This window comes from Nocardia vaccinii NBRC 15922, assembly GCF_001613305.1.
Lineage (GTDB): Bacteria > Actinomycetota > Actinomycetes > Mycobacteriales > Mycobacteriaceae > Nocardia > Nocardia vaccinii.
Genome location: NZ_BDCC01000079.1, coordinates 1 through 52,681, shown reverse-complemented (window position 1 = coordinate 52,681; position 52,681 = coordinate 1). Strand labels below are relative to the sequence as shown.

General features: G+C 65.6%; 41 protein-coding genes and 1 tRNA gene. 16 read left to right on the top strand and 26 right to left on the bottom strand.

Features of this window, described 5'->3' with window-relative positions; genetic code table 11:
• From NV1_RS45325 to NV1_RS47145, 3 genes are all read left to right on the top strand, one after another.
• Positions 1-343 (top strand): hypothetical protein (locus NV1_RS45325; protein WP_218027345.1); only part of this gene is annotated, 343 nt, incomplete at its 5' end.
• Entirely contained in the window at positions 340-657 is a 318-nt protein-coding gene (locus NV1_RS38250; protein ID WP_067903323.1) for a DUF6968 family protein, read from the top strand. The genes NV1_RS45325 and NV1_RS38250, both read left to right, overlap by 4 nt.
• The gene (locus tag NV1_RS47145; protein WP_084526513.1) at positions 594-1,361 is read left to right on the top strand and encodes a tyrosine-type recombinase/integrase; all 768 of its coding nucleotides are present in this window, start codon (positions 594-596) and stop codon (positions 1,359-1,361) included. Before NV1_RS38250 ends, NV1_RS47145 begins: the two co-directional genes overlap by 64 nt.
• Here NV1_RS47145 and NV1_RS38240 read toward each other — a convergent pair.
• The 4 genes from NV1_RS38240 to NV1_RS38220 all read right to left on the bottom strand — a co-directional run bounded on the left by NV1_RS38240 (position 1,314) and on the right by NV1_RS38220 (position 6,991).
• Positions 1,314-1,389, bottom strand: a tRNA-Thr gene (locus NV1_RS38240). The two genes, NV1_RS47145 and NV1_RS38240, sit on opposite strands and share 48 nt — an antisense overlap.
• A gap of 772 nt (positions 1,390-2,161) precedes the next feature.
• The gene (locus NV1_RS38230; protein ID WP_067903314.1) at positions 2,162-3,577 is read right to left on the bottom strand and encodes a phytoene desaturase family protein; all 1,416 of its coding nucleotides are present in this window, start codon (positions 3,575-3,577) and stop codon (positions 2,162-2,164) included.
• Between the two features lie 41 nt (positions 3,578-3,618).
• Positions 3,619-5,436, bottom strand: a complete 1,818-nt coding sequence (locus NV1_RS38225) for a DUF3556 domain-containing protein (RefSeq protein WP_067903311.1) — start codon at positions 5,434-5,436, stop codon at positions 3,619-3,621.
• 100 nt (positions 5,437-5,536) lie between these two features.
• Positions 5,537-6,991, bottom strand: coding sequence for a class I adenylate-forming enzyme family protein (locus NV1_RS38220; RefSeq protein ID WP_067903308.1), 1,455 nt, complete (start codon positions 6,989-6,991; stop codon positions 5,537-5,539).
• A 162-nt stretch (positions 6,992-7,153) separates the two neighbouring features.
• On the opposite strand from NV1_RS38220, the gene NV1_RS38215 reads away from it, so the two are divergent.
• The 4 genes from NV1_RS38215 to NV1_RS38200 all read left to right on the top strand — a co-directional run bounded on the left by NV1_RS38215 (position 7,154) and on the right by NV1_RS38200 (position 12,268).
• Positions 7,154-8,389: a PucR family transcriptional regulator gene (locus NV1_RS38215; RefSeq protein WP_067903305.1), complete on the top strand. Its 1,236-nt coding sequence runs from the start codon at positions 7,154-7,156 to the stop codon at positions 8,387-8,389.
• Positions 8,390-8,657: 268 nt separating this feature from the next.
• A complete protein-coding gene (locus NV1_RS38210; protein WP_067903302.1) occupies positions 8,658-9,797 on the top strand; it encodes an acyl-CoA dehydrogenase family protein in 1,140 nt (379 codons plus the stop codon).
• Positions 9,797-11,257 carry an MFS transporter gene (locus tag NV1_RS38205; protein ID WP_169813516.1) on the top strand — a complete coding sequence of 487 codons (1,461 nt, stop codon included), beginning with the start codon at positions 9,797-9,799 and terminating at the stop codon, positions 11,255-11,257. The genes NV1_RS38210 and NV1_RS38205 overlap by 1 nt, the downstream gene beginning before the upstream one ends.
• Positions 11,258-11,260: 3 nt before the next feature.
• Positions 11,261-12,268: an LLM class flavin-dependent oxidoreductase gene (locus NV1_RS38200; RefSeq protein ID WP_067903296.1), complete on the top strand. Its 1,008-nt coding sequence runs from the start codon at positions 11,261-11,263 to the stop codon at positions 12,266-12,268.
• A gap of 3 nt (positions 12,269-12,271) precedes the next feature.
• Here NV1_RS38200 and NV1_RS38195 read toward each other — a convergent pair whose 3' ends face one another.
• Positions 12,272-13,156: an oxidoreductase gene (locus NV1_RS38195; RefSeq protein WP_218027344.1), complete on the bottom strand. Its 885-nt coding sequence runs from the start codon at positions 13,154-13,156 to the stop codon at positions 12,272-12,274.
• 265 nt (positions 13,157-13,421) lie between these two features.
• Between NV1_RS38195 and NV1_RS44205 the strand changes: the two genes are divergently transcribed.
• Both NV1_RS44205 and NV1_RS38190 read left to right on the top strand, forming a co-directional pair.
• The gene (locus tag NV1_RS44205) at positions 13,422-13,574 is read left to right on the top strand and encodes a hypothetical protein (RefSeq protein ID WP_157117647.1); all 153 of its coding nucleotides are present in this window, start codon (positions 13,422-13,424) and stop codon (positions 13,572-13,574) included.
• Between the two features lie 19 nt (positions 13,575-13,593).
• Positions 13,594-14,943, top strand: coding sequence for an alpha/beta hydrolase (locus NV1_RS38190; protein ID WP_067903291.1), 1,350 nt, complete (start codon positions 13,594-13,596; stop codon positions 14,941-14,943).
• Positions 14,944-15,087: 144 nt separating this feature from the next.
• On the opposite strand, the gene NV1_RS38185 is transcribed toward NV1_RS38190, so the two are convergent.
• The 4 genes from NV1_RS38185 to NV1_RS38170 all read right to left on the bottom strand — a co-directional run bounded on the left by NV1_RS38185 (position 15,088) and on the right by NV1_RS38170 (position 20,792).
• Positions 15,088-16,287, bottom strand: coding sequence for a DNA polymerase III subunit delta' (locus tag NV1_RS38185; RefSeq protein ID WP_067903345.1), 1,200 nt, complete (start codon positions 16,285-16,287; stop codon positions 15,088-15,090).
• Positions 16,288-16,340: 53 nt separating this feature from the next.
• Entirely contained in the window at positions 16,341-16,865 is a 525-nt protein-coding gene (locus NV1_RS38180; protein ID WP_067903288.1) for a mycothiol transferase, read from the bottom strand.
• Between the two features lie 426 nt (positions 16,866-17,291).
• A complete protein-coding gene (gene topA, locus NV1_RS38175) occupies positions 17,292-20,183 on the bottom strand; it encodes a type I DNA topoisomerase (RefSeq protein ID WP_067903285.1) in 2,892 nt (963 codons plus the stop codon).
• Positions 20,184-20,585: 402 nt separating this feature from the next.
• Entirely contained in the window at positions 20,586-20,792 is a 207-nt protein-coding gene (locus tag NV1_RS38170; RefSeq protein WP_011206895.1) for a cold-shock protein, read from the bottom strand.
• Positions 20,793-21,290: 498 nt separating this feature from the next.
• On the opposite strand from NV1_RS38170, the gene sftH reads away from it, so the two are divergent.
• On the top strand, positions 21,291-23,615 hold the full coding sequence (gene sftH, locus NV1_RS38165) for a DEAD/DEAH box helicase (RefSeq protein ID WP_084526505.1): 2,325 nt from the start codon (positions 21,291-21,293) through the stop codon (positions 23,613-23,615).
• A 308-nt stretch (positions 23,616-23,923) separates the two neighbouring features.
• Here sftH and NV1_RS38160 read toward each other — a convergent pair whose 3' ends face one another.
• From NV1_RS38160 to ssd, 7 genes are all read right to left on the bottom strand, one after another.
• Complete coding sequence (locus NV1_RS38160; RefSeq protein WP_067903279.1) at positions 23,924-24,283, bottom strand: Rv3654c family TadE-like protein; 360 nt, start codon at positions 24,281-24,283, stop codon at positions 23,924-23,926.
• Complete coding sequence (locus NV1_RS38155) at positions 24,280-24,594, bottom strand: TadE family type IV pilus minor pilin (RefSeq protein WP_174557527.1); 315 nt, start codon at positions 24,592-24,594, stop codon at positions 24,280-24,282. Before NV1_RS38155 ends, NV1_RS38160 begins: the two co-directional genes overlap by 4 nt.
• A 71-nt stretch (positions 24,595-24,665) precedes the next feature.
• Positions 24,666-24,866, bottom strand: coding sequence for a DUF4244 domain-containing protein (locus NV1_RS38150; RefSeq protein WP_067903276.1), 201 nt, complete (start codon positions 24,864-24,866; stop codon positions 24,666-24,668).
• Between the two features lie 123 nt (positions 24,867-24,989).
• Positions 24,990-25,583 (bottom strand): type II secretion system F family protein, encoded by a 594-nt coding sequence (locus NV1_RS38145; protein WP_067903273.1) that lies wholly within the window; start codon positions 25,581-25,583, stop codon positions 24,990-24,992.
• A gap of 840 nt (positions 25,584-26,423) precedes the next feature.
• Positions 26,424-27,221, bottom strand: a complete 798-nt coding sequence (locus tag NV1_RS38135) for a hypothetical protein (RefSeq protein ID WP_067903267.1) — start codon at positions 27,219-27,221, stop codon at positions 26,424-26,426.
• Positions 27,218-28,405, bottom strand: coding sequence for a TadA family conjugal transfer-associated ATPase (locus NV1_RS38130; RefSeq protein ID WP_067903264.1), 1,188 nt, complete (start codon positions 28,403-28,405; stop codon positions 27,218-27,220). The genes NV1_RS38135 and NV1_RS38130 overlap by 4 nt, the downstream gene beginning before the upstream one ends.
• A 400-nt stretch (positions 28,406-28,805) precedes the next feature.
• Positions 28,806-29,894, bottom strand: a complete 1,089-nt coding sequence (ssd, locus tag NV1_RS38125; protein WP_084526503.1) for a septum site-determining protein Ssd — start codon at positions 29,892-29,894, stop codon at positions 28,806-28,808.
• Positions 29,895-30,365: 471 nt separating this feature from the next.
• On the opposite strand from ssd, the gene NV1_RS38120 reads away from it, so the two are divergent.
• On the top strand, positions 30,366-31,205 hold the full coding sequence (locus NV1_RS38120) for an HAD family hydrolase (RefSeq protein WP_067903335.1): 840 nt from the start codon (positions 30,366-30,368) through the stop codon (positions 31,203-31,205).
• 483 nt (positions 31,206-31,688) lie between these two features.
• Here NV1_RS38120 and NV1_RS38115 read toward each other — a convergent pair whose 3' ends face one another.
• The 5 genes from NV1_RS38115 to NV1_RS38095 form a co-directional block, all read right to left on the bottom strand.
• Positions 31,689-32,429, bottom strand: coding sequence for a Fic family protein (locus NV1_RS38115; protein ID WP_067903261.1), 741 nt, complete (start codon positions 32,427-32,429; stop codon positions 31,689-31,691).
• Positions 32,430-32,768: 339 nt separating this feature from the next.
• Positions 32,769-34,514, bottom strand: a complete 1,746-nt coding sequence (locus tag NV1_RS38110) for a dipeptide ABC transporter ATP-binding protein (RefSeq protein ID WP_067903257.1) — start codon at positions 34,512-34,514, stop codon at positions 32,769-32,771.
• A gap of 8 nt (positions 34,515-34,522) precedes the next feature.
• Positions 34,523-35,476, bottom strand: a complete 954-nt coding sequence (locus NV1_RS38105; RefSeq protein ID WP_067903254.1) for an ABC transporter permease — start codon at positions 35,474-35,476, stop codon at positions 34,523-34,525.
• Complete coding sequence (locus tag NV1_RS38100) at positions 35,469-36,395, bottom strand: ABC transporter permease (RefSeq protein WP_067903250.1); 927 nt, start codon at positions 36,393-36,395, stop codon at positions 35,469-35,471. Before NV1_RS38100 ends, NV1_RS38105 begins: the two co-directional genes overlap by 8 nt.
• An 80-nt stretch (positions 36,396-36,475) precedes the next feature.
• Positions 36,476-38,089 (bottom strand): peptide ABC transporter substrate-binding protein, encoded by a 1,614-nt coding sequence (locus tag NV1_RS38095; protein WP_067903332.1) that lies wholly within the window; start codon positions 38,087-38,089, stop codon positions 36,476-36,478.
• 387 nt (positions 38,090-38,476) lie between these two features.
• Here NV1_RS38095 and acs point away from each other — a divergent pair, with 387 nt between their 5' ends.
• From acs to NV1_RS38075, 4 genes are all read left to right on the top strand, one after another.
• The gene (acs, locus tag NV1_RS38090; protein ID WP_067903247.1) at positions 38,477-40,429 is read left to right on the top strand and encodes an acetate--CoA ligase; all 1,953 of its coding nucleotides are present in this window, start codon (positions 38,477-38,479) and stop codon (positions 40,427-40,429) included.
• A gap of 553 nt (positions 40,430-40,982) precedes the next feature.
• Positions 40,983-41,489 (top strand): phage holin family protein, encoded by a 507-nt coding sequence (locus tag NV1_RS38085; RefSeq protein ID WP_067903244.1) that lies wholly within the window; start codon positions 40,983-40,985, stop codon positions 41,487-41,489.
• Between the two features lie 22 nt (positions 41,490-41,511).
• Complete coding sequence (locus NV1_RS38080) at positions 41,512-42,480, top strand: alpha/beta fold hydrolase (protein WP_067903329.1); 969 nt, start codon at positions 41,512-41,514, stop codon at positions 42,478-42,480.
• A 710-nt stretch (positions 42,481-43,190) separates the two neighbouring features.
• Positions 43,191-44,015, top strand: a complete 825-nt coding sequence (locus tag NV1_RS38075) for a DUF1707 SHOCT-like domain-containing protein (protein WP_157117646.1) — start codon at positions 43,191-43,193, stop codon at positions 44,013-44,015.
• Between the two features lie 561 nt (positions 44,016-44,576).
• On the opposite strand, the gene NV1_RS38070 is transcribed toward NV1_RS38075, so the two are convergent.
• From NV1_RS38070 to NV1_RS44195, 5 genes are all read right to left on the bottom strand, one after another.
• Positions 44,577-47,321 (bottom strand): AAA family ATPase, encoded by a 2,745-nt coding sequence (locus NV1_RS38070; RefSeq protein WP_067903238.1) that lies wholly within the window; start codon positions 47,319-47,321, stop codon positions 44,577-44,579.
• A 295-nt stretch (positions 47,322-47,616) separates the two neighbouring features.
• On the bottom strand, positions 47,617-48,633 hold the full coding sequence (locus NV1_RS38065; RefSeq protein WP_067903235.1) for a DUF6615 family protein: 1,017 nt from the start codon (positions 48,631-48,633) through the stop codon (positions 47,617-47,619).
• A 263-nt stretch (positions 48,634-48,896) separates the two neighbouring features.
• Positions 48,897-50,210, bottom strand: coding sequence for a competence protein CoiA family protein (locus tag NV1_RS42900; protein WP_218027343.1), 1,314 nt, complete (start codon positions 50,208-50,210; stop codon positions 48,897-48,899).
• A gap of 611 nt (positions 50,211-50,821) precedes the next feature.
• Complete coding sequence (locus NV1_RS44200) at positions 50,822-51,349, bottom strand: hypothetical protein (RefSeq protein ID WP_157117644.1); 528 nt, start codon at positions 51,347-51,349, stop codon at positions 50,822-50,824.
• Positions 51,346-51,609, bottom strand: a complete 264-nt coding sequence (locus NV1_RS44195; protein ID WP_157117643.1) for a hypothetical protein — start codon at positions 51,607-51,609, stop codon at positions 51,346-51,348. Before NV1_RS44195 ends, NV1_RS44200 begins: the two co-directional genes overlap by 4 nt.
• Before the next feature lie 3 nt (positions 51,610-51,612).
• Here NV1_RS44195 and NV1_RS38045 point away from each other — a divergent pair.
• A partial coding sequence (locus NV1_RS38045) for a DUF2130 domain-containing protein (RefSeq protein ID WP_157117642.1) occupies positions 51,613-52,681 on the top strand: 1,069 nt, incomplete at its 3' end.

The window sequence follows — 52,681 nt, the reverse complement described above, 5'->3', positions numbered from 1 at the left end:
ATTAGCTGCTGTGCTGGTGGGGCTGAGCCCAGCGCTTACGGTCGACACCGGTCCGGCGCACGCTGTGGGCGGGATGGCCTGGTCGGCGGATGCCGTTGCGGCGCAACAGTGTCCGGTCAGAGTGCAGACGTCGCACGACGGGGTGCCGGGGCCGGTGAAAGAGTGGTGTGATCAGCAATACCAGCAGATGGCATCGAAGTGCAGCGAGACGTATCACGACGACTCCCGGCGGGCAGCTCAGTGCCATCGGGAGGCCGCGCAGTGGTACTCGGATTGCCTCGCGGGTAAGCATCTGAATCTGGCTTCCGGCCCGCCGGTGCCCGGGGTTAGGGTTCGGCAATGACCGCTGACGAATTGAGCCTGAGCAACTACGGCGAGTTCGGAGAGCCGATCGCACGACGTGAGCTGAACCTGAAAGCCACCGGCGCACCGGTGCTCGTGGATCTGGCCGCGCCCCGGCTGCATGCGCTCGGCTGGGTATGCCCGTACCGGATCACCGGCATCGGTGACGAGCCGATCACCGGGTCTATGGCCGGAGTCGATTCGATGCAGGCGCTTCAGAACGGGATGATGATCCTGGACGCAATGCTTCAATCGACCGGCGCGGCAGTGACATTCGACGGCGGCGACCCAGGCTTGAAAATCACGCTCGGCTGAGGACTCTGCTGGCCGCAACTGGACTGCGCCGCAGCCAGATTCTCGGCCTGCTCTGGTCGGACATCGACCTGGAACGCGGGACCTTGCAGACCAGCGGAAAGGTGGTCCGGGTGAAGGGCGAGGGCTTGGTGCGGGTCGAGAAAGACGATGACCCGAAGAACCGCAAGGGCGTGATCGCTCTCCCGGATTTCGCCGTGGAGATGCTGAAGGGCCGCAAAGTTGCCTTGGCCGCGCGCCGGCTGAAGTCCCCGCCTGATCCCAAGGCGAAAGTTCTGAACCTGGTGTTCCCCTCGGCCATGTGGACCCTGCGTGATCCTCAGAACGTCGGTCACGAGTGGCAGCGGGTACGCGATGCCCTCGGCATCCTCGACGATGTGACGGCGCACAGCTTCCGTGGTGCGGTCGCGACCATTCTGGACGATGCGGGACTTTCTGCGCGCGTGACAGCCGACGTCCTGATGCATGTCGACCCGGCCATGACGCAACGGCGCTATATGGCGAGGAAGGGCGCACAAGGCTGCCGCCGATGCACTGGAGCGCGCCGTCAGTGGAGAGCGCTGACCTGGACGTGGACGGAATTAGTTGGGACTTTGTTGGAAGTCCGGGCGTCAGGGGTCGATATCATCGACTCCCAAATCAGGCTCTACCAGGGAGAATGGAGCCGCCTGGGGGAATCGAACCCCCGACCTTTTCATTACGAGTGAAGCGCTCTACCGACTGAGCTAAGGCGGCGTACCTTTCGGCCAGGCGAGTCTATCGTCTACGGCATGGATCACGAAAACTGCAGGTCAACGCGGCGTGATCGGCGGACCAAGCGGCTATGTCCGGTCGGTCTCGGTAGGATGCAAACCCGCGAAATCGAGCATCGAGAGGCTCGAACAACGACCTTTCGCTGGAGGTGAAGCGCTCTACAAACTGAGCCGAGGCGGTGCGGCGCACCCCACCGCTCTGGTATCAACACTGCTAGAACAGCTGTTCAACGCCTGACTGGCGGCCGACGTACAGCATCGACGGGTGCCACAGGTGTGTCGCCGTTCCCACGGCAGTAAATCCGCACTGCTTTGCGGCGGGTAACTGGGCACGTGGCCCGACGATGAAGCCATCACCCTCGTTGAGTCCGATATCGCCCATGTGATGCGCGAGGCAGTCGACCACGTCGAGGCCGGATACTCCCCGGACGACCTTCGTCAGTCTCATCGCCGTGTCGCAGGAGGCCGGGCGCGTCAGCTTTCTGAAGCGCGAGTCGTGCCCGCCCTCCGACGACTACTGGACGACCCGGCAACCGCCGGGCGCGCCGAAGACGCCTTGGATGACAAGGAAGTATTCGCGAATTACCCATGGCAGTGGCGGAAAGCAATAATACAAGCATTCGAGAATGCGAAGCCGTACAACGGATTTCGGTGAAACATCCGTCGAATTGGTGGATCATCGTGCGGGTGGCTCGGCGTCATGATTGTGAGTTTCGGCGATTTTCGGGCAGCCGGAGGGCGGTGCGGTCCGCGGCTCAGCCATGCAGACGGCGCAGGGCGCGTTCGGCGGCGTTGGCGCCGCACATGCCGTGGGCGCCCGGCCCCGGCGGCGTGGCTGCCGAGCACAGGTAGTGGCCCGGGATACCGATGTCATAGGGTTGCAAGGTTTTTCGCGGACCGAAGATCAGCTGAGGGATGTCTTTGGCGCCGGTCATGATGTCGCCGCCGACGTAATTCGGGTTGTAGGCGGAGAATTCTGCGGTGGTGCGGACGCTCCGGCCGACAATGCGGTCCCGGAAGCCGGGAGCGAAGCGCTCGATCTGGGCGATGATCGCCTCGGTGGCGTCGCCCGGATAGCCGTGCGGAACATGAGCGTACGTCCAGACCGGATGCACATCGCCGACCGATCTACCGGGATCGGCGAGGTACTGCTGACCGACCAGGACGAACGGGCGCTCCGGCATCCGCCCGGCATGGACGTCACGTTCGGCGGCAGCGATCTCGGCGAAGGTCCCACCGAGATGCACGGTGCCGGCCCGGTGTGCGGCGGCAGTGCTCCAGGGCACCCCGCCCTGGACCGCGAAGTCGACCTTGAACGCTCCCGGTCCATACCGGAATCTCCGGTAGGCCTTCATAATTCGGGCCGGTAGCCGGTCGCCGAGAATGGTCACGACGGCGGTGGGCGCGAGGTCCCACATCGTCACATCCGCTGGTGGCAGGTCCGCGGCCGACCGCACTGCCACCCCTGTTTCGATCGTGCCGCCGAGATCGGCCAGCAGCGCGGCCAGTGCGTCGGTGATGCGCTGCGAGCCGCCCTCGGCAACCGCCCATCCGTATCGATGGCCGGCGGTGAGGATGCCCAGGCCGATGCTGGCGCTCAGCGGCCGGTGCAGCGGATGAAAGGCATGCGCGGCCACGCCACCGAACAACGCCCTCGCCTGTGCTGTCCGGAACATCTCCGCCAGCAGCGATGCGGGCGCCAGCGCGGGAATTCCGAAGCGGGCCAGCGAGATCGGATGCCGGGGCAGGCGCAGCAGCGGCCGCATCACGTCCGCTCCGAAACGGTCGTAGGCGGCGACGGACCGGGCGAACAGCAACCGCCATGCCCGGCCGTCGACACCGAGGGCGGCAGCGGTGTCGGCAACTGAACGGTGCAGCACCGCGGCGGTGCCGTCGTCGAGCGGGTGAGCGCAGTCGATCTCCGGCCACGCCCACCGCAACCCGTAGCGATCCAGGTTCAGGCTCTGCAGAAACGGTGATCCGATCGCCATAGGGTGGATGGCCGAGCAGTGGTCGTGCAGCAGTCCGGGCAGGATCGCCTCGCCTGAGCGGGTGCCGCCACCGATGCGGTCGGCGGCCTCGAGCACGGTCACTTCCATGCCCGCCTGCGCCAGGGTGATGGCGGCCGCGAGCCCGTTGGGGCCGGCGCCGACCACGATCGCGGTACTCATTGATCTCCTACTCCCGCCCGGAACCGGTGCAGCACAGCCTGTTACGAGGCCATCTCGGGCTCGGGCTCGGGCTCGGGCTTGTCGAACAGTGCCCGGAACGCGTCCTCGCGGCGCCAGGTGACCTGGTGCGGAATCGGGCCGTCGGGCAGCCACGGCATCGCCTCGACCGCGTCGCGGACCCGCCACGTGCCGCGTTCGAGCACGCCGAGCGCGGCATCCACCACCATGTACTCCTGAGTGTCCCGGTGGATCGGCTGCGATTCCACCCACACCACGATCCATTCACCCGGGTCGAACCCGACCCGGGCCTGCACGGCATTGATCAGATCCAGGCTGTGCAGGTGACCGTCGCCGAAGTTGAATCCGATGACCGAGTTACACCCGAACTCGGCCTCCCTGATCGTCCAGCGGTCGATATCGGGGATGTTCTTCAGCAGCAACGAGAACAGCCCGCGGCCCTGTGAATGCATGGATCGCCACGCGATGGTCTGTTGCATGGTGATCTCGGCGACCGCCGGCGGATAGCCCATCGCGTGCAGCTGATCGATCTGGTTCTCGGTCGGGCGGTGCGGCAGCGTGTTCAGCTTTGCCTCGGCACCCGGCGCGAACGCCCACAGCGCCGAGGCCCAGTTGCCGGCGTACTGGCGCATCGAAGGCAGGAACGAGACCAGATCCGGGCGCAGGTTCCCCAGGATCGGGAAGAACACCAGCGCCACAATGATTCCGGCGAGCAGCAGCGGCGAGGACATGTTCCACACGGCATAGCCGTTCCCGGCCGGAAAACCGAGGAACAGGAACACCGTCAGATAACCGAAGATGACGTTCCACTCCTGCGGCACCGCGAGCGCGAACATCGAGATGATCGTCAGATGGAAGACCACCATGAGCGCCACCGCGGCCAGGGTGACCCAGCGATCGGCAGAGAACAACAGCACCAGCGGCACGGCGATCTCGACCAGGGAACCACCAGCGTGCGCGGTCAGCGAGGCCAGCCCGGACGGCCGGATGTCGCGCGGGAAATCCCGGTAGTACAGCCGCTTGACGCCCGGGAAGACCACGAACGGGTTGTTGGAGACCATCGCCGACACCACATTCGTGAAGTGGCGGCCGAACTTCGACACCCCCGCACCGACCCACACCACCACGATCAGCAGCTTCGCGGCGATGATCATGTCGGTGAACGGCAACACCGCGAAGAACACCAGCGCCGGGAGATACTGTTCACCGCGCGCCGCGAGGAAGATGGTCTTGTCCCGCAACCCGCACAGCACATACAGCACGATCGGCGCGATCAGCAAGGCAGGAGAGACCAGTCCGGACGTATTGTCCGGCAGCGCCGCGGTCAGCGACGCACTGAGCGTGCCGGGCAGCACGATCGGCACGACCAGACTCACCAGGAATGCCAGATAGAGCAGCGCATCGACCGCGGTGCGGCGGTCACCATCAGTGAACGGCACCCGCTTCCAGGGCCGTAACCGGATGGTGCCGGGCCGGGCGTAGAACAGGATGCCGCCGATCATCGGCTTGAACTTGCCGGCGATCGGCCCCCAGGAACCCGCGATACCGATCGCTTCCAGCAGCACCGTCCACAGGATCAGCTTCTGGTAGATGACCGGCTGATTCCACCAATGCGCCACCGCCCAGAACGGACCCACTCTCGAGGTCCACGTGACCAGGGCGATGCCGCCGACGACGTAGAGCAGCATCACCTTGACCATGTAGATGGTGTGGATCATCTTCGGCGTGCCGAATCCGTATTCCACCCAATGCAGCGCCAGTGCCTTCATCCGCTCCATGAGCGGTTCATCGAGAAACGTTTCCAGATCGACCGGCGGGAAATCCGCCTCTTTGAACCCCATTGTTCACACCTTTCATGAGACGAATTTCGGGCAGGACGAACCGAACCGGAAATCCCGGGGTTGGCAGTTTTTTTCGGAATGGCAGCCAGATTGTGATCGGCTACGGGGTCACCGCGACCGTGCGCAGTTGTCTTTTATCGATCTTTCCCACCGGATTCCGGGGTAGCGATTCGGTGAGAAAGATCGACACCGGCATCTTGATGCGGGCCAGCGAATCACGGCAGTGCGCCATCAGTTCCGGCACGGTTACCGGGGCAGCCGGCACCACATGGGCGACCGGAACCTCCCCGAGCACCGGATCGGGCGCGCCCACCACTGCGGCCTCCAGCACGGCGGGGTGTGCGTGCAGGACGTTCTCGATCTCCTTGGGGTAGATGTTCTCACCCCCGCGAATGATCATGTCCTTGATCCGATCGACCAGGACCAGATACCCGTCGGCGTCGAACCGGCCCACGTCACCGGTGTGCAACCAGCCGTCGACGAGGGTGCGGGCGGTGTCCTCGGGCCGACCGAGATAGCCCAGCATGACGTTGGGTCCGCGCACCACCACCTCCCCGGGTGACCCGTCGGCGACCAGGTTTCCGTCCAGGTCCATCAGCGCGACCGTCTGCCCAGGCAGCGGGCGCCCGACGGTGCCGGGTTTGCGCAGCCCGTCCGGCGGATTGAGGGTCGAGGCACAGGTGCCCTCGGACAGGCCGTAGCCCTCCACGACCGGCACCCCGAACCGGGTCTCGAACCGCGAAATCAGCTCGGCCGGCATCGGCGCCGCCCCGCAGATCACCCGGCGCAGCGACGAGGTGTCCGGCCGCAGGTCCAGCGGTTGGGACACGAGCATGGCGTAGATCGACGGCACTGCCGAGAAATACGTCGGCCGTACCCGCTCGATCACATCGAAGAACGTCGAGGCCGAGAATCGGCTCGCGAGCGTCGCGCGACCACCGGCCAGCAGCGGCGCCAATACGCTCACGACGATCCCGTTGACATGGAACAACGGCAGGATCAGCAAGCTGTGCTCGGTCTCGCCGAGCCGGAGAGCGTCGATGATCATCCGGCACATCGCGGCGACGTTGCCGTGGCCGAGTACCACCCCTTTCGGCCGGCCGGTCGTCCCGCTGGTGTAGATGATCAAAGCCGGCTCACCGGCGGCCGGGGTGCACGCCACCACCTGCGCCGGGGACGATTCGGCCTGCGGGCCCGCCACCGTCGCGACATCCAGGGTTCCCAACGCGCGACCGCCGGCGGCGATCACCACCTTCGCTCCGGAATCGGCTATCTGATAACGCGCTTCGCCGTCGGTCGATTCCGGATTGATCGGCGTGACCGCAGCACCGAGCCGCCACGCGGCAAACAGGATCACCACCAATTCCACGCAATTCGGCAATACCACCGCAACGACATCGCCAGCGGCAACGCCTCTGCCCTGCAGCACCGCGACAGCGGCTCGGACACGATGTGCGAAATTCTGGTTGTCGAGCCTTTCGCGATCGTCCGCGATACACGGTCCGGCCGGATTCAGCGATGCCCGAAAATCGGGTAATTCAGCGAGGTGCTGCACGATTCCTCACCATCGAGTAGTGATGTGACAGGGATTACAGATAAAACCGTAGGCACCATATTCCCCTCGAGGTACGGGCCGGTGTCACAGAAAATTTCAACCCTTTTGTACTGCCGGCACAAACCGGCCTCCGAACCGATGGGAACGGGCTACTGTCCGGGCATGGGCGTCGACGTGGACCCGATCGTGCGAGATGTCGCGGGCGCGATCAAGGCGGAACTGAACCTGCTGACCACCGAGATGACCTCGATGTTCGTCGAGGTCATCCCCGAGTTCCGGCACGACGACGAGATCCGCCGCCTCATGGTCGCCAGCACCGCGTCGAACCTGATCGCCATCATCGACATGCTCTCGCTCAATATCTCTCTCAACGACATCACCGTGCCGCCCGCCGCCGCCGAATACGCCCGCCGCTTCGCCCAGCACGACATGTCGCTGGAGGCGCTGCTGCGCGCCTACCGACTCGGTGAGCACATGTTCCTGCAACGAGCCATGACCACCCTCCAGGATCTCGACCGGCCCGCCGACACGGCACTGGCCACCACCAGCCGGATCGCCCTGCTGACCAACAGCTACATCGACCAGATCATCGAGGGAATCATCGATATCTATGAAGCCGAGCGCCGACGCTGGGACGCACGCTCCGACGCCACCCGCGCCGCCCAGTTGCGCATCGTGCTCGACACCGACAACCTCGACCTAGCCTCCGCCGAACAAATGCTGGGCACCTCGCTGCGTGGGTGGCATCTCGCCGCGGTCCTGTGGACGCCACCGGAAACCCTCGACGCCGCGGCGCTGCGAGCCGGCATCACCACCCTGGCCGCGGCGACGGGGAAACCGCCGCTGACGGTCACCGTCGATGACCACACCCGCTGGGCGTGGATCTCCTCCGCCGGCAAACCTTCCCTCGACCCCGCTCTCCTCGACCACGAGTTACGCAAGAGCCCGACCCTGCGCGTGGCGGTCGGCGAGCCTGCCACCGGACTTCACGGTTTCCGCCGGACCTTCCGCGACGCCCAGCTCGCACGCGCGGTCGCACTCGCCACCGCGGACCCAACCCGACAGCTCACGGAATACCACCGAATCACTTTGGCAGCCTTGCTGATCGACAAACTGCCCGACGCAACCGAATGGGCCCGGCGCGTACTCGGGGGACTCATACACGACGACGACACCACCGCACGACTGCGCGAAACGGTCCAAACCTTCCTCGCCACCAGCGGCAGCTTCACCGACGCCGCCGCCCGGATGCACGTCCACAAGAACACCATCCACTACCGCGTCCGCAAAGCCGAAGAGATCCTCGGCCACGCCGTCACCGAAAACCGGCTCGAACTCGAAGTCGCGCTGCGCCTGTGCGCCCAGCTCCACCTGCACAACATCCCGAACCGGTCGTAATCGGCATCACCCTCGGCATGGCGGATTCCCGTGCACCGACAGTGCCATGTCGGTTGTGCCCGGGGCCGCGTTCGGCCATGCCCTCGCCACGCATCAGCCCAGGAAGCATGACCTCGGGCGGCACTCGCTCACACTGGGAATACTCCATAAAACTATGACACATCATTCTGTGGTATGTACCGCTGAAATATGACATATTAAAGCGGCCGGGAAGCAAAATCGAGCGCTGCCGCCCAGGTAGCACGGATGTTTTCGCGATGGAGAGCGGATGACGACATTCAGCACACCTCCCGCCGATGCCGGGGCCGTAGCGGTGCGAGAACTTTCCCGCGCCGCGCGGGCACACCGAGATTTCGGGGACAAATACGGGACGCTGCATCCGAAGGTGTGGCAGGAGTTGGAGGATTCCGCACTGCCGCGCGCCGCGTTGCCGAAGCAGTTCGGCGGCCTCGACTGGTCGGTGCCGCAGCTTCTGGAGGCGGTCCACGCGGTCTCCGTCGCCGATCCCGCCGCCGGGTGGGTGGCCGCGATCAACGGCCCGGCCGGGGCATTCCTGTCTCGGCTATCCCCTTCTGTCGCAGGCGATTTCGCCGACCGTAACCTGGTGGTCGGCGGTTCCTCGATACCTGTCGGCACCACCGTCCGGCACGGGACGAGGGTGCGGCTGCGGGGACGCTGGCCGCTGGTCACCGGCGCGCCGTCGATGACCCTGGCAGCGCTCGCAGCTCCCGCGACGGAACCCGACGCAAACCCGGGCACCCGCTGGTGGCTGGTCCCGCCGTCGGCGTTGGTCATCGAAAAGGACTGGGATGCACTGGGTTTACGCGGTAGCGCGTCGTACACCCTCAGCTGCGACACGGAGCTGCCGGCCGGACACAGCATCGATCTGACCGCGCCGCCGAACATCGACACCCCGATGTTCCGATACCCGCTCTACGGCCTGTTGGCCGGGTGCATCGCGGAGGTCGCGCGGGCGACCGCCGACCGCGCACTCGCCGCTTTCACGAACCTGGCCGCCACCACCCGCACGCGCTACGGAGCCGGACCGCTGGCCGAACAACCGATCGCGCAGGCGGCGTACGCCCGAGCGCACGGACGCGTGCAGGCCGCGGCGGCGTTACTCGACAGCGCGACGACACTCGCCTGGGCCAGCGCCCAGGTCGGCGAGGTTCCCATCGATCAGGTGGCGCTGCTGCGCTCGGCCTGCTGTCAGATGGTCGACACCGCGGAGCAGGCGTGCCGCGATCTGTTCGACGCCGGTGGCTCCGCGGCGATCCACCGACGCAACGGGCTCGAGGGATGCTGGCGCGACACCGTGGTGATCTCCCGTCACGCCCTGGTCGCGGCCCGCGGACGGCAGCTCGTCGGCGCGCATCACCTCACCTCCACGGCGGCCAAGGACCTGTGATGGTGCGGTACGGGTCTGCTCCAGCGGTGCGCGTCCCCGCACCCCCGTCCGCCGCCTCACCGCGACGTCGCGAACCGTCCAGCTGGACACTGTTCGCGCTGTGCCTCGGCTTCTCCCTGGTGACCTTCGACAACACCATCGTCACGGTGGGGCTGCCGCGGATGCAGCGGCAACTCGGTATCGGCGCCGAGGCCGCACTCTGGATCGTGGACGCCTACATGCTGGCCTTCACGGCGTTGCTGCTGGTCGGCGGCTCGCTCGCCGACCGGTGGGGTGCCCGGCGGGTGTACCTGAGCGGAACCGTGCTGATCGCCGCGGGTTCGGCGTTGTGCGCGGTGGCCGACTCGGCCGGACTGCTCATCATCGGCCGGGCGCTGCAGGGGATCGGTGCGGCGGCCGTGATGCCCGGCTCCCTGGCGTTGATCAAATCCGGCTACGTCGACGACGGCCGCCGGGCACGCGCGGTGGTCATCTGGACGACGGCCGGGAGCGCCGCCGCGGTTGCGGGGTTGGTATTCAGCGGCGCGCTCGTCTCCGCCCTCGGCTGGCGGAGTTTGTTCTGGGCGAATCTGACCGTCGCCGTCCTCACGCTCGCGCTGTCCAGACTGTGCCTGCGCGAGGCGCCGACCGTGCACAACCGGCTGAACCTGTTGAGCCAAGGCGTATTTCTGGCCGCCCTGACGGCCTTCGTGGCAGGGGTGATCGAGTGGGGAGCCGCGCAACCGAGTACTGATCCGGTCATGGGTCCGGTGCTCATGGCGGTCGGACTGGTGCTCGCCGTGGGTTTCATCGCGGTCGAACGCCGATACCCCCGCCCCGCGCTACAGCTGTCACTGTTGCGGCGCCCGGACGCCCGCGCGGCCGCGACAGTAGCGTTCGTGGTCAACTTCGGTTTCTACGGACAGCTGTTCCTGACAGCCGGATTTCTCCAGCGGGTCGAGGGATTCTCGCCGCTGCGAACCAGTTTCGTGATCACGGTGGAGGCAATCGGGGCGGTGTTCGGCTCACCGTGCGGTAGTTGGATCGGCAAACGATCTTCGTACCGCACTGCCATGCTCGCCGGATTGCTGGTGATCGCGGGCGGATTGCTCACCATGGCGACCGGCATAGGGACCCATACGCTGGAACTGACGGCCGGGTCGTCGTTCTTCGTAGGTCTCGGCGTCGACGTCGCGATCGCCTCGGCGACAGCGGACATGCTGCGCATCGCGTCCACCGGACGCGCCGGGGCGGCATCGGCTCTGCTGACGGTGTCCCGCCAGGTCGGCAGCGTGATCGGCGTCGCCGTGCTCGGTGTGGCCGGGGCGGCGACTGCTCCGTCGGCGGCCGGCTCGTCTCGCGCGTTGATCATTGCCGCACTGGGCTGTGTGCTGGCCGCATACCTCATCCGGCGGACAGGAAATGCCGGATTCCACGGCCGGTTCGGTGGCGAGCCCGCGACCTCCACAACGAGCAGGTGAGAAGTGAAGATCTCGATTCGCGTCAACAACGACTTGCCCTACGACCAACTCCTGCAACTGGTTTCGGCGGCCGAAGCGGCAGGGGTGGACCAGATCTGGGTGTCGCACGATCTGCTGCTGCGTTCCGCGCCCGTACTGATGGGCGCGCTGGCCGCGGGTACCGAACGCATCCACCTCGGCATCGGCATCATGAATCCGTACACGGTGCACACCACCGAGATCGCGATGGTCGCGGCGACCGCCCAGGAAGTCTCCGGCGGCAGGTTCGCCATCGGAGTGGGCGCGGGGGCGACCGACTTTCTCGGCTGGGCCGGACTCGAACGACGGCGGCCGATGACGACGGTGCGGCAATCGGTGACGGCCTTGCGCGCCCTGCTGGGCCACACCGACATATCCGAGGACGATCTGCCGGATTGGTGGGGCGGTTCGTCCTCGCTCCGTTTCCCCCCGACGAGTCCGGTGCCCGTATATATCGGCGCGACGGGACCGCAGATGCGCCGACTGGCCGGTCGGATCGCCGACGGGGCACTGCCCCTGCTGCCCTGTCCGGACCTGTTCGGCAGGATCAGCGCCGATATCCACAGTGGCCTGCGCGACGCCGACCGCGACACTGCCGCATTCGATCTACCGGCATGCATATGGGTATCGGTCGGAGAACGTGACGCGGCGCGCCGGGCACTTGCCGAGAAACTCGCCTACTACGGCCAGTCCTTCTCCCCGGAACATCTGGCCCCCGCGGGTCTGCGACCCGACGACTTCCATGAGGCCGGAAGATACGCTCGCGCAGGGGATTTCGGAAAGGCCGTGAAATTCGTCGACGACCGCATGATGCGCCTGGCCGTCGTCGGATCACCCGAGGAGGTGATCGAGGGGTGTCTCGAGCTGCACCAACTGGGTGCCAGACACATTTCCTTCGGCCCACCCCTGGGCCCGGATCCTCTTGCCGCACTGGCCGAACTGGGCCGTTCGGTCATTCCGGCACTGCGTTCGGCGACGCCATCGACAGAGTAGAAATCAGCCCGGCCCATCGCTCGCGGCGGCGAGCAACGGCACCACCAGATCGCTGATCGCCGTCGGGATGCCGTGAGCCCGCCCGCGGCGCAGTACGACACCGTTGCGGGTGTCCCATTCCAGCGGCCGGCCGGCTTCTCGGTCGGCGAGGATGGAGGTGCCCATATCGGCCGGATAACCCCGGAAGCCGTCGGCGATCTCCTGCGGCACCTCATCGCTCAGTGTCGCGCCCTCGGCTCGGGCGACCCGCAGGCACTCCCGCAGATAGGCAAGGGACAGTTCGGCGATATCGGCCCTGGCGAACATCCCGGAGCGACGGCCCGTGAGAACCATCAATCCGGCGACCGCGTTCTGCAGCAGCTTGCGCCACGCCACGGACTTGAAGTCCGCCGCCAGGTCGATTGAGCAGCGAGTGCCGCGCAGCGCCTCGAGCACCACATGCGACGCCGCGGTATCCGGCAAGGTGAGCTGCGCTTCGCCGCGCAACCACACCGAACCGTCGGGCTGCGACTGAGCGGGGAACCACACGACCGAGGGGATGACCCGGGCGCCGGAGACGTACGGCGCGACGATCGTTTCCTGCTCGACGCCGTTCTGCAGAACACAGACGACGGTGTCTGCACCGCACAATGCCTTCAACCACGGTGCTGCCGCCTCGACCTGCGTCGACTTGACGGCGAGGAAGACGAGATCAACAGCGACGTCGACCTGCGCCGGGTCGATCCGCACCGGCCCCGGCACGACGATGTCTCCTTCTGCTACCCGCAGCTCGAGTCGTTCACGCGCGGTCCGGCCACAAATACTCGGCGTGCGGCCGACCTCGTGCAGCGCTGCCGCCACGGTCGTGCCGATCGCTCCCGGCCCCACAACTGCGACGGTTGGATTCATCGACAACATCATCTCCCTGGAGTAGTCCGGGCCGCCTTGCACAACCGACCGAGCAGACCCTTGTGTCTCGGCAGATCCCCTGACGAGACTAGGCAACCCGCCCGGCCTGTCCGGACTCGGCCGAACTCCCAGTGCCCGGACATGCACACCTCGGCCCTGGTCTCCGGGATACCCGCCTCGGAAAGCGTGGCGCGTGGGTGACCGCCGGTGGCATACGAATCCGATGCACGTTACATTTCTGCGGAATGTCGGGAAAGGAGATCCGGTGCGCAGACGGCGCATGCTCGTCGCAGCCGTGGCGATACTGGGTGTGATCGTGTCATCGAACTGCACCACGACACACGCCGATCCGATCCGCACCGCGAATTCGCAGGTAGCGCCGGTGAACCCGGCCGCCCCGCGGCCACACCTGTACTAAGTCGGAGTGAAGGAAACCCATGTCCCGGTTCAAGATTCGGTGTGCCGCGCTGCTCGCCGGAATATGCGCGACGCTGTCCCTGGCCGGGCCCGCGGTATCCGCACCCGCCCCGAACACCGGGCTGACGCTGCGATCCGACATAGCGATCAACGCGCGCCTGCACGAACTGGTGTTCACCACCCCGGACCTGAACGCTCCGACATATGTGAGAGTGCTTCTTCCACAGGGCTATTCGTCCGCGCGGCGCTATCCGGTACTGCTGCTGCTCGAAGGCTGCTGCAACACCGCACCGCAGGCCCGGGACTGGACCGACCCGGCCAAGGGCAATGCCGAGGCGATCGTCGGCAGCGCACCGGTGATCGTCGTGATGCCCGATTCCGGTAAGGGCGGGTTCTACAGCGACTGGTACAACAACGGCCACGGCGGCAATCCGCGCTGGGAGAGCTACCACATCGGCCAGCTGCTGCCCTGGGTCGACGCGCATTACAGCACCGTGTCCGGACGTCGCGGGCATGCCGTCGCCGGTTTCTCCATGGGCGGATTCGGCGCGATGAGCTACGCCGCCCGGCACCCCGACCGATTCGTCTCCGCCGCATCGTTTTCCGGCGCACTGGACTCCAACGATCCACAGGCCGTGACCACCGACGAGATGCTGGCCTACCTGGACAACCCGGTCCCGGGAAGCCTCTGGGGTCCGCGCTCCACGCAGGAAATCCGTTGGCGCGCACACAATCCGTGGGATCTGGCCGCGAATCTGCGGGGGATGCATCTCGCGCTGTACACCGGCAACGGCAATCCCGGACCGTTCAACAAGACGTACGACTCTACCGAGGGGAAGGACGTCCATCCGCAGAGCGTCAACATGCACAACCGGCTGAACGCCCTCGGCATCGCCCATGAATGGCACGATTACGGCGGCGGATCACACACCTGGTCGTACTGGCGACGCGATCTTGCCGAGTACCTCCCCGGCCTCATGGCCACCTTCGCACGACCGCCCGCACAACCCGAACCGTTCACCTTCACCGCCGCCGAACCGAACTTCAACGCATACGGGTACCAGGTCACGGTGCACCGCAGTAGCATGGCGTTCGCCACCCTCAGCGGCGTCAGCCGCAGCGGATTCACCTTGAACGCAACAACTTCCGCAACGGTGGCCACCGCAAACCGCTACCGCGCCGGCACCGCCTACCAGGTCACGATCACCACTCCGCACGGCAAGCAGAACCAAACTCTGCACGCCGGCCGCGACGGCCGCCTCAGCATCACCGTCCCCCTGGGCGCCGTCACCACCAACCAACCGGATATCGACGCCCTCATCTCCCAACGCACCGAGACCGCCACCATCTCCATATCCGAACACATCTGACCCACCGCGTGATGACCGTCTTCGGGCATCACGTGCATAAGCCCGCGCCGACCTTGATCCCCCAGCTCCGCGACCGACGCACACTCGCGCGTCGGCGTCAGAACATCCACGGCAGAACCGCTGACCCAGCGGAACGTCCGGCGGTCAGCGGGTGCGGGCTTCGATGAGGGTCGCGACCATCGCCGCCACCGCGAAGCGCGGTTTGACGTTGGTATCGAGGGCTTCACGGCAGTGCAGGACGGCTTCGATCGAGCGGAGCAGCCCCTCCGGGGGGACCTCGGTGGCGAGGCCGCGGATCTCCTCACGCAGGTCGGGGTGGGTGAGGGTGACGGGGTGGGTAGGACCGGTCATGCGAACGGCCAAGGCGTCGCGATAGAAACCCGCGACGTCGATCAGGGCTCGGTCCAGCGAATCGCGGCTGGTGCGGGTGGCGCGGGATTTCTGGCGACGTTCGAGATCCTTGAGCACCCCGGCCGAGCCACGGGTCGCCGATGCGGTGCCCTTGCCCGTGCCGCCCGCGCCGAGGGCCGTGGCCAACTCCTCACGTTCGCGTTCGTCGCGGGTGGCGCTGACCTGCTTGGCCTCCTCCTCCGCGGATTTGACCAGCTCGTCGGCGGCAGCGTAGGCGACCGCCGGACGCGCGGTCGCCGAAACCAACGCCAGTGCCCGCTTGCGGCGGCTTCTGGCCTCCTCGTCGGTGGCCAGGCGACGCGCCCGCCCGACGTGACCACCGCTGATCGAGGCCGCCCACCGCGCGGTCTCGGCATCCAGACCATCGCGCTCGCGCAGGACCTGGGCGATAGCGTCGACCGACGGGGTGACCAGATGCATATGACGGCAACGCGAGCGCAGCGTGATCGAGATATCTTCCGGATCCACCGACGGTGCGCACAACAGGAACACCGTGCGCTCCGGCGGCTCCTCGACCACCTTGAGCAGCACATTTCCCGCGGCCTCGGTCAACCTGTCGGCATCCTCGACCAACACCACCTGCCAGCGCCCGGTACTGGGCCTGCGCGAGGCCACCTGCACGATCTCGCGCATCTCCTTGGTGCCGATGCTCAGCCCCTCGGGAATCACCCGACGCACATCGCCGTGCGTCCCGGCCATGGTGGTGGTGCAGGCGTGGCAATGCCCGCAGCCGGGCACCCCCGGATCGGTGCACTGCAGGGCGGCCGCGAAACACAGTGCCGCAACCGATCTGCCGGACCCGGGCGGCCCGGTGAACAACCACGAATGCGTCATCGCCGACGACGAAACCCCGCTGCGCGCGGCGACCGCGGCAGCGGTCAGTTCGGACTCGACCGCATCCTGGCCGACCAGCCGATCGAAGACACCCGCCACGGCATACACCCTAGCGGCCACCACCGACAGCGTTCCCGGTCCACCCTGCGGCTTCAGGCCTTGCGCTGATACGTGGAATTCGCGCCGTCCAGCGCCTCCCGGATGATGTCGGCATGACCGCTGTGCTGGGCGATCTCCCGGAAAACGTGCAGCAGCGTGAAACGCACTGTCCACCAGACACGTTCGGGAACCCAGGGTGAAGTGGGCGTGGGAATCGAGGTGTCCAGACCGTCCACCTCACGGATCACCCGAGCGGTGTTGTCCGCCACCGAATCCCACTCCTTCAGCAACCCCTCGACGGTCTCGTCGGGGGCCATCCGATACTCCGAATCGAACTGCGACACATCGAGTTTCGAGTTCTCGTCACGTTCGACGACAATGCCCGTCCACAACCGTTCGCAGTTGACCAGATGGTGCAGCAGCCCGCCGAGAGTCAACTCGCTGACGGTGCTGCGTTGGCGGGCCTGCGCATCGTCGATGCCGCGCAGGGTGATTCGGAACAGCTCACGCTGTTCGTCGAGCATCGCGATCAGATCTTCCCGTTCCTGATCGCGGCGCTCGGTCGAGGGTGCGGTCATCGGATGTCCTTCCGCTGAAGCATGCTGGGATGGCGACACACTACGACAGAGCACCGACAGAAAACAGATACTTTCCGGACGCCGAAGACACCGTTCGCGGCCCGTCGCTGTAACTTCTGCCTTCGCTTCGCTCCGGCTGTTCCGCAGCGCCGAGAACCCGCGGCCGTCGGCATCGAATACGCCGACCGCAACTCGTATCCCGCTGTCATGACACCCGGCTGCCGCCGCTGGGAGGGCTCGCCGTTCAGCGACCGCCGCTTGCTCCTTCGTCGGATACGCGGTGGCCGCTGAACGGCGAGCCACGCCGAAAAACCTTGGGGCGGTATGGTTTTGCTTATCGCTTCGCGGGCGAGTTCCGGCGGACGGAGACGCTTCGCCGCTGGGCGCGTCGGAGGTTGCCTACTCGACATCAACCCTCGTGCATCCTTACGACTTCGCCGAGGCCGCCTTACGTGCGGTGGTCTTCGCAGTCGTGGTCTTCTTGGCGGCAGCCTTCTTCGCGGTCGTCTTCTCCGCCGTGGCGGTGGTCTTCTTCGCCGCGGTCTTCTTCGCTGTCGTCTTCTTCGCGGGAGCCTTCTTCGCCGGAGCCTTCTTCGCCGCCGCTTTCTTGGCCGTCTTCTTCACCGGAGCCTTGGCCCGGCGGTCGGCGAGCAGTTCCGAGGCTCGCTCATCGGTGATCGACTCGACCTCGTCGCCCTTGCGCAGGCTGGCATTGGTCTCGCCGTCGGTGACGTACGGCCCGAACCGGCCGTCCTTGATCACCATCGGCTTACCGGTGGTCGAATCGTTGCCGAGCTCCCGCAGCGGGGCGGCGCTGGCGGCCTGCCGACCCCGGCGCTTGGGCTCGGAATAGATTTTCAGCGCCTCCTCGAGGGTCACCGAGAAGATCTGATCCTCGCTGGTCAGCGACCGCGAATCGGTGCCCTTCTTCAAATACGGGCCGTAACGCCCGTTCTGCGCGGTGATCTCGTCGCCGGTTTCGGGATCCTTGCCGACCACCCGCGGCAGCGACAGCAGCAGAAGCGCGTCGTCGAGGGTGATCGTGGCCAGATCCATCGATTTGAACAGCGATCCCGTGCGCGGTTTGGGTGCGTTGGCCTTTTTCGCACCCTTCTTGGGCTCGCCGTCTTCCTCGGGTTCGGGCAGGATTTCGGTCACATACGGGCCGAAACGTCCCTCCTTGGCCACGATCCGATGCCCCGTCTCGGGATCGACGCCCAGCGAACGTCCCTCCTGCGGGGTGGCGAACAGTTTCTCGGCCACCTCGGGAGTCAGCTCGTCCGGCGGCAGATCGTCGGGCAGGTTGGCGCGCTGTGAGACCGGATCGCCATCGGGATCGTCGGGGTTGACGACCATGCGCTCGAGATACGGCCCGAACCGCCCGACCCGGACCACCACATCGCGGTCCTGATCGTCGGCGAACAATTTGATCGAGTTGACCGAGCGGGCATCGATGTCGTCGAGCTGCCCGCCGACCATCCGCTTCAGGCCGCCGGTGCGCGCGATCGAATCCTCTGCGCCGTGATCGCCGCCGAAGTAGAAGCTGGTCAACCAGTTTCCGCGCTGCTCACGCCCACCGGCGATGGCGTCGAGATCGTCCTCCATGGCCGCGGTGAAGTCGAAGTCGACCAGCCGACCGAAATACGCCTCCAACAGCCCGATGACGGCGAACGCCACCCACGAGGGAACGAGCGCGTTACCGCGCTTGTAGACGTATCCGCGATCGAGAATGGTCTTGATGATCGAGGCGTATGTCGACGGACGGCCGATACCCAATTCCTCGAGCGCCTTGACCAGCGACGCCTCGTTGTAGCGCGGCGGCGGATTGGTGGTGTGGCCCTCGGGAGTCAACTCGGCCGCGGCGACCTCCTGTCCCTCGGTCAGCGCCGGAAGACGGGATTCGGCGTCGTCGGACTGGCTGCCCGAGTCCTCGTCGACGCTCTCCACATACGCCTTGAGGAAACCCGCGAAGGTGATCGTGCGACCCGACGCGGAGAACACGCAGGGAATACGGCCCTCGTCCAGACCGGCGTGGCCGGTGATCCGGACCGTCAGCGTGGTGCCGCGGGCATCGGCCATCTGCGAGGCGACCGTGCGCTGCCAGATCAGCTCGTACAGCCGGAATTCGTCATTGTCCAGGCGTGCGTGCAGCTGGCCGGGCGTGGCGAAGGTATCGCCCGACGGGCGGATCGCCTCGTGCGCCTCCTGCGCGTTCTTGACCTTGCGGGTGTACTGGCGCGGCGTCGGGTGGACGAATTCCTGCCCGTACAACTGCGTGGCCTGGGCCCGCGCGGCCGCGATGGCCGACTCCGACAACGTGGTCGAGTCGGTACGCATATAGGTGATGTAGCCGTTTTCGTAGAGCCGCTGCGCGACCCGCATCGTGCGCTCGGAGGTGAACCGCAGCTTGCGCGCGGCCTCCTGCTGCAACGTCGAGGTCATGAAGGGCGCGTACGGCCGACGCGTATAGGGCTTCGACTCGACCGAGGTGACCTGGAAATCGGCGCCGTCGAGGGCCGCGGCGAGCCGGCGGGCATACGCCTCGTCCAGCACCGTGACGCCGCCGGCGGTCTTGAGCTGCCCGTCGGAACCGAAATCGCGTCCGCCCGCCACCCGCGAACCGGCCACCGTGACCAGGCGAGCGGCGAAGGTCCGCGGATTGGCCGCGTCCGCCTCACCGCCGCCGGCATCGAATTTCGCGGCGATATCCCAATACTCCGCCGAGCGGAACGCCATGCGCTCACGCTCGCGCTGCACGACGATGCGGGTCGCCACGGACTGCACCCGGCCGGCCGACAACCGCGGCATGACCTTCTTCCACAGCACCGGGCTGACCTCGTAGCCGTACAGCCGGTCCAGGATTCGCCTGGTCTCCTGCGCGTCGACCAGGTCGTTGTCCAGATCGCGGGTATCGGCCGCGGCCGCGCGGATGGCGGGTTCGGTGATCTCGTGGAACACCATGCGCCGGACCGGCACCGTGGGCTTGAGCGTCTCGAGCAGATGCCACGCGATCGCCTCGCCCTCACGGTCGGGGTCGGTGGCGAGATAGAGTTCGTCGGCGTCCTTGAGCAGGTTCTTCAGCTCGGAGACCTTGGCCTTCTTATCCGGGCTGACCACATAGATGGGCTCGAAGTCGTGATCGACGTCGACGCCCAGACGCGCCCAGGACTGGCCCTTGTATTTGGCGGGCACATCCGCCGCGCCCCGCGGCAGATCCCGGATGTGGCCGACGGACGCCTCGACGACGTATCCACGGCCGAGGTACGGCGCGATCTTACGAGCCTTCGTCGGTGACTCGACGATGACGAGACGACGCACCTGGCCGCCCGGCTCGGACCCGGCCGCAGCGTTGGACCCGGAGGCGGCAGCGCGCGTAACCACGGAGGGCACCGCGGAGGCCGCATCAGACGCTGCCTCGGAGTTCGGCGTTGCACCGCGGTCTCGTGTTGCCACCGGCGAACACACCTTTCCTGTCGACCCGCGCGGCGCGGGGAGGCGCTGCGCGCGGCTGGGGCAAGCGGAGGGAACCGATGTCCCCTGCCAGAGACGTTTATACCCTGTTCATCTGCTGTACCGGTGGCACAGCAGGTCCGCAGCACCTCTGGTACGGCGAGTTGAAAGCCCCGTTTTGCGGTCGAGTGTACTTGCCCGGAATACGACTCGTCCCTCACCGCCGTGGGCGGTGAGGGACGAGCTTTCCGTTTGAGTAAGTTCGCTTGCTCAGCTGAGCGCGCGAACTCCGGTGGCCTGCGGGCCCTTGGTGCCCTGGCCAACCTCGAATTCGACCTTCTGGTTCTCCTCGAGGGTGCGGAAGCCCGAACCCTGGATCTCGGAGTAGTGGACGAAGACGTCAGCGGAGCCGTCCTCGGGCGCGATGAAGCCGAACCCCTTCTCCGCGTTGAACCACTTCACAGTTCCCTGTGCCATTCTGTTCCTTCTCTTTCCATACCGGAACGGCGGACAAGGTAGGTTCGTCCACCGGGTCCGTTCCGACCGTTGTACTCTGTTCCCCCTGCAGGAAGCACCAAGCACACCGTTCGCAACATCGATCCTGCTGATGGTTTGGACCTTTGATCCGTTCCCTCGAACACAGAAGCTTGCGACCAGGAACCAGTGAACCATGTCTTCGAGCAATTCGACAGTCGGGTTACCGACAATTTGCAAAAAAGATGATCTTGCGAATGCGCAGGTAAGGGGCACAATGCCCAAATCCGTACTCGAGGTAGGTTTGCTTCCGGATAACCGAGTGGGCGTCAGGCAAACACGCTGTGACGCAGATCGCTACTCGGTAGTGAAAACGCTGGTGAGCCTCGCACTCCACGCAGTTTTCGCACATTCGGTGCGCGTCGAGGGCCCGACTTGCTAGAACCGGCCCTCACGACGAGCGCCACGGCGCCCGGAACCGACTCGAGCTATGGGCGATCGTTGCTCAATCGTGTCCGAATCGGACTGCCCGATAGTTCCGACCGTCTCACCCATGTCACGGAATTACCGCCACGTGCGGCGCAGGTCACGGCCTGGCCGAGCTGGGTATCCGCGGACGTGGTCGACGCATTACGAAATTTCGGCGTGGAGGCTCCGTGGTCGCACCAGACCCGCACCGCCGATCTGGCCGCGGCCGGAAAGCATGTGGTGGTCTGCACCGGGACCGCCTCCGGTAAATCCCTCGGCTATCAACTGCCGGTGCTCACCGCGTTACGGGAGGACCCGCGGGCGACAGCGCTGTACATATCGCCGACCAAGGCGCTCGGAGCGGATCAGCTGCGCGCGATCGGCGAACTCACGCACGAGGGGCCGCTGCGCGAGACCCATGCCGCGCCCTACGACGGCGATACCTCCGCGGAAATCAGGCAATGGGTGCGGGCGAATGGGCGTTGGATCTTCACCAACCCGGACATGTTGCATCTGAGCGTGCTGAGCTCGCATCAACGATGGGCGCGGCTGCTGCGACGGCTGCGTTATGTGGTGGTCGACGAATGCCATGCCTACCGGGGGATCTTCGGTTCGCACGTCGCACTGGTGCTGCGACGGTTGCGCAGGCTCGCCGCGTATTACGGAGCCGATCCGGTGTTCATTCTGTGCTCGGCGACCACCGCCGATCCGGCCGCAGCCGCGTCGCGGCTGATCGGCGCACCGTGCGAGGCCGTCACCGAGGACGGGTCTCCACAGGGGGCGCGCACGGTCGCGCTGTGGGAGCCGGCACTACTCACCGCCGTGACCGGCGAGAACGGCGCGCCGGTACGGCGACCGGCCACCGCAGAGGCGGCGCGGATCATGACCGACCTGGTGGTCGAGGGCGCGCGCACACTGACCTTCGTGCGCTCGCGGCGGTCCGCCGAGGTCGTTGCCATGGAGACGCGGCGCATGCTCACCGAGGTCGATCCGGATCTCGGTCGCCGGGTGGCCGCCTACCGGGCCGGATATCTCGCCGAGGATCGCCGCGAGCTGGAGGCTGCGTTGGCCGACGGCACCCTGCTGGGGGCCGCAACCACGAACGCGCTCGAGCTGGGGGTGGATATCGCCGGGCTGGACGCCGTGGTCGTCGCGGGATTTCCGGGGACGGTCGCCTCGTTCTGGCAGCAGGCCGGACGGGCCGGGCGGCGCGCACAAGGGTCACTGGTGATGCTTGTCGCCCGGGACGATCCATTGGACACCTACCTCGTCCGAAACCCCGACGCGCTGCTGGGACGTCCGGTGGAGGCGACGATCACCGATCCGCACAACCCGTACGTCCTCGAGCCCCACCTGCTGTGCGCGGCAATGGAGAATCCGCTGACCGATGCCGAAGTGGACGAGCTCGGTGCGGCCGATCTCATCGCCGACCTGGCCGATCAGGGGCTCGTTCGGCGTCGGCAACCTGCGAAGGGGCCGGCGCGTTGGCATCTGACCGCTGCCGCGCGGCCACACGACGAGGTCGACGTACGCGGCGGTATCGGTACGACGGTGGCCATCGTGGACGAGGAGACCGGCCGCTTGCTCGGCACCACTGACGCGGGCCGGGCCCCGGCTACCCTGCATCCCGGCGCGGTACACCTGCACCAGGGCGAGACCTACGTGGTGGACGAGCTGGATCTCGAGGGTGGAGTTGCCTTCGTCCACGCCGATCAGCCCGGTTGGACGACCAGCGCCCGCGCGGTCACGTCGATCGTGATCGACGAGATCGACGCCGAGCGCGCCTACGGGCCGGTGACCACGGCCTTGGCGCGGGTGCGGGTGAGCCGACAGGTGGTCGGCTACCTGCGCACACTTCCCACCGGTGAGGTGCTCGACCTGGTCGAGCTGGACCTGCCGGAACAGACCCTGCCGACCCGAGCCGTGCTGTACACCGTGACGCCGGGGCTGCTGGCCCGCGCCGGAATCGACCCGCGGCGTGCGCCGGGCGCGCTGCATGCCGCCGAACACGCCGCGATCGGAATGCTGCCGCTGGTGGCCAGCTGTGACCGCTGGGATATCGGCGGAGTGTCCACGGCCGAACATCCCGACACCGGACTGCCCACCGTCTTCGTCCACGATGGGCATCCCGGCGGCGCGGGTTTTGCCGAGCGCGGCTTCCACCGGCTGCGCACCTGGTTGCGGGCGACGCTGGCGGTGATCGAGTCGTGTGGCTGCCCGAGCGGCTGCCCGTCCTGTGTACAGTCACCCAAGTGCGGCAATGGCAATCAGCCGCTGGATAAAGCGGGTGCCGCGGCCCTGCTGACCGCGGTCGTCGCCGAACTGCCCGATGATGACGACGAGCCGCCCGTCTCGTGACGAAGTGGTCATCAGTGCGACGCCGGGCCGACGCGGGGCGTCAGCTCGAACGATGCCCGGGGCGCGGTCGGCGTCACATACGGCGGTTGCGGTGAATGATCGATGTGAAACACGTTCATGTTAACTGGGTCGTTGCCGATTCTCCTAAACAATCTGAAGTCGAATGCCGTCAATGACACTTCATCGATCGAATTGGAAATCGACCGACCATAATTGTTCACACGTCCAAATTGCTCCTCTACGACATATGGTCGAACACAGGTAGTCAACTCTCGCGCATTCTTTGAACACCAACCGCTCGGTATTCATTACTCTTGTTCCTCAACCGGCCCCGCTCGCGCGACGGCCCGAACATCCGGAGTACCGAGCGGTCCCAGCGAGGCGGTGACCTCGGCGACCACCGTGACGTCCCAGCCGACGACCGTGCAGGACCGCACCCGAACCCGCATGCGCTGCGCGAGATCGCGGGCCGGGGCGCAGGCATCGGTCTCGGCGGTCAACGCACCGGCGGCGGCCAGCGCACCGAGATCCGCCGCGGCCTGCGCCCGATGTCGCGCCACGATCACCACGCCGACCTGCGCGAACAACAGCGTCGCGGCGAGCAGCGCGGTCAGGGCCAGACAGGCCGCGACGGTGGCCGCGCCACGCTCGCTCTGCGGAGATGTCATCCGGACTCACCCGGTTCCCGGACCGCGACCGCATCGGCGTGCAGTCTGAGCATCGGCAGTAGCGGCACCCGGACCGAGACCACGGCGACCACCTGATCGCCATCGGTGCGGATGGAAACCTGTGCCCCGGACGGCGCCACGCGCAGCGCCGCCGGCCGTGCCTCGGCGTCCGCACCCCGCGCCGCCAGTCGCGCCGCCTCTCGCGCGGCGTCGACGCAGCGTATCTGCGCCGCGGCGGCCAGCAAGGTGCCCAGGCACAGTACGACCACGACGAGGAGAGCGGCCAGCGCAATGGCCGCCTCCACCGTCACCGCGCCCCGTTCGCCGGGCCCGCGCCGCGGAACCGTTGCGGCCCTGCATATCCCCTGTGCGCGGCCATTGTTCACACCGAGGTGCTGAGTGCCTTGTCGATGATCTTCGTCAGGGCGTTCACGATGGAGTCGCCCGTCACCACCGTGTAGAGCACCGCTCCGAAGGCCGCGGCCGCCACGGTGCCGATCGCGTATTCCGCGGTACTCATCCCCTCCTCGGCCATCAACGCCCGCAGCAGGCGCGCACGCAACTCCAGCACTACCGATCGCACTGCCACCCGCACCGATCTCCCCTTTCTCTCCGACCGGCACGGACGTTCCGTGCCGGAATTCCCCTGGGCTCCGGGGCGGTAACCTCCGTCCCGGTCGCCTGATCACCTCGCCCGGGTGCCTGCTCACGACCCATCGCCGAGCACCCGCGTCGCCAGGCCGATGACGACCGGCACGATGCCCAGGCATACGAAAGCGGGCAGGAAGCACAGGCCCAGCGGGCCGCCGATCAGCACGCCCGCCCGCTCCGCCCGGGCCGCCGCGGCATCCTCCACCGCGGCGCGGCACTGCCCGGCCAATTCGCCCACCGCATCCGCCAGACACGCACCCGAGCGGGCCGAACGCGCGGCCAGCCGGGCCAATGCCTGGATATCGCCGGATCCCGCCTCGTGGGCCACGCGCCGCCACGCATCGGGCTGATCCGCACCCAACGCGAGCAGATCCGCCACCCGGTGCAGTGCCGCTCCGAGTTCCGCCGGGGCGGTCGAGGCCACCGCGCGGGCCGCGAGAGCAACCGGCAGTCCCGCCCGCAGACATGCGGCCAGCAGATCGAACGCCGCCGCCGTCCCGAACCGATCCTTGCCGTCGGCACGACCCCGTCGGCGCGAAATCCGCTGCGCGCCACCGAGTACCGCGCGCCTTCGCAAAGCCAACGCCGTAGCGTCGCCGGGCACGCACACCAGTGCCACCGCCAACAACACCAGGCCACAGACGACCATCACCCCACCCCTCGCGACGTATCCGAAAGCGCCACAACACAACTCCCCCGGACCTTCGACAATCCGCGGCTCCGCCGACCGACCCGAGATCGCCGATGCACGTGCATTCCGTGACAACCATCGCTCCGTACGCCGGGCGCCTGAAACACCCACCGCCACAACGACCATGCACTCCGGTCACCCGCTGCGCGGGCAGGCGGGTCGGTGCCCGCAGCGCGTCGAATCGCGAGGAGCCCGCATTCGCCGTCGAGAGAATCCGCGAGCGGCTCGCCCCGCCGTGCGAACTCGCCGCGCCGGACGGCCCGGCACCGATGAAGACCCCCCTCGCGCACCTGGCGGCGGCATCAGGCGAGTAGCAGATCCGGCGGCCTCGCTGAACGGAAGCGACGACAACAGTTGGACTCACTCCCGACTTCACGCCGGTTCGGACGGCACCCTGGACGGTCCGCGACCCGTCCGGACGGCATGGGAGGGTGCGTAGCTGACCCAGTTGGTGGACAAGGTGTTCGAGCAAGCCTCGTTTCGGCTCGGTTCGGCCGACCCGGAACCCAGGCGCACTGCACAGAACAGTCCGTACCCGAACCAACTGGCGAACAAAGTAGTCGAGCGCGTCTCGTCTCGGCTCGGTTCGGCCGACCCGGAACCCAGGCCCACGACACGGGGTAGTCCATACCCGAACCGTCGCGGAGACAGGGTGATGAAACGCGTCTCGCTTCGGCTCTGCCCGGACAACCCGAAATTCAGATGCGCAACACGGAGCGGTCCGTAGCCGAATCGTCTGGCGGACGGGGCGGGTGGGCGTAGTTCGTCTCACCTCACGGGGACTGATCACCGAGGGGGTCATGTGGGTACCTGGGCTGTGATGGTGTCCGCCCAGAGCAGGCCTGCGCAGATGAGGGCCGTGCCGAGAGGGAGAAGGATTGCGCCTGGGCCTGGAGTCAGAAGGACGTGCAGTGGCGCGGCGTTCATCAGGTGGCCCAGGGCGATGCCCAGGAGAGGGAGGGCGGAGAGCACTACGGCGCTGGCTCGCGCACCGGCCAGGGCGGCGGTGGTCTTGTCGCGAAAACGTATGCGGCTGAGTAGATCTGCTCGTGCGGCGGCGAGCAGGTCGGCCAGGGCGAGGCCGTGATGGTCGGCCAACTGCCAGGCGGCGGCGATGCGGGCGAGTTCGGCGGCGATGACCGAATCGGGGTTCCGCAGACCGGCTGCGGCGGATCCGCCGAGCCTGCTGCGGGCTGACCCGACGGCGAATGCGCGGGCCGCGACGCCCTCGACCTCCCCCGCCGCGACCGCCGCGGCGGTGCTGGGGTGCGTACCGACCCGCAGCTCGCCGATCACGGTCTCCAGACCTTCCAGCAGCGCAATACATTCGGCCCGGTGCCGCCGGGCCAGGCGAGCCCGCCGCCCGCGAAGGCCGATCGTCACCGCCAGAAACAGGGCCGCGAGAAAGGGGCCGATTCCGACCGCGGCCGCGCCCGCGACACCGAGATACGCACCGATCCGGAACAGTCGGTGCGGCGGGACTTTTCGGACCGGGCCGCGGACACCGAACAACGCCAGGTGGCGTCGGACGCCCGCGGAGGGAGGCACCGCGAGCATCGCCGCCGCCAGACAAATCAGGGCGAGTGACGTGGTCATCGGACGTCCCGTTCGTCGAGTGTGCGATGGAGCGATGCGGCCGCCGGGGTGGGCGCCTCGTCGGCGCGCCAGGCCGCTTCGATGCGAACCCGGCCGTCCGGATCGCGGACTACCAGGCCGATTTCACACAACGCTCGAGCACCGTCGGGACGGCGGTGCACATGCAGAATCACCTGAACGGCCGCAGCGAGTTGACTGTGCAGCGCGGCACTGCCCAACCCGCCCAGTGCCGCCAGGGCCTCGAGACGAGCCGGAACCTCACGCGGCGAGTTGGCGTGCACGGTGCCCGCGCCGCCGTCGTGGCCGGTGTTGAGCGCGGTCAGCAGGTCGATCACCTCAGCGCCGCGCACCTCACCGATGACGATGCGGTCCGGGCGCATCCGCAATGCCTGACGGACCAGATCGCGAACGGTCACCGCGCCGGCACCTTCCACATTCGGCGGACGCGCCACCAAACGCACCACATGCGGATGTGGCGGTGCGAGTTCGGCCGCGTCCTCGACGCAGACGATGCGCTCGGCCGGGTCGGCCTTGGCGAGCAGCCCCGACAACAATGTGGTTTTTCCGGCACCGGTGCCACCGACCACCAGAAATGCCAGCCTCGCGCGAATGATGCGCTCCAGCAATACCTTCGCCTCGGCCGGAACCGATCCGGAGGCGGCGAGCGCATCGAGCCCCTGACTCGCCGGACGCAGCACCCGCAAAGCCAGACAGGTGCCGCCGGGTGCGATGGAGGACAGCACCGCGTGCAGCCGCACACCGAACGAATCCCCCAGCACGCCGGTACCTTCCGGCAGCCGGCCGTCCACCCACGGCTGGGCGTCGTCGAGCCGCCGCCCCGCGGCCAGCGCCAGACGTTGTGCCAAACGCCGCACCGCGGCCTCGTCCTGGAACGCCACCGACGCCCGCTGCAGCCCCTGGCCGCGATCCACCCAAACCGAATCGGGTGCTGTCACCAGTACATCCGACACCCGCGGATCGTGCAGCAGCGGTTCCAGCACTCCCGCCCCGGTCATCTCGGTCTGCAACAACCGCAGCACCCGCAATAGATCCGTATCCCCGAGCACGCCGCCCGCCTCGGCCCGGATCGCCGCGGCGACCTGCGCCGGATCAGGCTCACCCGACTCGACCGCCAACCTCTCGCGCACCCGATCCAACAACTCATCCGTGACCAGCGCACTCATCGCCGACACCCCGCCCCGAACCCCAGCTCACACACAGCCTCGGTAACACCCACCGCCATCCCGACAGCGGCGTCCCGCACGGCCGAATCCAGCACTCGGGACTCCAGTTCAACGGCGACCGCACGCCCCGGCGCCGCACCATGATCAGTTCCACGAAACGCCAAGCCTCGTACGGATTTTCCCGAGTTCAGCAATGCGGATCGTGAACCCGTCACCTGTTTCCCCAGCGTGTTCGAACTACGCACCTCACCGGTTGCACTTGCATCTGCGAAGCCATCGGCACAGTCCGGCCGGATGTCCCCCGCCGTTGCTGTGGCAGGGCTGACCTCGATGAACGCAGATTCACGGGTGCTCTTCACGCGGTGATGTTTTCGCATTGCTGCGCACGCGACCCCGAGGATCATCGATCCTCTCCCGACAGGAGAGACAGAACCGATTCGGCGGCTACTCGGAGCGGCCCGCGCGGAGTGGTCAGACCGGTGCGTTCGAGTTGGCCGGACAGCCCCGGTTGGGCGCGAACCGCGGCCAGCAACGGGATGCCGAGTGCTTCGGCGACCTCGTCGCCGTGCAGGCCGCCGGGCGCGGGGCCACGAACGATCAATGCCTGATTGGGATTTCGACGGCGCACATGAGCCACGGCTGCGCGGGCGGCGGCGATCGATCGCAGACGTGGTGTCGTCACGAGGACGACCAGATCCGCGCCGTCGAGCATCTGATCGGCGTGCGGACCACGCTCACGGGAGATATCGCAGACGACCAGATCGCCTGCGGCACGGCCCGCGTCGAGCACCGCGCGCACCGCGCCGGGGCCGATCTCGGTGGGGTCCGCCACGGGTGCGACCCGGCCGCAGGCGAGCACGCGCAGGCCGGGAGCCGCCGCGGGTAAGGCATCGCGCAGAGTCGCGGCGGCCACCCGGCCGTCCTCGACGACCAGATCGGGCCAGCGCAGCCCCTCTTCGGATTCGATGCCCAGGAGCAGATCGAGACCGCCGCCGAACGGGTCGCCGTCGACCAGGATCGTGCCCGGACGAAAACGAATCGCGGACGCGGTCAAGGCGATGGCACCGGCCAGGGTGGATGCGCCCGCGCCGCCACCCGCACCCACGACTGCGACGACCACACCACCGCCCTCGGCAGAGGAGGCTGCTTCGGCGAACACCTCGACCAGCCGATCCGCCGCCGCGGGCAGTCCGAGCACCAGTTCGGCGCCGCCGGCGATCGCGGCCTCCCACTGCTCGGCCCCGGGTTCTCCCTCGCTGACCAGGACAGTGCCAGGACGACGCGGATATCCGGCCGCGGCGCACGCGTGCGCGGCGGCCGTGTCGAGAATCACGAGCGACGCCTCGGTCCAGGCATATCTGCCGATCGGCATCGAATGCTCGGCCAGCTGCCGATCGGCGGCGGCCGCGATGCGGCGGACCTCCTCGCGCAGCCGATGTCCGGACACGAGCGTCAGGGCCGGAGACTGCTCCGCTGTAACGGAATTCATGCAGGTCAGCCTCGCCCGGATGACACGGTGCCACCAGAGCTGACCGCCCGGTTGTGGATAACTCCGGGGGTGTGAGCGAAAACAGAACTCCCGGTACCACGTAACGGGCAGGGGAAATCCGACAACCGAAAAAGATACCGGCACGGCTCCCGGACCAGATGGTCCGGAAATAGAGGACGGCCCCAGCCGGGGGGGGAGGAGGCTGGGGCCGTCGGGGTTCAGCCCCGGGGGGTCGGGCTGAACGCGCCTGGACTATGTCCAGGTGCCAGCAATACTACACCCAGGCCCGGGCCGAAACGCAAGTGCAGCGGCTGAGGAAATTTTCGGCACCGATCCCGGCATCACGGCGGCAAATCCGATCAGCGGGCGGTTCGGCCGACGGTACCGCCCCTGCGCGTCCCACCGGGGCGAAATTTCCCTATCCTGGACCGCGTGACGGCCGAGGGCGACCAGACAGCGGCGAGAGATCCGATCAGCGCGACAGATACGAACGGGCAACGAGACGAGCGAACGAGTGCACGACCGGGACGCGTAGCGGCGTTCTTCGATCTGGACAAGACGGTGATCGCCAAGTCCAGCGCCTTCGTGTTCAGCAAGCCGTTCTTCGCGCAGGGCCTCATCGATCGCCGGACGGTTCTGGAGAGCAGTTACGCACACTTCCTCTACATGCTTTCCGGCGCCGATCACGACCAGATGGAGCGGATGCGCGAACATCTGACCAAGATGTGCGCGGGCTGGGATGTGGCCCAGGTCCGCGCCGTGGTCGCCGAGACGCTGCACGAGCTGGTCGACCCGCTGATCTACGCCGAAGCGGCCGATCTGATCGCCGACCACAAGATTCGCGGCCACGACGTGGTGATCGTCTCGGCATCCGGCGAGGAGATCGTCGCACCCATCGCCGCCGCACTCGGTGCGACGCACACCGAAGCCACCCGCATGGTCGTGGAGAACGGCAAGTACACCGGCGAGGTCGAGTTCTACTGTTACGGCAGGGGCAAAGTCGCCGCAATCGAAAAACTCAGCGCCACAAAAGGTTACGATCTTTCCCGCTGCTACGCCTACTCCGATTCGGCGACCGATCTGCCGATGCTCTCGGCGGTGGGACATCCCACCGCGGTCAATCCCGACCGAGCGCTGCGGCGTGAGGCCATCTCCCGCGACTGGCCCGTGCTGACGTTCTCGAACCCGGTCTCACTGTGGGCGCGGATACCGGCCCCGTCCTCGACCACCCTTGCGGCGACGATCGCGCTCGGCGTGAGCGCACTACTCGCGGGCGCGATCAGCTACCGATTACTGCGCCGACGGGACTGAAGCGGACGACATCGAACACCCCCGGCACCCGTTCCGGGACAACCCGCGCGATGGGTGCGCAACCCATCCAGAGAAGCACGAAACGCCGGGCGACACGCCGCTTTTTAAAATGTTTCCGCAGGTCTTGAATGTGAGGCGACTCACAGGTAAGAATGGATTCACGGAAGGACGGAAGGCCAAGATCGAGGCGGAAGAGAAGCGTCGACCTCCCATCCCACCCTTCCCAGCACGGACGCCGGGCACCCACGCGGAGCGCGCCGCGACAGGGCAGCAGCGTTGTGGGCCTGCGAAATTCGGGTTCTGTCGGCGATGGCCTCGCACAGGTTGCGGGGATGAACCGGCCGGGTCCGGAGAATCGCCGAGGCCGCAGAACACAACCCCAAACAAGCACGCTTGGTAACCAGGTGATCCGTGCTAGCGGGCGGTGAAGTCGTCGACGACACGCCGCCCGTTTTGGTGTGTCCGGAATCAGACGCTGTCGGATCAGACGCTGTCGGCGATCGAGCGGGCCTCCCGCGCCCCGTCCTCGAATGCCCCGCAGCACAACACGACCCAGCCGCCGACGCCCTCGACCGTGCCCGCGCCGAACGCGGTCGCCGCGTCCAGGTACGCCTGCCGCCGGCGCAACCAGAACACCTCGGGCACGCCCAGACTGTGCGGGTCCAGTCCACTGGACACCGAAACCAGCCTCGACGCCGCGCGCGCCACGACACCGTCGCCCGTACCGAACGGGCGCAGAGTCAACAACTCACCGTGCACCACCGCCGCGACAACGGGCGCGGGTGCGTCCGAGGTCAGCACGGTCTGCGCGAGAAGATCCAGTCGCTCGGCGATATCGCCGCCCGCGCGCGGACGGCCCAGCTGTTCGGGATCCTCGACCAGATCCGCGGCCGCGAGCAGATGCAGCCTGGCCAGCGCCTGCAGCGGAGCGCGCTGCCACACGCCGATCAGATTTTGCAGGGCCTCCCCGTCGAGAGCCTGTCCGACCCGCAACGCGCCGGTCAGGATCGGATCGCCGACGCTCCCGGGCTCGGGCAGTTCGGTACTCCCGCCGTCTATCGCCGCCGAGGACCGCGCCGCACGCACGCCGGCCTCCGCGGCCGTCGTGGGCCAGCCTCGCCGATTCGCCCGATGCCGGTGTACCTCCGCCAAAGCGTCGCGGGCCCGATCGGCCGCATCACGCACGCCGGGCAGGTCGACCAGGGGCTGCAGGACGTCGTTCACGACTGCACACGCTACTCGAGCGCGGAAAGACCACCGAAAGGGAGCGCCTCGGATCCGAGACACGTCTCACAGGGTTCGGACAAAAACAGTCCCCGGTACTCACGTCTCAAGCCGTGAGCCGTAGTCGTCGCTGCGGCTTCGGTCTCGGGGCTGACGTGCCGGGGGCCTGACCAGGTGCCTCAACAACCTCACATCATCTTCGGACGTCTCCGTCGATCATATGGTGCTGTCCCGCATTTCCTGGTGTATAGCTGATTCTCCTCCTCTACGCGGTGACGTCAAGACTTTCGATGGCATATTTTTGTCCCGAACATGACCGTCCACCTGCGGGTTCAGCTCTCAGCGCGCACCGAGCAGATCGCGGCCGGGGATGGCTTCGAGCAGGTTGCGGGTGTACTCCTCGCGCGGGGCCGCGAAGACCTCGTCGGTGGTGGCGGACTCGACGACCTTGCCGTTGCGCATGACCAGGACGTCGTCGGCGATCTGCCGGACGACGGCGAGGTCGTGGGTGATGAACAGATAGGACAGGCCCAGTTCGGCCTGCAGATCGTTGAGCAGGGTCAGGATCTGGGCCTGAACCAGGACGTCCAGGGCCGAGACCGCCTCGTCGCACACCACCACTTCGGGCGCCAGGGCCAGCGCCCGGGCGATGGCGACTCGCTGACGTTGCCCACCCGACAATTCGTTCGGATACCGGCGCATCACCGATGCGGGTAGCGCCACCTTGTCCAGCAGATCGCGGACCGTGGCCTCGCGCTGTGCCGAATCACCGATGCGGTGGGTGCGCAGCGGTTCCTCGATGGTGCGGTAGATCGAGTACATCGGATCCAGTGAGCCGTAGGGATTCTGGAAGATCGGCTGCACCCGGCGCCGAAAGGCGAACGCACCCTTGTGATCCAGGTCCGCCACCGGCTTGCCCTCGAATGTCACCGTGCCCGAGGTGGGTTCGAGCAGACCCAGCACCATCTGCGCAACCGTCGACTTGCCCGAACCCGATTCGCCGACGATGGCCATCGTCGTCCCGCGGGCCAAGCGGAACGAAACGTCGTCCACGGCACGCAATTCCGCGGACCGCCACGGTGACCCGCCGCGCACCTTGAACACCTTCGTGAGCCGGTCGGCCACCAGGATGTCGTCCGTGACCGCCGTGGTCTCGGCATCGGCCGCTGCGGCCTGTTCGGCGACCTGCACGGCCTGCTCGCGCACCTGCGCGCGGCGGCTCACCGACGCGCGCTGCTGCGCCGCCAGCGAGGGCGCGGAGCGCACCAGCCGCTGGGTGTACTCGTGCTGCGGTTCCCGCAGAATCCGCAGTGCGGGACCGGATTCCACCACCCGTCCGCGGTACATCACCACCAGATGTTCCGCACGCTCGGCCGCCAGGCCGAGATCGTGGGTGATCAGCAGAACCGCTGTACCCAATTCGCCGGTGAGCTCGTCGAGGTGATCGAGGATGCGCCGCTGCACGGTGACGTCGAGCGCGGAGGTGGGTTCGTCGGCGATGAGCAGCCGGGGGCGGCAGGCCAACCCGATCGCGATGAGCGCGCGCTGGCACATGCCGCCGGAGAATTCGTGTGGATACTGGTTGATCCGATGCGCCGCATCCTCCATACCGGCCTGTTCGAGCAGCTTGATCGCCTGCCGCTTCGCCTCCTTGCCGCGGGCGATCCCGTTGGCCTCCAGCGTCTCCCGGACCTGAAAGCCCACCTTCCAGACCGGGTTGAGATTCGTCATCGGGTCCTGCGGGACGAAACCGATCCCGTTCCCGCGCACCGCGAGAATCTCCCGGCGCGACGCCGACGCGAGATCCTTTCCGTCGAACAGGATTTCGCCGCCGGTGACCTTACCGGTGCCGGGCAGCAGATCGATGATCGCGTGGGCGGTGGTGGACTTCCCGGACCCGGACTCCCCCACGATGGCAACCGTCTGCCCCGGATACACGGACAGGTTCACCCCGCGAACCGCCGGCACCTGTTTGCGATCGGCCGTGAAAGAGACATTGAGATCCCGGATTTCGAGCAGCGGGGCGTCCTCGGCCTGCTCGCGATCGGCTGTCAGCGCATCGGATGTCTTTGTCGCATCGGTCATTTCCGCACTCACCTCTTGCGCGCTTTCGGATCGAGCGCATCACGCACCGCGTCGCCGAGCAGAATGAAGCTCAGCACGGTCAGCGCCAATGCCGTCGCGGGATAGAACAGAATCGCCGAGGTTCGAATCGACTGCTGATCGGCGGCGATGTCCGAACCCCAGGACACGACCGAACGCGGCAGTCCCACCCCGAGATAGGACAGCGTCGCCTCGGTCACGATGAACACGCCCAGCCAGATGGTGGCCACCACGATCAGCGGCCCGGCCGAGTTCGGCAGCACGTGCCGAACCAGTATCCGCAGTGGCGAAACGCCCAATGCCTTTGCCGCCGTGACGTATTCACTGTTCTTGGCCTGGATGACCGCACCGCGTGCGATGCGGGCCGCCTGCGGCCAGGTGAACGCCGCCAGAATCAGGATCACCGTCCAGATCGTGCGCGAGTTCAGCAGCTGCATCAGCACGATCGCCGCCAGTACCAGCGGCAATGCGAAGAAGATCTCGGCCACCCGGGACACCACCGCGTCCAGGATCCCGCCGTAGAACCCGGCGATCGCGCCGAGCGTGCCACCGATCAGCACGAACAGGATCGCCGCGCCGATACCGCACAGCACCGAGGCCCGGGTGCCGTAGACGGTGCGGGCGTAGACATCACAACCCTGCAGGTCGAAGCCGAACGGATGACCGGAACGATGCGCCGCCATACTCAGCGCGGTATCGCAGTAGCGCGGGTCCTGATCGGTGAACAGCTGCGGCCAGGCCGCGACGAGCAGCACGACCAGGATCAGCAGCACACCGACGACGAAGATCGGATTGCGCCGCAACTGCCGCCAGGCATCACGCCAGATACTGGTGGGCGTCCCGGCCTCGTCGACGCGGTCGATGGCCAGCACCTCCACCTCGTCCGGCGGCGCGACGAAATACTCCTGGGCACGGCGTGTGACGCCGTAGTCGTTGTCAGACATAGCGAATCCGTGGGTCGAGGGCGGCGTAGAGCAGGTCGACGACGAGGTTCGACAGCAGGAAGATGACGATCAGCACGGTGACGAAGGAGACCACGGTCGGCGCCTCGCCGCGGATGACCGCTTGGAACAGGGTGCCGCCCACGCCCGGAATGTTGAAGATGCCCTCGGTGACCACCGCACCCGCCATCAAGGCGCCCAGATCGGTGCCCAGGAAGGTGACCACCGGGACCATCGAATTGCGCAGGATGTGCACGCCGATCACGCGACGCCGGCTCAGCCCCTTCGCCGTCGCGGTGCGGACGTAATCCGCGGTCATGTTCTCCGCCACCGAATTCCGGGTCAGCCGAAGCACATAGGCGAACGACAGCGATCCGAGCACGATCCCCGGAACCACCAACTGTCCCCACGGAGCTTTGCCGGAAACCGTGACCGGTGCGATGCCCCACTTCACGCCGAGCAGGAATTGCGCGAGAAAGCCGACGACGAAAATCGGCACCGCGATGATGATCAGGCTGATCACCAGCAACGTCGAATCGAACAGCTTGCCCTTGCGTAACCCGGCGACCAAGCCGAACGCCACCCCGAAGACGGTCTCGACCGCCAGCGCGATCACGCTGAGCCGCAACGTGATCGGAAACGCCCGGGCCAGCTCGGCCCGCACCGGACGCCCGGAGAACGCCGTACCGAAATCGAGGGTGAAGATGCCCTTCAGGTAATCCAGATACTGGATGATGAACGGCTGATCGAGATGGTAGCGAGCACGCAATGCGGCTTCCAGGCCCGGCGTCATCGGCTTGTCGCCGGCCAACGCCCGGATCGGATCACCCGGAATGAGGAAAATCATTGCGTAAATGAGCAGCGTCGCCCCGATGAAGACGGGAATCATCTGAAGCAGTCGCCGCACGACGTACCAGGCCATGAGTGCCTCCGCGGTCGATGGCCGGGGCCGTGCCGATCCGCCGATGGGCGGAGAGTCGGTGCGGCCCCGGCGCTGTGCAACTAGTTCTTCTCGATGTTCTCGAAGTCGAACAAGCCGGACCAGGCCAGCTTGGCCGACTTGACGTTCACCGAATAACCGCCCGTGCCTTTGTAATCCAGCACCGGGATATCGGCCATATCGCGGAACAGCACGGCCTGCGCCTGGGTGATCACCTTGTAGGAATCCTCCGGCGTCGCCGCGGACTGAGCCTGGACCAGCAGATTGTCGAATTCGGGATCGGAATACCCGACGTCGTTGGTTTCCGAACCGGTCTGGTACTGCGAGGTCAGGAATTCCAGCATGGACGGGTAGTCGCCCTGCCAGCCGTAGCGGAAGGCCTTACCGATCGTTTTGCTGTGCACCTGATCCCGGATCTGCTTGAACGTCGGCAGCGGAGTGGCCGAGGCGTCGATGCCCAGGGTGTTCTTGATGCTGTTGGCGGTCGCCTCGACCCACGCCTGATGCGTTCCGTCCGCGTTGTAGGCGATCTCGAATTTGCCCGACCACGGCGAGATGGCGTCGGCCTGCGCCCACACCTTCTTCGCTTCGTCCGGGTTGTATTGCAGCACTTCGTTACCCGGCACGTTCGGGTTGAATCCGGGCAGCGTGGTCGCGGTGAAATCCTTCGCCGGGCCCTTGGTTCCGTGGAAGATGGTGTCGGAGATCTGCTCTCGGTTGATCGCCATCGAAATGGCCTTGCGCCGTAGCAAACCCTCTTGGCCGCCGAAGTGCGGCAATGAACTCTGGATGCCGATGTGTTCGCTCTGCGCGGTCGGCTTCACGATGGCGCGGTCGCCGAGGTCCTGCCTGAAGGTGGTCAGCGCGTTGTTCGGGATCCGGTCGATGGTGTCCAGATTGCCGCCGAGCAGATCGTTGTATCCGGCCTCGTAGCTCTGATACATCTTGAACGTCAGGCCCTTGTTCTTGGGCGGACGGCCACCGTGGTAGTCGGGGTTGGGCACCAGATCGATCGAAACCTGGTGCTGCCAAGCGCCGTTGCGGGCGAACTTGTACGGGCCGTTGCCGATCGGGTTCTCGCCGAACGCCTTCATGTCCTTGTAGGCAACGCTCGGCAGCGGGTAGTACGGCGCGAAGCCGAGCTGCAGGGTGAAATCGATCGACGGATTCTTCAGGTCCACGGTGAAGGTGTGGTCGTCGACCACCTTCAGGCCCGACATCGTTTGTGCCTTGGGCGGATTCGAGGCCAGATCGTCGTAGCCCTGGATCAGGCTGAACACCCAGTTCTGGTTCTGGCCGTTGGTGCTGAGCGCGCCGTAATTCCAGGCATCGACGAACGACTTCGCCGTCACCGGTTCACCATTGGTGAACTTCCAGTCCGGTTTGATGGTGATCTTGTAGTGCTGACGATCGGTCGTGTCGATCGACTGCGCCATCTCGTCGTGCGCGTTGCCGTCGGCGTCGTAGTACTTCAGCCCGGCCCAGAGCCGATCGACGACCCGACCACCCATGTTCTCGTTGGTATTGGTCGGGACCAGCGGATTCTGCGGTTCCGAGGCGAACGTGGTCACAACCCCCGCGTCGACACCTCCATCCCCGGACGAGCAGGCCGTCAACGCCAGACCTGCCGCCAATACTGCCGCCGCGACCAGCGCGGTAATCGTCTTGACTCTCAACGCATTCTCCCGATTCCAGGACGAACGAAGCGACCGGTGCGCGTGCACGGGATCTCCTGCACGGGCCGGGCGATCGCCATAGGTGAATCGGACATTAGCCATACAACCGGTTGTTGTCAGCGGATCGACCCCGGTTCGTCACTCCTGTTAGCAAACCGGCAACATCGTTGACGCATTGCGGCCGATTCGGTTAGCAGGTTGCACAATTGGCTAGGCACAGCGCCGAGTTGACCGCCCGATCGCCACGACGTCGGCAATCCGCACCGGACAACGGCGGCGGCATCGCAATCGACCCTCGGGACCTGACCACGAGGCGATCCCGGTCCGTTACTGTCGGAATGTGGCCGCGCTCACCCCCGGCCGAAGGCATGCGAAAGAAGAGGCGAGATGACCGAGAACACCGCTGATCACCTGGAGGCGTACCCGCCGAACGCGGAATTCGCCGCCGCGGCCAATGCTGATGCGTCCCTGTACGATCGGGCCGCTGCGGACCGGGACGCGTTCTGGGCCGAACAGGCGCATCGTTTGCATTGGCACGAGCCGTTCAGTCGTGTGCTGGACTGGGACGATGCTCCGGTCGCGCGCTGGTTCGCCGATGGCAAGCTCAATGTGGCCTACAACTGCGTGGACCGGCACGTCGTGGACGGACACGGCGATCAGGTCGCCATCCATTGGGAGGGTGAGCCCGGCGATTCGCGTGCGATCACGTATGCGCAATTGCTGTCCGAGGTGTCCCAGGCGGCGAACTATCTGACCGAGCTGGGGTTGCGGGCAGGTGATCGTGTCGCGATCTATATGCCGATGCTGCCCGAGGCGATCGTGTCGATGCTGGCCTGCGCGCGCCTGGGCCTGACGCATTCGGTGGTGTTCGCCGGTTTCTCCCCGAGCGCCCTGCGTCAGCGCATCGATGACGCGGCCGCGCGGCTGGTCATCACCACCGACGGTCAGTGGCGGCGCGGTAAATCCGCCCCGCTCAAGGAGGCCGTGGACGAGGCCCTGATCGGCGGCGCACACACTGTCGAGCATGTGCTGGTGGTGCGTCGCACCGAGGTCGAGGTGCCCTGGACCGACGGGCGGGATGTGTGGTGGCACGAGACCGTGGCCGAGGCCGCGACCGAGCACGAGGCCCAAGCGTTCGAGGCCGAGCATCCGCTGTACATCCTGTACACCTCGGGCACGACCGGCAAACCCAAGGGCATCCTGCACACCACCGGCGGATACTTGACCCAGGTCGCCTACACCCACCACAACGTCTTCGACCACAAACCCGGCCAGGACGTCTACTGGTGCACCGCCGACATCGGATGGGTCACCGGACACAGCTACATCGTGTACGGGCCGCTGGCCAACCGCGCCACCCAGGTCGTGTACGAGGGCACCCCGAACTTCCCCGATGAGCACCGGCACTGGCAGATCATCGAAAAGTACGGCGTCACAATCTATTACATTGCCCCCACGCTGGTGCGGACGTTCATGAAGTGGGGCCGGGAGATCCCCGACGCGCATGATCTGTCCTCGATCCGCGTGCTCGGCAGCGTGGGCGAGCCGATCAACCCCGAAGCGTGGCGCTGGTACCGGCAGGTCATCGGCGCGAATACCGCCCCCATCGTGGACACCTGGTGGCAGACCGAAACCGGCGCGATCATGATCTCCCCGCTGCCCGGGGTCACCACCGCCAAACCCGGCGCCGCGATGACCCCGCTGCCGGGTATCTCGGCCAAGGTCGTGGACGAGGAAGGCAACCCCGTCACCCTCGGCGAGACCGAAGCCAACGGATACCTGGTCCTGGACCAGCCGTGGCCCTCGATGCTGCGCGGCATCTGGGGCGACCCCGAACGCTACAAGGCCACCTACTGGGAACGCTACGGCGACAAAGGCTGGTACTTCGCCGGCGACGGCGCCAAACTCGACACCGACGGGGACCTGTGGGTCCTGGGCCGCGTCGATGACGTCATGAACGTCTCCGGACACCGCATCTCCACCGCCGAGGTCGAATCCGCCCTCGTCGGACACTACGGCGTCGCCGAGTCCGCGGTCGTGGGCGCCAGCGACGAAACCACCGGCCAGGGCATCGTCGCATTCGTCATCCTCACCGCCGAAGCCAAGGACACCGGCCAGGACCTCATCGCCGAACTCAAAGCCGAAGTGTCCCGCGAGATCAGCCCGATCGCGCGCCCCCGGGAAATCCACATCGTCCCCGAACTCCCCAAAACCCGCTCCGGCAAGATCATGCGCCGCCTCCTGCGCGACGTCGCCGAAGGCCGCGAACTCGGCGATACCTCCACCCTGGTCGACCCCAACGTCTTCGAAGCCATTCGCACCCAGAAGACCAACTGGTAGCCCACCAGCTCGTACACCCGACCGCCGCACCACAGGCACCGTCCTGTGGTGCGGCGGTCTGTAACCGACCCACCGACACCGGCTCACGGCAAATCGAAACCCACGAACAGCCACACACCAACCACTACATCGGAAACGCAACCACCGACGCACCCAGCGGCGAAGCGTCTCCGTCCGCCGGAACTCGCCCGCGAATCGAAAGGCAAATCCACAACACCCCAAGGTTTTTCGGCGCGGCTCGCCGTTCAGCGGCCGCCGCGTACGCGACGAAGGAGCAAGCGGCGGCCGCTGAACGGCGAAACCTGGAGCGCCGAAAAACAGCCGGAGCGAAGCGGAGGCCGAAAATACAGAGGCAGAGGGTGAAGCTAGCCTCTGTGTGGCAGAACTCGCACGACGCCGCCGTGTTGGCGACGGCAATGGCGGCTCGTCCGCACGGTTCGGCGTTAGTGTTGCGACAGGCCGTATTCGATGGAGTGCGGCGCGGACACAACCGCGGGCTGCCGAGAGCAGAGCCTAGGCCGGACAGCACAGGGACAGGGAGAAGGGTCGAGCATTGAGCTTCACACAGGGCGGTAACGGGCAGGGCGCCGAAAGTGGCCGGGCCATTACCTCTATTCCGCTGTCCGAGGTCGACACCACGCGCACCGCGAGCATCGGAGACCTGGTACGCGATGCCACCGAACAGATGTCGACACTGGTCCGCGCCGAGGTGGCGCTGGCCAAGGCCGAGGTGACCGGGGAGATCCGCAAGGGTCTGCAGGGCAGCGTCTTCTTCATCGTCGCGCTGACGATCCTGCTGTTCTCGACCTTCTTCTTTTTCTTCTTCGTCGCCGAGTTGCTCGATGTCTGGCTCTACCGCTGGGCCGCGTTCCTGATCGTGTTCGGTCTCATGATCGTGGCGACCGTGGCGTTCGCGGTGCTGGGGTATCTGAAGGTGCGCAAACTCCGGGCGCCGGCCAAGACCATCGAATCGCTGAAGGAGACGCGGACCGTGCTCCCACACGGCATCGGCTCACATGCGTCGGATGCCGACGATGCGGCCGACACGTCCGGCCGATAGCGCGCCGATTACGCTTTCCGGCGTGTCGTCTACCCCGAGCCCTGATCCGTCGAGCGTTCGCTACGACGGACCGTGGGCCCATAAGGACGTGCATGCCAACGGCATTCGCTTCCACATCGCCGAGGCCGCGCCCGCATCCGGGTCCGGTATGCGTGGAGACGATTCGGCGGGCACGAGTGCCCCGCTCGTTCTGCTCCTCCACGGATTCGGCGATTTCTGGTGGTCGTGGCGGCATCAGCTGACCGGTCTGGCCGAACTGGGTTTCCGGGCGGTCGCGGTTGATTTGCGCGGATACGGCGATTCGGACAAGCCGCCGCGCGGTTACGACGGCTGGACCCTCGCCGGTGACGTCGCCGGGCTCATCCGCGCCCTGGGACACACCGACGCCACCCTGGTCGGCCACGCCGAGGGCGGACTGGTCTGCTGGGCCACCGCGGTCCTGCATCCGCGGCTGGTGCGTTCGATCGCGGTGGTGAGTTCTCCACATCCGGTGGCGCTCCGGCAGGCCGTACTCCGCGATGGGCGGCAGCGCCGGATGTGGCTGCCGAACTTCCTGCGCTATCAGCCACCCCGCTACGGCGAACATCTGCTGACCGCCCGGGACGGCTTCGAGGTCGAACGGCTGCTGCGGCAGCGGGCCGGAACCGCCTGGGCCGGATCGGCCGATTTCGTCGACACCGCACGCCGGATGCGCGCGGCCATCCGCATCTCCGGCACCGCGCACTGCGCCCTGGAATATCAACGCTGGGCGTTCCGCAGCCAGTGGCGTCCCGACGGCCACCGCTTCATGTCCGCGATGCGCGAACCGCTCCGCGTCCCGGTCCTGGCCCTACGCGGTGAATCCGACCGCTACATCCTGGACGCGACCGTACGTCGCTGCCAACACCTCTCCCCCGACCGCAGAGTCGTAACACTCACCGGCACAGGCCATTTCGCACACCAGGAGAACCCCGAAAAGGTCACCGCCGAACTGGCGAAACTCCTGACCTGACCAAACACATATCTCAGCAAGCCGCAAGGGCGACAACAGATCTCGCACGAACATGGGTAACTCCATGTACTCGCATAGGACTAGCACGCGGTTTGTGTCGTTGTCGAGCGTTGGCGGTGTCTGGTGTCGTTGGCTCAGTCAGTATCTGAGCTGCGCCGATTCCGGAACAGCGCGGGACACACTGTGTGATCTTCATCATTGACGTTGGTACGTCTGGGCGGTGTTGGCTGACGTCAGCCATTAAATGGCGGAATTATTGACAATCGTGACGGCTGGCAGCACCCCGCCCGTGCACTGTGACCACCAGCCGTAGATGGCGGTTCCCAGTTCTATCTGGCGGATGATCAAGAGCGGTATCCCTGAACTGGGCGGATGTCTGGTGACGTGTACCGAGCCGCCAAGTAGCGCTGGGGGCTCCCGCCAACTACGCCTTGGAATTCGGCAGGACCCGCTGCTCGGCCGTCTCCCAGCCGCCATCTTCATCTGGTAGTCACATGCACTACGAGTGACCGGGCGCCACCAGCTTGCCGCTGGGACATGCGTCTTCGAGCCGCGCTCAGAAGGGCTGGGTTGGTTGATACGTCATTGCTCATCGCACGGCTCCGGGCCCTTCTCTATCGTCTGTAGCTCTGTTGGCGGGCTCGTCGGGCTGTCGATGGATCGCGGCGAGACATCTACCGGCGAACCCGTCCGGCTGCGACCATGATGCGGTGTCTTCTGAACGACCTCCGGACGGTTTCGATCTACGAGCCAGCGATCTCGACCGGTCCATGGCATGTACCGCGCTGGACAGCGCCTATGCCGACGGCGAACTCGACAATGCGGAGTATCACTCACGCCTGCAGACCGCGACGAAGGCCAAGACGCGCGGACAGCTGTATGCCTTACTCGGTGATCTGCAGGTCCCGCATCCGCTCACCGACCTTCCCGCCGCAGCACCTGCGCAGGCTTCACCGCATGGTACGGGCCGGGGACGGATCATCGCCGGTGTCACGATCGCGATCGTCATCGGCGTCGTTGTCATTGCGATAGTGGCCCTTTCGGGCGGCGGGGCCACATCGAGCAGGCCAGGGAGCACCTCGTACGGGCCCGGTGCGGTTGCCGCATCGAGTAGTCCTCGCCCGGACTACACACCGGAGGATGCCGCACTGCTCCAGCATCTACCCGCCGGATACGACCAATCGAACTGCTACCACCGGGATCCGGGACCGACCGAAACCGCTGCGCTGCACTGCGACCCGCACTCCAGTCGGCTGGAGGCGGCGTTCTACCTCTACCCCGATACCACGACGCTGCAACAAAGCTACGACGACGACCGCGGGTCGTCCGCGCATATCGCCTGTGCCGACGGCGCGCTCGACAACACCTATGCCGCAGGACGATACGAATGCATCCTGTCCAACGGAGCCGGGGTCGTCCCGACCATCGAATGGACCTCGAACCAGCAGGACGTTCTCGCGGTGTACTTCGCCTCCAGCCCGAACGGCGCAGCGAGCCTGCTGAATTGGTGGAAGCAGCACAATCGACTCCGCTGATCTTCCCGCCACGAGCGGCAATTGTCGCAGGTTCGTGCCCTCGGCGGGGCACTGTGAACATGGGAACGGGTCTGACCTGCGGTTTCCTGTCGGGCAGTTGGTGATTGAAGCCGATTACCAGCTATGAACCGGGCGCATTGTCGCTGATCCGGGGACTGGATCCCCGAACCCGCTGTTAAGGGTTCGGGGTTCGCATATATTCATGGCCAATCACCGGTAATCCCCCACGGCTGACGTACCTGCTGTTATGTCACGGTTGGCAGCATGGCAGGTCACTAAGGATCACGCGCAGTCACGCTGAAAGTTTGGGGAAACTTTGGGGTGGGTCAATTCTGACACGTGGTCGGGTCCGCGCTCCTGCAGGGGGCGCTGTAGATATGGGAATGGCAGCGGTCCGGGCGTCCAGCCGGGCCGAAGTATTCGCCCGGCTGGAGGTGCTGATTCGTGATCGTGAGTTAGGTCGGAGAAGCTCTGGAGACACTGGCCGAGGAAGCGCCGGTCCCTGCAAGGCCGGTTTGATTGCAGGGGTCAATCCGCAGCGATTCCATTACCGGTGCGCGCCTACGGTCGCTGTCGAGCTTTCTGGCGCTTCGGTCGCGCCACGATAGGCGCTATGCCTCGGCGCACCTTCAACAGGTGCTCGTCTTTCGTATTTTCGTGCACCGTGAGACCGCTCAGGATTCGTTGCTGTGTTTCCGGTGTCCAGAACACCTCAAGGTGCTTACGGGCCCGTGTGATCGCGGTGTAGAAGATGTTGTGTGAGATGCTTTCCTCGTTGGCATCCGTGATGACAACCTTGACTGAGTCGTACTCGAGGCCCTGTGCCTTGTGGATCGAGACGGCATACGCGATCTGGAAGGGCACCATTGTGTTGAGTGTGTCGTCGTCATCATCGCTATTCCCGCGCTCGAAGACATCGAACTGAACGGTCGAGCCCTCTATCAAACGCAACTCGGTTTGCTGTACCTCGGTCTCTGCGATATCCCGTTCGAGCTTTACGTCGAATGTGATGCGGCCGGGTGCGCGATCGATCTGTACGATCTCGCCCTTCAGGTTGTTGAAAATTACTGGTCGAAATCTGTCGGTTTCGTTGAAGAGCACGGGGTCGCCGACCTTGTAGGTGGACTCGCTCCAGTACACGGCCGGATTTGGATTGCTCGCCTGCAGGAAACGATTCACGTTGTTGATGCCGTACAGCCCGTCGTAGTTCAGGCAGAGCACGATCTCGTCGGCTCCGTGATGTTGGAAGAGCGAGGCTCCCAGCACCGTCGAATAGCCGTTCTTGGCGAGGGACTCCTCGATGCGGTCGTCCAAGTTTCGCACCCTGTCCCACAAGGTGAGCAAGGCTTGGTCGGTCGTTCTAAAGGGCTTGGTCAGCTCGAAGACCGACTCTTTCGGGATGTACGAACGAATGATGCTGAACCAATTACCGAATTCGATCGATTCGATCTGGTAGACGTCGCCGACGAGAACGAGTAGGTCGAAGGATGTTTTCTCAAGTACGCTGAGCAAGCTCGCGTTGCTTACGATGCTGCACTCGTCGATCACGAGTACGTCGTATGTTGCGCCGAATGGCGAGCTGCTATATGCGTGCTTGCTGATCGTACTGAATTCTGTGTTCGGCGCCTGCACCCGTCGCCTTAGATTGTCGATGGCCGGGTTGGTGTGTGCGAGGAACAGCTTTCGCTTGTCCGCGAAGTAGCTGGCGATGGTATTCACCATCGTCGACTTCCCGGTGCCTGCTGCACCGTAGATGAGCGCGACCTTCGAGTGTTCGAAGAGCGCTTTCAACGCGTCGGCCTTGAGCTCGTCGTCGATGGTAGATGGGTTCGCGTCGATCCACTGCTGCACGTCGTCGCGGTGTCCCTCCAATCCTTCGGACGCGATCTTCTGTAGGTCCTTGATGATCGCGACGGTGTCGTCCTCGTATCCGAGGATGAATACGTGCCCGTTTGCCTGCGCCAGCTTCCGGCGCGCGTGACGTGTGGTGGGCGGGAGTTCGTTGTTGTAGCGGTCGATCAGTGCCGCGATGTCACCCAAGTCTTCGAGTTCGGAGGCCGGTGTGTAGATCGTGCCGTGCTGCTCGACGTTGTTCTTAACGCGGCGCGCTAGCAACTCGTGCCGTCGGTTAGTCGCGTTCAAGCTCTCGGCGAGGTCGGCGAGGCGTGCGTTGTGCCGGCGCGGTGATGTGCAGAATGGCATCGTGTCGAACGGCTGGCAACTTGGCGACACTCGAAGGCCTGACAACCATCGACACGGATTCGCATCGAACTGAGCCTTGATGACTTGGTTGTTCATTCGAAGCATTAGGTACCGCAGCAGACGAGATCCTGGCCGATCTGCGCGGATCAGTGCTCGTGCGAGGTCAAGCACGGGAAAGAGTAGTGGAGCTTGCCGAGGGGCATTGAGTACTTGGGTACGAATCCGGTTGTAACGCGCGTCGCTCATGTCCATGAGATCGAGGAGGTTCGAGCGCGTAGTGGTGAGGTACTGCATCAGATTTTGGTACTCGACATGGCTGGACTGCACTCGAATCGTCCGGCTGAAAAGGCGAGCGAAGTTGTTGAACTCACAAGGGCGGATCGACACGTTCCACGAGCGGATGATCGTGATGGGCATCGTTTGACCGAGGACGGTGATCGTGTCGCTCGCCAGCTCCAAGTGAGCGGCGTACTTGTCGGTAATATCGATGTCGGTGAATCCGATGATGCGGTCGAACTTGCTCGTCCGGTTGTGGGCGAGGTAGAACGTCACCTCGTGGTAGATGCGGTCGCGAACGAAGAACGGCCGCGAGCTGTGGATGTAGTACCGCTCGGGGCGAGAGGACGATGACGGCGTCGCCCGCAGTGAGTCGACGCGCGCGGCGATCTTCTCGTGGTATTCGCGCAGTGATGGGTCGAGGTCGACCGGGAACTTCTCCAGGCTGGTCAGAAGCGTGATGCCGAATTGCTCTTTGGCCAGGTCGCGGGTCCGGAGTAGGTACTCGTAGTACTTGAGCATCAGACGTTCGGATGGATCGCGATCCAGCGTGTAGTGCGAAACACTCGCCTGGAGCAGATCGTGGAACCTGCTCAGAAGCCTGAACCTGGCGGTCGCCTTGACGAGGTCCAGCGCCGGTCCAACCCGGTCGTAGTGAAATTCAGCTGAGGGATCGTTGAGGTGCGCCCAGGCGATGAGCCCCTCGACAAGATTTCGGAGCTGAGCAAGCACGTTCTGCGATAGAAATCCCCGGTCGTCGGTGAGGCTGTCAAGGTTCTGACAGATCACGCTGTCCGCGTCCCGTACCTGCTGCTCTACTGAAGCCATCGCTCCCGCCCACTCCTCAGAAGAAACTACATTAGCGCTCGAGCGCCTCGGTCTGAGTCGGCAACGGCTTCGGGTTCCCGCCCGCTCGCCGGTTCTCGTTTGCCCGTCGCGCCGGCAAGGCGCCGATTCTAAACCGGTCATCCCGTTGTTGGCGAACCTGTTGCGCCAGTTAGGGAGTGACTCGTCGGTTACCATGAGCCTCCCCGGCCCATTTGTCCGACTTACGGTTCCGGGGCATGTTCCGGATCCGCAGAGCCTTCTGCTGGGAAGCAGCAAGCCGTACCGAGCTGCTGTGTCAGGTTTCGACGCCGAACGTGCTTACATCGGTGATGAGCGCGTAGGTTGCCGGTGCTGGGTGTTGCACGACAGATTCGTCCTCGAACAGACCTCTCCCTTGGGGCTGAGCGAGGATGGCCGCCGCATAGGGCGGAAGCGGGCGACGATACGCGCGGCCGTCGCCGTTACGGATGTATTTCTCAAGGGCAACCAGTTGCTGTACCAGCTGGACATCACGAGCCGCGTGCTGGCCTCTCACGGGCTGCGCTGCATTGATTGCAGAGGCAGTGTCGGCCACCAGGTTTCGGTGTATCTTATCGACCAGGCTGAGGGGCAGTGGGAGTCCGCCCAACTCGTCTGTCTGGTCCGATCCGAACAAGCGTGACCATGGCATGGCGTGGCGAAGGTAGCGGGGGGTATAGAACCGCTTGGGTTTGTGATGGGGCAGTGAGTGGAGCGCGGCTACGTGGTAGGTGGACATAGCTGCGCATCCCCACCAGTTGGGGCGGCGCGGGCCGATATCGCCCCAGTCGGGATCGTCGACTGCGTGGCGCGGGCCGTCAGCGTAAGGGAAGTGTCGTCGGTTGCCTCGTAATGCTCGCAGGTCTTCGCGATTGCCGTGGCGACCGACGAATCGCGTTCGCTCCCAGCCGTTGTAGAACACGTGGTAGGGCAGGACATGCGGTTCTTGGCAGCTCTCGATGAGAGTCTCGTATTGATAGTGGCCGTCCTGCTTGTGATCGAGCGCATTATATCCGATGTCGTAGATGCGCTTGGCCTGGATGCGGAGGCACAGCCATCCCTCGGCGGGGGAACCGATCCACCATTCCCAGTCCGCTCCGATGCGGTTCTCATGTGCTGGGGTCAGTCGGCGTACCCCGATCTGAGGAAAGCCGCGGTATAGATCGAGCAGCAGGGCATCGGTCACCGACGTCTCGCCGGGTGCCAATCCGACCGGGTAGCCGTCCTCGTAGTCGTCCCATGTCCGAAGAGCAATAAGGTCCATGGTTTTTCGCAATTCCGACAGGCTGGCCACCGCACCCCGCTCGATTGGTCCTCGTACATGTCCTGGCAACGGTCACTTTCGCGTCCGCGAATGTCCCTCGTCAAGATCAGCAGATCGCCGCGGCCATCGATTGCCCCGGATGATTGTGCCGCAACAGGCTCGGCGCTCTCCAGACGCCTTCAATACTGAGGCCTGCTCCTTTCGGCACCCGGAGCCATTGGGGTGGTGAAAGATTCGGTGCAGGACGGCGATCGCAGCGACCCTGGCGCAGGAGCTGGCCGAGTAATCTCCAGTTAGAAGAGGCGCAATTGGTCGGGGACCGGAGCTCGGCATCCTGTGGTGGATCGGGCCTGGGTGACCGACTTGGACGATGTAGTCAACCGAGATGCTGGTGCATTTGGTTCGGGGCGGGCGTGAAGTGGGAGGTTTGATGCCTGTGGCGACTGACCATTATCCGGCGCCGTGGGCGTGCAGGTCGGGATGTCGGTGAGAGTGGTACGTGGTGAGAGTACGCGGCCGCAGTTGATGCATTGCACGAGTTGATGTTTCGTGTCCGGCCGTCGGAGGCGGGGTGCGTCTTGGTATGCGGGTACGTGGCCCACCCGCATGAAATGGTTCTGAAGTTCAATCCGCTTCAGATGCGCGAGTTGTTCTTCGTCGACGGCTGGCCGAGGAGCCGTGGGGGAGACGACTTCCTGCGTGGCGGGGGCGGAAGCGGTGAGTCCGTGGGGTGGGCGGGCGTGTTTATCCTGGTTGTGATTTTGCTGCTGGCGTATGAGGGTTGTGGTTCGGTTGTGTTCGCGTGAGAGTTCCGCGGCCAGCGACTCTTGCAGCGCTGTGGGGATCGCGATGCCTTGCAGGGTCAGAGTGAGCTCGTCCAGCGAGAAGTGGTGGGGTATCAGTTCGTCGTGGACGCACGGGGGCAGGTGCGGGACTCGGTGGATGATGTCGTCCTGGGTTGGTGGCTCGGGCCACAATGTTCGGTGCGGTGCGCCCACCATGAGAGTCATAGATCGGCGGTCTGGGTCGAAGGCCCATAATTGCTGTTGGTGGTCGGGATCGTTGAGGACGATCCGGTGTGGTCGGATGTCGGGGTGCCACAGCCAGATGTCGACTACATTGTTGTGGCGGTAGTCGCGGTGACGGTTGGTCCATTCGGCATCGGTCAGGGGATTGCCTTGGATCTCGATGGCGACCTCGCGCTTGTCGGCGAACACGACACGGACATCGGCACGGCGTTCGCGATTGGGTAGCCACACCTCGGTGCGGACTTCGACCGCGCCGGGCTGTCTACGCGCCCACGTTGCCAGCATCGACTTGCTGGTCAGGTGCCACACGGTTTCGGGATTGTGCTGGCCCTCGGGCGGCGCGCAGTCTGATGGGTGCGCGAAGTGCGGGCGACGTTGGCCGCCCAGGTGGGACCTGACGACGACGGGAACTTTGCGGCCGTGTTCGGCGTAGCAGAGAGCGCACACGAGCGTCCGGTCACCTGCGATGCTCTTGTCTCTCAGGCCTTGCGTACGCGGATCGGCCGGATCCGCTGGTATGCAGACGTATTGGCCACACACGAGATCGAGCGCGACCATCAGCTGGTTGGAGGAACCCACCACGAGATACCCCTGTCGAATAGGACGGCGAGCCCTCCGGCGATCGCCGGAAGGCTGTGACGGGCCGCGCTATTCGAAAGGTTTGGGGTTCGGCTGAATTGAGTTCAAGGAGCCTGAATCGGCTAAAGTATCAGTACAAGTATGTTTCGCCGAGTGAGTATGAATTGAGTTGTGTATGCGGTGCGGTCCGTACTGATAGGGTAGGGCCACTCGGGCTGCTTGTCGACATCGTTTGTGGGCGGGCTTATTCCGGCAACAAGACCGCGGAGTCAGGTACCTGCCGATGCCTTCGCAAGTGGCCCTGCCGCAAGTCTGTCACGAGCAACTCGACGGGACCGCGCGCCGAGTGTAGAAGCGAGCTGGAAGTTCAACGCCCACAGCACCTTCGGTGCGTCCGTGTCGACCGGCGGCACCGACGAGTTTGGTCGTCATTGTGCGGCAGAGGCGATTCCGATGTCTTTCTTCATCTACTGCGCATATCCGCGGTCCGGAGAATCGGCCCAACCTCTCGATTTGTCCCCAGGTTCGAGGGTTCAGGTCGGTCACTCAGGGCTGAACCACCGTGATCCCCAGTCAATGCCTTCGTCGGGTTGTCGCGGTGGTTGTGGCTTCTATGTGGATCCGTGAACATCACGGCTTGTGTCGCAACTGTTTTCGGTTGAAGCGAACGCCATGCGATCAGACCGGGAGAGAACTGCGTCAGCCTCGGTGCCGCTCGTCGTGTGTGCGAGGCGGCGGCTGGCCCGTCGTGGTCGATTAGCATCTGTGACATTGCTAATACTTTGCTGAGTGGCAAAGATGTCGGTGTGTCGTGCAAGAATCCCTGACCGTTCTATTCGTTCGATCAGAGAGTTTCCGTGTCTAAGCGTGGTACCCAGCAACCCTTGTCGGCATCCGTGGCGTGTCCTGCCTGCGGCGTGAATCTTGGAGATGCGTTCATTCAGACGCTTTCTCAACCCCAGGTAGAGAAGGTTCGTGTTGAGATGGAGCAGCGATTCGCTGCGGAGGCTGAAGCGAAAGCGGCAGGTCTGGCGGCGGAGCTTCGCTCCGAGCTGACCCGTGAGCAACGGCTCAGGAAAGATGCCGACAACCGCCATGAGCAGCTTATTGGCGAGAAGATTGCCGAGCTGGCCGCTCAAGGTGAAATGCTCAGACGCGCTATGAATCCGAGCGTGATGCGCTGGATTCGAAGCGGAGTTTGGAACAGGCGCAGCATGATGCGCAGGTCGAGTGGGGTCTGGAGGTTGCGCGCCTGCGGGACGAGATCACTGCCGAGGAGCGGGTGCGAGCCGACGAGCGCACAGCAGCCGGGGTCCAGCTGGTCAAGAACCAGGTCGATCAGGAATATCGAGCGAAAATCGAGCAGTTGGAAAGAGATCGCGAGATCGCGCAGAACCAAGCTGTGACTGAGTCCCGGAAGCAGCAGGAACTCGGGAGGCAGGCGGCACTCCAGGCCGCGGCGAGCGCTCAGGCCGCAGCCGCGGAAGAGATCGCAGCACTGCGCACTCGGTTGCGTGATCAGCAGGCTGCGGAGACAGCGCTGCGGTGCCAGCTCGATCTGAAGGATGTCGAGATCGCCGAGCAGGCAGACAAACTCGCGGAACAGGCCAGGGCTGAGGCAGTCAAACAGGTCGCGGTATTACGCCGCGAATTGCAGCAGCAGAAGACGGTTCAGCAGGCCGCCGAGGCCGAACTGCGCGGCCAGATCGAGGAACGCGACGGCGAGATCGCCGACCAGCAGCGCAAACTCGCGCAGATCCGGCAAGCCGAGGTCGAGATGCGTGCTGCCCGTCGCCGCCTGGACGAGGATCGGCAGGAATGGGAATTGGAGCAGGCCAGGATTCGGGACGCGATCACCATCGAGGAACGCCAGCGGGCTCAGCACAACATCGAGCGGCTCGTTGAACAGGAGCGCAACCGCATGGCGGCCAAAATCGAGCAGCTGGAGAACGACGGTAAGAGCCTGCGTGACCAACTGGCCGCCGCGCACCGCAAAGCCTCCGCAGGAACACGCGCGCAGGAGGAAGGCGTCGCCCGACAGGAGCTGTTCGCCGAGGAACTGCGCCGCCGGTGGCCCGAAGACGAGATCACCGTCGTCGATCGCGGACGTCGCGGAGCAGACATCCTGCAACTGGTTCGCGAGAACGGCCGTGAATGCGGAGTGATTGCGTGGGAATGCAAGCAAACCCAGCAGTTCAGCAAGCAGTGGATCAAGAAGCTCGCCAAGGATGCCGAGCTGCATCGCGCGCAGATCGCTATCCTGGTCACCGAGGCGCTACCCCGCGACATCGACGGCTCGGGCTGGATGGACGGAATCCTGGTGTGTGACTTCGCTGTTGCGGTCCACCTCGCGGCCCCGTTCCGGATGCTGATGGCCACCAACAAAAAGCACGCTCTTGCCAACGCGCTGCGCCAGGGCGAGACCGACAGGGTCTACGACTACGTCACGGTCGGCGGATTCGCGCAATGCT

Coding starts and splice junctions, on each gene's coding strand:
- NV1_RS38190 (WP_067903291.1), top strand. CDS start 13,594: ATGTCCCGGTTCAAGATTCGGTGTGCCGCGCTGCTCGCCGGAATATGC.
- NV1_RS38070 (WP_067903238.1), bottom strand. CDS start 47,321: ATGGCTTCAGTAGAGCAGCAGGTACGGGACGCGGACAGCGTGATCTGT.
- acs (WP_067903247.1), top strand. CDS start 38,477: ATGACCGAGAACACCGCTGATCACCTGGAGGCGTACCCGCCGAACGCG.
- NV1_RS38205 (WP_169813516.1), top strand. CDS start 9,797: ATGGTGCGGTACGGGTCTGCTCCAGCGGTGCGCGTCCCCGCACCCCCG.
- NV1_RS38225 (WP_067903311.1), bottom strand. CDS start 5,436: ATGGGGTTCAAAGAGGCGGATTTCCCGCCGGTCGATCTGGAAACGTTT.
- NV1_RS38195 (WP_218027344.1), bottom strand. CDS start 13,156: ATGAATCCAACCGTCGCAGTTGTGGGGCCGGGAGCGATCGGCACGACC.
- NV1_RS38215 (WP_067903305.1), top strand. CDS start 7,154: ATGGGCGTCGACGTGGACCCGATCGTGCGAGATGTCGCGGGCGCGATC.
- ssd (WP_084526503.1), bottom strand. CDS start 29,894: ATGAATTCCGTTACAGCGGAGCAGTCTCCGGCCCTGACGCTCGTGTCC.
- NV1_RS38170 (WP_011206895.1), bottom strand. CDS start 20,792: ATGGCACAGGGAACTGTGAAGTGGTTCAACGCGGAGAAGGGGTTCGGC.
- NV1_RS38250 (WP_067903323.1), top strand. CDS start 340: ATGACCGCTGACGAATTGAGCCTGAGCAACTACGGCGAGTTCGGAGAG.
- NV1_RS38160 (WP_067903279.1), bottom strand. CDS start 24,283: ATGACATCTCCGCAGAGCGAGCGTGGCGCGGCCACCGTCGCGGCCTGT.
- NV1_RS38130 (WP_067903264.1), bottom strand. CDS start 28,405: ATGAGTGCGCTGGTCACGGATGAGTTGTTGGATCGGGTGCGCGAGAGG.
- NV1_RS38180 (WP_067903288.1), bottom strand. CDS start 16,865: ATGACCGCACCCTCGACCGAGCGCCGCGATCAGGAACGGGAAGATCTG.
- NV1_RS38210 (WP_067903302.1), top strand. CDS start 8,658: ATGACGACATTCAGCACACCTCCCGCCGATGCCGGGGCCGTAGCGGTG.
- NV1_RS38135 (WP_067903267.1), bottom strand. CDS start 27,221: ATGACCACGTCACTCGCCCTGATTTGTCTGGCGGCGGCGATGCTCGCG.
- NV1_RS38230 (WP_067903314.1), bottom strand. CDS start 3,577: ATGAGTACCGCGATCGTGGTCGGCGCCGGCCCCAACGGGCTCGCGGCC.
- NV1_RS38145 (WP_067903273.1), bottom strand. CDS start 25,583: ATGGTCGTCTGTGGCCTGGTGTTGTTGGCGGTGGCACTGGTGTGCGTG.
- NV1_RS38110 (WP_067903257.1), bottom strand. CDS start 34,514: ATGACCGATGCGACAAAGACATCCGATGCGCTGACAGCCGATCGCGAG.
- NV1_RS38100 (WP_067903250.1), bottom strand. CDS start 36,395: ATGGCCTGGTACGTCGTGCGGCGACTGCTTCAGATGATTCCCGTCTTC.
- NV1_RS38105 (WP_067903254.1), bottom strand. CDS start 35,476: ATGTCTGACAACGACTACGGCGTCACACGCCGTGCCCAGGAGTATTTC.